This window comes from Mesorhizobium sp. B3-1-7 (assembly GCF_006439385.1).
Classification (GTDB): domain Bacteria; phylum Pseudomonadota; class Alphaproteobacteria; order Rhizobiales; family Rhizobiaceae; genus Mesorhizobium.
Genome location: NZ_VFTL01000004.1, coordinates 115,344 through 173,014, shown reverse-complemented (window position 1 = coordinate 173,014; position 57,671 = coordinate 115,344). Strand labels below are relative to the sequence as shown.

The window sequence follows — 57,671 nt, the reverse complement described above, 5'->3', positions numbered from 1 at the left end:
GGAATAGAGCTTTCTCGCATATGCTACCAAGTCCTTCTGGCCGCTCGCCCGCGCGAAATCGACGAGGAGAGAGGCCCATTCGAAATGGTGCCCTGGTTCGGTCCACTGTCCATCGTCCCCCGGCAACGGCAGCCAATCGACGTCGAAGCGTTCTCCAACTGTCCAGCTCTCCTGGTCGAAGAAATGGCATCGGAAGAGATCGATGACGCGTGCCGCGCGACGCAGATATGCGCGCTCGCCCGTGACCCCATGCCAGGCAAGGAAGGATTCCAGCATGTGCATGTGCGGGTTCGAGAACCGCGCCCCGCTCCAGACGGGGCTCTCGAGGAAGCCGTTCAGGCTGCCGTCCTCGAGATGCGTGTCGATGAAATGAAATGTCTCTTGTGCAAGCCGCAGGGCGTCCTGGTGGCCGCATCGATGAGCATGGGCAAGCGCCAGCAGCACGCAGGCTTGGTCGTAGGCATCCTCCGCCGGGTCAGCCACGCTGCCGTTGCAATTTAGGGTGCGTACCCAGCCGCCGCGGTCGGTGCGACCGTATTTCGCGATGAAGTCGATTCCGTGGTTGATAAGTTTGTCGGCGGGTCCAGGCCAACCGCGTTCCTTGGCCACCGCGAAGGCGTAGATCTGACGAGCCATCGTCCGCGTGCGCTTGGGCTTGCGTAGCGGCCTCGCGTCAAAACCGAGCGACTCATGGAATCCGCCATACACGTCGTCAACGCCTGCAGTGGACCACACCGGCAGGGTTTCGTTGAAAAGCCAGTGCTCGACGCGCTTGCGCCATGACCCGCTGACGATGACCCGGTCTTCCGACGCTGTTAACTTGGTCTCGAGTCGTCCGCTCTTCTCCAACTGTTCGACAACCTTCTTGACGTTCTGGCTGTGGCTGACGGGGGCGACGAATACCGCGTCTGGCGTTGCCACCACGGCTACATCCTTCATTCCAATGACGGTCAGCAGCCTGCCCTGGCTTCGAAGGTAGGAGCTGCTGCAGTCCATCGCGACGACGTCCCCCATCACGACGTTGCCGTCGCTGTCGGTCGGGCTGGCTTCGAGCAGCGACTGCCACGATCCAAGATCATTCCAGCGGAAGGAGGCCGTAACCATCGCGGTGTCGTGGGCATGCTCCATGACGGCGTAATCGATCGAGGTCGACGGGACAGCCGAGTAGAAACTCTGTGGCAGGTAGATGCCCGAAACGTCGTCCCGTGCGGTCTTATGGGCCCGTTCGGCGCTGTCCCAGATGTCTGGCCGGAACTCGAGAAATGCTCGCCGCATCGTGTCTGCGCGAAACAGGAAGATGCCGGCGTTCCAATAGAACCTTCCCGACGACGCATATTGGCGAGCTGTCTCGGCATTGGGCTTCTCGACAAAGCGCGCAACGGCGGCCACGCCGTCGGCATTTGCCGCAACCTCGATGTAACCGTACCCGGTTTCCGGATGTGTCGGCCTGATGCCGAATATGACAAGGCGTCCTGACTCGGCCACAGGCCGGCCCACCTCGACCGTTTCCCAGAATTGCGCCTCGGTTGATATCTCATGATCGGAGGGGACCACGAGCACAAGCGCGTCGCCGCCATGCTCGAAGATCGTTTGCAGGGTGGCTATGGCGACTGCCGCGGCGGTATTGCGGCCAACCGGCTCGAAAATCGGTCTGCCGCCGTCCAGGCCGAGTGGACCGATGTCGGAAATAACGCGATCCGCATGCCGCTCGGACGCTATCAGGTAGATTGGGGTCTCACCTTCGGGCCGGGCCTTGAGACGCCGGACGGTCTTCGCAAGCATGGATCCGTCGCCGGAAAGGTCTTGGAATTGCTTGGGATTGTCTTCGCGCGAGAGCGGCCAAAGCCGTGAACCAACGCCCCCGCTCATGACAAAACATACGATCCGGCCCGGCATGGTCCAGTTCCTCTCAGAATGTCTGATTGTAGGCGCCGATTTCTGGATTGCGGCACAGGACAGAATCGAGAGCCCGGAACGCCACGGAATGACCGCGGAAGTCATGGACGATGTCAGGGCCTACGCCCATTCGATGGATCATGGTGCCGGGCCCCATGCCGAGCGCCTGTACCTCCATCAAGTTGCGCTCGGGCCCTTCCTCGGAGCCCGGATGCCCGAACCACCAACGCGCGTCGTATTCGCGGAAGCCAGTGGCCCTGATGAGAGCACTGGTTTCGAAAGCGACTGTGTTCGACTTGGCCTGGCCGGCTATGTTGAGCGTCACGGTTTCTGATCCGCAATTGCGTGCGGTACGATCCTAACATGCAGCCGGGCCCAGGCTCTCTTCATGAATTGGGGGTAGCCCAAATGCCCCGGTTCACACCCCCTCATACAATTGAAGCATGCCTGCCGACGGCCGCAAGGATGTCTCGTGCGCTTTTTAACGGTCTCGCAGCGCTTCCTGCTTGTATTTCGCCAGCGGCGAGAGAAAGTAGCCGATGATACTGCGCGCGCCGGTCTTGATCTCGATCGTCACCGCCATGCCCGGACCGAGCTTGACGAGCTTGTCGTCCACCTGCATGTACGCACGGTCAAGCGAAACGCGCGCGGCATATTCCAGTTCCTGACCCCTCGGCTCACTGTCGCTCTGCTCTGCGCCCGATACGCGGTCGTTCGAATCGCTCTGCCTCTCGCGAGGTATGGCGTCCGGTGACACGCTGAGCACTTCTCCATGAAGAAGCCCGTAGCGGGTGAAGTTGAATGTGTCGACCTTGATTTCCGTCTTCTGCCCCGGGTGGACGAATCCGATATCTCGGTTGGAGAGCATGGCCTCGATTTCGAGATGGCTCTCGCTCGGAACCACCACGGCCAGTGGCTGAGCAGGCGTAACCACGCCTCCCACCGTGTGAATGGCGAGTTGTTGCACGACGCCGTCGACCGGCGCGGTCAATCGTTGGAGCTTCGTGCGCTGCTCTGCCTTGATCTCCTCCTGCTCGGCACTCTCAACCCTTTGGTCGGCTTTCGCGAGTGCGTCATAGGTCGCGCGCCGATACTCCGCGGCGGTCTTTTCCTTCGTCTCCCTTAGCACCGCGATGGCTGCATCGGCTTCGCGCAGCCGGCTCTGCTGCAGGTTGAGATCCTGCTGAAGGCCGACCAACTCCTGATACTCGGAGAGATAGTCGACCTTCGAGGCAAGCGCGTTGTCGACGAGCTTCTTGCGAATGTCGACTCGCTCCTGCAGCACCGGTGTCGTCGCCTGGAGCTTCGCGACGCTTGCCAAAGTAGTCGATCGTTCTGCTTCCCTCTGATTCTGCTGGCGCTCGATCTCCGCGAGCTTGGCGTTCTGTTCGGCGACCTGACTGATCAGAAATTGACGATGCATCTCGATCTCCCCGGCGCCCGCGCCCTGCGGCGGCCGGAAGGCCGCGAGCGGATCCTCCGCGAGCGCCGCGCGCAGCCGGGCGACGTCGAGTTCGGCCGAAAGAAGATCGCTTTTCTGGCGCTGCTGGTCGGCTTCCGTCATGGTCGGGTCCAGCTCGATCAGCACGTCGCCGGCCTTCACGCTCTGTCCATCGCGTACGTTGATGGCGTGGACAACGCCCGTCTCGAATGGCTGAATCAGCTTGCTGCGCCCGTCTGGCACGATCTTGCCCGTCGCCGTTGCGACGATATCGATGCTGCCCAACGATGCCCACACCAGCGCGACGCAGAAGACAGCGACGATACTCGCCGCGATCGCGCGGCCGATCGGTGACGGCGGCGTTTCGGTGATTTCGAGCGCTGCCGGCAGGAACGCAACTTCGTGCTCCCGGCGGCGAACTTGGGCTCTTGGAAATGGGACGATGTTTCGGCTAGCGGACGTCATGGATGCCAGCTTGCAGATAGTGGAGGTTTGCGTAGCGCCCGTTCGAGCGGATTAGGTCATCATGGGTGCCATCCTCGACGATGCGTCCATGCTCGATCGTGATGATCCGGTTCGCGTGGCGCACGGTCGAGAGCCGATGAGCGATGACGAAGACGGTTCGGCCGGCAGAAATTCGTTTCATGTTCTGCTGAATGGCGCGCTCGCTTTCGTAATCCAGGGCGCTGGTCGCCTCATCGAGGATGAGGATGCGCGGATCGGTAATGAGTGCCCGGGCGATTGCGACACGCTGGCGTTGCCCGCCGGAAAGACTGCTGCCGCGTTCGCCCACGATGGTGTCATAGCCCTCGGGCAGCTCCAGGATGAAATCGTGAGCGCCGGCAAGCGAGGCCGCTGCAATGACGCGCTCCATGGGCATAGCCGGATCAGCGAGCGCGATGTTCTCGCGAATGGATCGGTTGAAGAGCACGTTCTCTTGCAAGACTACGCCGATCTGGCGTCGAAGCCAGGTTAGGTCGACCATCGCCAGATCGACGCCATCGACCAGCACGCGTCCACTCTCCGGCACATAGAGCCGCTGTATCAGCTTGGCGATGGTGCTCTTGCCCGAGCCCGAGGAGCCCACGATGCCGATGACCTGACCGGACTCGACGCTGAACGATACATCGTGCAGCACCTCGGGGCCGTCGACTCGGTAGCGGAAAGTCGCGTGCTCGAATGTCACCTGCCCGCGGATCGCCGGCAGTGCGGCGCGGCCAGGATTGAAGCTTGGCTCGGGAATGGTGTTGAGGATATCGCCGAGACGATCGATCGACAGGCGGGCCTGATGGAAATCCTGCCAGATCTGCGCGAGCCGCAGCACAGGCATGCTCACGCGCGCGGCCAGCATATTGAATGCGACGAGTTCGCCGACGGTCAGGTCGCCGCCGATCACGAGCTTGGCGCCGAAGTAAAGGGTTGCGGCGACGACCAGCTTGTTGATCATCTGCACCGCCTGGCTCGCCGTATTGTTCAGGCTGAGCACGCGGAAGCTTGCGGTCACATAGGCGGCGAGCTGCTCCTCCCAGCGGCGCTGCATCTGCGGCTCGACCGCCATGGCCTTCAGCGTCTCGACGCCCGTGACGGTCTCGACCAGGAAAGCTTGATTCTCCGAGCCGCGATCGAACTTCTCATCAAGGCGCCGGCGAAACAGCGGCGCAGCTCCCGCAGAAATGCCAATGTAGAATGGGAACGACGACAGGACGATCAGCGTCAACGGAGTCGTGTAATAGAACATCACCGCAATGAAAACGACGGTGAAGATGAGATCGATCACAAGCGTGAGCGCCGAGCTCGTCAGGAACTGCCGGATATTCTCGAGCTCGCGGACGCGTGCGACTGAATCCCCGACGCGGCGTGTCTGGAAATATGCGATCGGCAACGCCATCAGGTGACGAAACAGCCGGGCGCCGAGCTCGACGTCGATGCGGTTCGTCGTGTGCGCGAACAGATAGACGCGCAGCGTGCCGAGAACAGTTTCGAAAACGGTCAGCGCGATAAGGCCCGCGACCAGGACGTCGAGCGTGCTCATGCTTCGATGCACGAGCACCTTGTCGATGACCACCTGGAAAAACAGCGGCGAGATGAGGGCAAAGATCTGAAGGAAGAATGACGCGATCAGCACTTCGCCGAGAAGATGGCGGTACTTATGAACCGCGCCGAGAAACCAGCCGATGTCAAACCGCCGGGACAGGTCCGTCAGGGCTGCGCGCCGGGTCATCAGGATGATGTCGCCGTCCCAGATGGACTCAAGTTCGGCCCGGGTCATTGTAATGGGTTGCGGCGACGATGGGCGCTGAACGAGGAGCTTGTCGTCGACGACTTTGCCGAGGATCAGGAATCCACCGTCCCGAAGCACGGCGATTCCCGGCAGCGGAGTAATCGCAAGCCGATTCCAGCTCGTCCTCTGTGCCCGAGCCTTGAGTCCGAAATCTTTTGCACAGCGCAGGACTTCGGTAACACCCACTCGCGCCGCGCCCATGCGATGCCGGATTTGGTCAGGCTCGGCCGCGATGCCATGGCAACGCAGCAATATCGCCAAGGCGATGAGCCCTGAGTCATCGCCGCTCTCAGATGCAGTGCTCGCCGCCTGGGCGGCCTTATCGCCTTGATCGGCGAAACGAGCACGCATCAAGATATCGCAGGCGCGCCGTGCCAGATCACGCCCACGGCCAATAAGGGCATGAAGCGCCCGCTGCGCAATGCTCTGTGATCCAGCCAAGATCAAACGGCCGTCCCAGATTGCTTCGAATTCCGCGCGGGTGATCAGCTTCGCATTTGACGAGGGCGGATGCAGCACAACCGCGCCTTTGTCGCTGACCTTTCCGAGAAGCAGAAATCCGCCATCATGCAGTGAAGCGATGCCGGGCAACCGGATACCCGCAAGTTGTTTCCACCGTGTCTTGCGCGAACCGACCTTAAGCCCGAACTCTCGGGCGCAACGAAGCATCGCGCGGATGCCGATTGCACCGCCGCCGCCACAGCGATCGCGGATCTGGTCGGGCTTAGCGTTTACGCCATGAAAGCGAAGGAACAGAGCCAAGGCTCGAAATCCAAAGTCTGCGGCGTGGGCATTCTCGTTCTGCATCGCCATTCCGGCTTAACCCTTCGCGGATACGCGTCCGCGTTCGATGTTCCTTCTCAGCACAAACTTGACGGTGCCGCACCCAGGCGCTGAAGCCCCTGGGTGCGGAGGCGATCAATGTTGCGGTCTGGTCAGGTACGAGTCGTGATTCCAGTTGGCTCCATTCGACAAGGACGCCACGATCTGACCGGGGTCGACGTGGCCCGAGTGGCCGGCCAGGTACTGGTTCAGCACCGCAAAACTCTGGCTTGCCAGGGACGCCGTGGCTGTGCCGGTCGCAAGCGGATGATCCGCCATGGCACTGTTTCGCGGCGCAAAGGTCGTAGTGGGGCCAGCGACCAGGTTCTTATGCTCGTGCAGCAGCGCAAGGCCCCGGGTTGCCGAGGACCCTAGCGACGTAGCGGGAGCATGCTCATGATCCGTCTGGGCGATCACCCGCGGCGAAGTCGTGGTGGCCGCAGGCCGAGGATCCGTTACGGCGATGGTCCGCGGCGAGGCTGTCGCGACGGCGCCGGTGACCGGATCCTTCGCCGTTGCAGTCAGCGTGAGTGTCGCCACCGGATGAGCCGCGCCCTTATAGTTCGATTGCAGCGTCAATCCGCTGTCGACCTGCGCGGCCGTCAAGGTGATGTTCTTGCCGGCAAACGTCTTGCCGTCGAGTTTGTCGGTGATCCTCTCGTACCTCGGCAAGCCCGTCACCTTCACGGTCACGACATCGTTGGGGTCGGCCGTTGTCACCTTGACCCCTAGGTCGACCGTACCGCCCAGCCCGCTCACGTTGAGCGTGGGATCCGCGATGGTGAGGACCGGCGCGATCGATGGTGGTGTGGTTGGAGTGGCTGGGGTCGTTGGCGTCGTTGGCGTTGTGGTTGGGGTCGATGGGGCTGTCGATGACGTCGCGACATGGAGACCGGAGAACGTCTTCACCGCGCGCGCAAGATTAGCAGCGACACCGCTCGCGTCCTTGATGCTCGCACCGTTCGGCAGATTGACCCCGGTGATGGCGAGCGCCGAGGTATTGGTGTCCGTCGACGCGACAGTTGTGCGAAAGTTGAGCGCGCCCGTTCCGGAGCCGCCCACATAGGTGGCGGTCGCGCCATTGTTGAGAGATAGCGTCGGCGTGCCCGATACCGCCACTGCCTCGTTGAAGCCGAGTGTCAGCGTGACCGCGTCTCCAACGTGCTCGGTACCGGTTCCCGGCGAGGCTGTGGCCTGCGTCACCGCCGGCAAGACCGGATCGATCTGGAGACCGGAGAACGTCTTCACTGCGCCCGAGAGGTTCGCCGCAATACCAGATGCATCCTTGATGCTCGCGCCGCTCGGAAGATTGGCTCCGGTAATGGCGAGCGCCGAGGTATTCGTGTCCGTCGGCGCGACGGTGGTGCGGAAGGTGAGCGCGTTCGTGCCCGAGCCGCCGACATAGCTGGCCGTTCCGCCGTCATTGAGCGACAGTGCAGGCGTACCCGTGACGGTCACCGCCTTGTTAAAGCCGACCGTCAACGTGATGGCATCGCCGGTATGCTCGATCCCCGTTGCCGGTGAAGCGGCGACCTGCGTCACCGCCGGCTGGGTCACTGCCGGCCGCGTCACTGCCGGCTGGGTCGTTGACGGCGTCGTGGAGGTTGACGATATCGTCTGGGGACTGACGTTGGCACCCGTGACGGTGTCGCCGCTGCCCGCTTTTTGATAGAGCTGGACCTGGTCGATCTGCATCTGCATCGACGAAGGGGTCGAGCTATCCAGCGCCGTATGCCATCCGGACGCGTTCGAATTCGCGACCCCATTGTTCATCATCAATTGCATCGGTTCATCCGGGATCGCGACCTGTGCGCTGGTCACTTGCGCCATCTGCTTCCCGTCGAGATACCAGGTGATCGATTTGCCAGGATCCCAGTAGATGCCGTAGGTGTGGAAGCCGGCCGTGAGGTCGATGCCGCTGTCGATGGTGTCGCCGACCCACCCTGACGGCCCGTGGAGATGCCAGGAGAAATTCTGGTCCGCCGGTCCCGAACCGGTAAATCCACCCTCCTGTATATCGAGCTCGAAATTGTCGCCGCTGCCCGCGCCATTGCCGGGCATCAGCCAAAGGCCCGGCCATGCGCCGTCGCCGCTCGGCGCCTTCATACTGATCTGAAGGTAGCCACCGTTGAATTCGAAGTTGCCGTAGCTGCTGACGGCGCCGGACGTGACCGGAAATGTCTGTGCCGTCCCCCCCTGATTGACACCGCTGATGGGTTGTCGGATCGCCGTGAGATCCAACGTCCCGTTGCTCACGGACACCTGGCTCGGCACATCGTAGTCGGCATTATACGGGCCGCCCGGCGTACTTCCTCCCGACCCGTTGGTATTCCATGGCCAGCCGTTGGCGGCTTTGCTTGTGATGTAGGTGTGCCAATCGCTGCCGAGCGCCGTACCGGAGAAGTTTTCCTGATAGACGAGGTCGCTAGAGGCAAAGCCTACGGGTGCGGAGAGAGCCATTCCGTGATCCTTCTTTGGCGTTGAAAACAGAGAATTCCACTGCCGCGCATCGCCAACTGCGCGACATGTCGCATGTTCGCAGCTAGGCAACGCGAACTGATTTCAAGCTCGCAGCCAGGCAACGCGAACGGATTTCAAACTCGCAGCTAGACAACGCGGACTGATTACAAAGTAGCGGAGATTTGGATGTCCTCGCCCCAGACATCCTGGTCGAGCGAGCTCAACGTTGAACCCACCATCGAAGGCGACTTTTGTCGACGGAAATGCTCGTCAGGCGCTCGCCTTTGAGCCCATAAACGGTGTCGCTACCAACGCGCGAAAGGAGTTCAACGGTTTGAGCCGCAGCCGGATAAAAGTTGAGCGCATCCCTCTCGGTGGACGTGCCACCGAGCGTGCTATCTAGTATAAGCACAGCAGTTCCTTAGTTCATTGCGTCTTTTTTTGTTTTCATTCCACCCGCGCCCCTAAGCAAACACAGGCATTTCCGCATTCTAATTTACGCACGCACACCATCTGTACCTGCGTGAATTGATCACTTGAGGACGATGTACGTGACATGAGCGACCATACTACCATTTGCGGCGAGAATGAGGCTTGGTGCGGTATTATTAACACATTCCTAATGTAACTTATAAACACGTCCTAATATAGAAAGTGATCGAACGGCCGCACCGAGACAGCCTTCCGGACGCCTCACCAAAACCGTGTCCGTCCGCTGAGATGTTGCGCTCGCTGGGCGCCCGTTGGTTCGAGCGGGCCGTTCGCATCTGAGGTCGTCGAGAGGGGTGGGCGGGATTGTCTTCCGATGCTGCATGGCGGACGAGCCGTCGAGCCTATTGCTGGAGCTGCCGACCCGGATGTTCGACCACCGTTGGCGCGCCGATGCGCTTGGCCGAGGTCAGCCGTTGCGCCGTTGATCACGCTCCAGTCTCTACACGTGTTGTTGAGCGACGTCGCCAACACGCAGCGGCGATGCCCGCGTCATCCGCTTTCAATGATCGAAGGCGGAAGGCCTGGCACCGTTATCGGGCGCGGTCTCTATAGCGCTGGACAGCCGTTCGATCGCAACGCCAACGATGCCTCATCGGCATCGTGTTTTTCAAGATCTGAACAGCGCCAAGACGTGCAACCGCATCCAAGGGGAGAGTGCGATCGTTTGGGTGGCTTGTTGAAATGGCTGGAACGTGGCGCTACGGCGCGAGGGCGCTTCGTCGCCCCGGGACCGCCCCGCGGATTGTCAAATTTGAACCGCGCGACCAATCGCCAAAGCTCCACCTCATGGCCCTCTGCCAACCGCCTGGCCTGCTCTTTCGCCGCAACGTCGTCTATGCAGGCAAGGTTGATCCCGCCCTTGAACTGGCCGCGTTCGTCCAGAACGTAGAGCCGATAGTGCTGCATCGCTTGTTCTCGATCAGGATTGCCAGTTCGTCTCGGCGCCAGTTCCATTTGTATTGAGACCTCCAGCAGCGCGGCGCTGTTGTCGCCGATCGCTCCACTTTTGTGTACTTGCAAAACAAAGACGCTGCATAACGACATGCCCGAACATAGAATGTATATCTTCCGCTAGTTGCATGTCATTCACATTGACCCAAACCACGTGTTGGGCGATCTGCCGGAGTGTTCCTCCGCCATATCCACAAAGACCTAACGTAACTGCGCCATGATCATTGGCGTATCGAACAGCGCGCAAAACGTTTTCTGAGTTTCCGCTTCCCGAAATTGCGATAACCAGGTCGCCCTCGTTCAGGATGTTCTTCAGCTGCTCGACGAACACATCTTGGAAAGAAACGTCGTTCGCGTACGCGAATGTGAGGCCCACATTGTCGACCAGCGTTCGGCCACGAAAAGGAAGCTTCGTAGAGAGATAGATGCTCTTGTTCCAATCCGTAATGAAATGTAGCGCCGTGAGTGAACTGCCACCATTTCCAAGCGTGATTATCTGCTTGCCGTCCTCTTGTGCCTGCGCGACCAAGGCCACTGCATTATCGAAGCTTTGGTGGTCTAACGAAGCCAGCACGATCTCGAGTTTCTTGAAATAAGCTTGAGCGCTGCCGTCAAGATTTTTTGGGTTGGCTCGGATGTCGGTTGATTGAGCACTGCCGCCAAAATGTTTCATTGGGTGGCCTCCGATGTTGGTTGATAATGAACGATGCGACTACCGGCGAAGTCAAACTTCACAGGAAAGTGCTTTAGCTCCCCGAGAGCCACTTTGATTGCGTCGTGGCGGTCGAGAGGCGCGAAGAACAGGAGAAAACCTCCTGCGCCTGCTCCGAGTAGCTTGCCGCCCGTGGCACCTGCCCGTAACGCAGCTCGGTACCAGCCATCGATCGCATCGTTCGTGATTTCTTCGGAGAGGCTCTTTTTTAAGAGCCAGTTCTCGTGGAGGATTTCGCCGAAGGCGTTGAGGTTACATCGATGCAGTTCATCACGAAGGCGGTACGTGAGCTCGACCATCTGCCTCAGCGCTTTTCGCTTGTCCGGTGCCCTTGCGATGCCCTCCGATTGTCGGACGAGAATGTCTGACGCGCTGCGCGTCATGCCGGTGTAAAACACAAGAACTTGCTTCTCGATGGAAGCGATAAAATCACGTGGGCATATCAGCGGCGACACCGAGACGCGATCATCAGAGTGAAACTCGATAAGATTCAACCCGCCGAAGGCGGCCGCGTATTGATCTTGCCTTCCAATGGGCGCGCCACAACGTTCGATCTCTATGCAACAACTGTCAGCACCGAGCTTTGCCTTCGAAACATACTGCCCCCGAAACGCGTTCAGCGCATGCAGAAGGCCAACAGTAAAAGAGCTCGATGATCCAAGTCCTGTTCCCATCGATGGAATATCGGCGATGGTTGTTATCTCGACACCTCCGCGAATCCCGAGGTATTCCATCGTAGCTCTTACAATTGGGTGCTGGATATTCTCGACGCTCTCTACCTCTTCTGTTTTCGAGTAGGCGATTCGAGTGCCGTTATCGAACTTACGGTTCACGTTAACGTAAACGTACTTGTCGATCGCAACGCTTAGGACGGCGCCACCCTCCTGCCGATAGAAGGCAGGAAGATCGCTGCCACCTCCGACAAAGCTGACTCGAAGTGGCGTCTGACTGATAATCATCCGACCGCCTCAATCAGCTCGATCGCCCGCAATCGGACGCAATGATTGGCACTCGTTCGCGATGCCAGCACGATCGGTGCCTCATCCTCCTGGCGCGAACGGTAGATACTCGCTGCAGCCTCTCGATCCACACCTCGCCGCGAGTATTCTCGCGTTACTCGGCACCTCCTCAGCTCCTCATCGATATCGACGAAGAACGTGTGTGCACGACTGGGCAAAACCACATCGGAGAGCGAGAGAGCGACGGCCCCTTCCACGATCAGGACGGTTTCCGGAGAAATAGTTATCTTTTCTGATTTCGGATGCGATACGCGGCCCAGCTTTTCGTAGTAGGGCAGATCGTGCGTCTCGCGAGAACGAACTCCCACCAAGCGGCTTAGAACCTTCCTGATCTCGCTCACATCATAGCGACCCATCACCGTTGGTTCGCGATTGGCGACGGACCGTATCCAGCGATCAAGAGCAACGACCTGCGCATCAAAGCCGCGCCCGCGAAGAACCTCCGCGATGGCGCTGGAAAGGACGCTCTTTCCGCTCCGGGAAAGGCCCCCCACGAAACAGACGTCCCCCGGCTTCACATGCGCGATCAGATCAGATGCTGTGTCTATCAAGATCGGGTGACCAGTGAGAATGAACTTGGCAGCCTCGAACAAGTCCGAGACGGTATAATCGGGCATTACATGATACTTGCTGTCCAACCCGCCTGCGCCCGTCTCGACCAGGATCGATCTGATGCCAGATCGTTTTGCGAGAGCAACGTCCGTAGAGGAATCGCCGATGATCCAGGACTGACTGCGATCGATATTGAATGTTTGGACCGCCTCATCAACCAACCCGGTAGAAGGTTTGCGACAATTGCAGCGGACCTTCAGCGCTTCCACCTCACCGATAAAGCCGCGGTCTGGATGGTGCGGGCAGAAATAGATGGCATCGACAAAAGCTGCACGGCGGCCAAGCTCAGTCTCCATCTTGTTATGGATCATCCGCAAGTCTCGTACAGAGCAATCGCCCCTCGCCACAACGGGTTGGTTAGTGACGACGATTGTCCGGTATTCGGCCCGGTTGAAACTGGCGATCGCGGCCGCGGCCCCCTCAATCAGTTCGAAGCGTTCGGGACGATCGATGTGTCCATGGTCAACATTGATGCACCCATCCCTGTCCAAAAAGACTGCTTTCTGCGGAGAGGTGAGTGAAGCCCGTGCTATGAGGCCCGATTCAAAGTCGGCGCAAACCTTGTCGAGTCTCGCCGGAGTTCCCGCGTCTTTTATGTACTCGGGGCTGCCATAACTTCTGATTTCCGCGCCGGCCCGAAGCATTTCGGGAAACAGGTCCTTGCCGAAATCGAGCGGAGTTGCTGCCGCGCGCCAACGGAGAAGAGCTTGTTTTCGAATGTAGTAAAGAGCCGCGCTGACTTTGTTTGGATAATAGCAATCTGGGTCGCGTGGATATGGATGGAACGCGGTAACCACGCCGTCTTCCGACGTTTCTATCAGATCGGAATCATGTGGGTGATCATTCGGATGGGTGAAAACGGTTGCCGCCGCCGCCTTGTGCTTTTCATGGAAGCACTTAAAGCGGGTCAGATCGATGTCGAGCATCGTGTCGCCGTAGATCGTAAGGAAGTCGTCGTCGAGCAGATCCAAAACGGCCAAAACTGCCCCAGCTGTCCCAAGCGGCGCACCGTCATCTATGCAACGAACGTCAATCCCCCAATTTTTGCGCTGATTGCAAAACTCCACGATTTGCTCGGCTGCGTGGTTCACCAGGATCAAGATCCTCTCAATCCCGTGTTGCTTGGCGAGGACGATTTGATGCTCAAGAAGTGGCTTGCCACCAATGCTGGCCAACGACTTAGGCAAATCACCTATCCGGCCCCTGAGCCGCGTCCCTCGACCACCCGCAAGTACAACGGCCTGGGCCTGCATCACGGGTGTCCTTCCTGCCGCACGATCTCTACGACGGCTTTTCGAACAGCGTCAGCCGAACCAAGCTGGGGCCGCCAACCGAGCGCACGGAGTTTTGCTATGTCATAGGAAAATCGGGGAACATCTCCCGTCCAACCGCGATCTTCAAATCCGTACTCGATTCCCGCGCCCGGTGCGACAGCCTCGACAGTCGTTTCCGCTATAAAGCTAACGGTTACCCCTTTGTCCTCAGGACCGATATTGTAGCAGCCAAGCCGCTCGGATGCGTTTGCACGCAAGTAGACAATCGCATCAATCAGATCATTGACATGAAGATATGCCTTCCGTTGCCGCCCCGATCCCAAAACATTCAGCTTGCTTGGTGAAACCCTTAACTTTCTGACGAAATCCAGAATGACACCATGGGTTGCTGGGACACCGATCACGTTCGGAAAGCGAAAGATCAACGCTCGAGCTAACCAGTTCTCGACGGCAGCGCTGATTAGCGCTTCCGACGCGAGCTTCATGGCACCGTAATTGGAAATCGGCAGCAGCGGCCCGACATCCTCTCTAATCGGAGCCTCCCCCAAATCGCCGTACACGGCTGAGCTGGATGCAAAAGCAAGGAACGGAACCCCCGCTTCCTTCATTGCGTCCAACACGTTGAACGTCGATAGAAAGGTATCGCGTAGATCAACAGAGGCATCGGCGATTCCCGCAGGAATGTCGGAATTGGCAGCCATGTGCCAGACTTCGGAAATCGGAATGCGTTTGTGACAATTCATGAAGCGGCTTCTCACCGCACCCGCGTCTGAGAGATCCACTTTCTCAAAAATGAACCTCTCATGCGTGAGAAGCTCGTTCAGGTTCTCGCGAGAACCGCGCGACAGGTTGTCAAAGCCAAAGACCGGATATCCACGATCAACAAAGATCCTTGCAAGCCTGCTTCCTACAAAGCCCGCAACTCCCGATACAAAAATAGCGCGCGATTCAGCCAATGGGATTGCGCCTTCCTCTAGTGCGCAAGCTTTCGCTGGGGCCGGGAGTTCGACCGAGCTGGGCGTTAAGCTCTTCGCTCGTCGTTAAGGTCATGCGTCTCATGCGTCTTTCTCAAGCATCGCATGGTTCTCTCCGATCCGCGATCATTCCTCAGGAGTAGCCCCATTTTGCAGATCCCGACTGAATCGCACCGCGCTTGCCTTTGCGGCGACTCCAACGACGATCCCAAGGACGGTCGAGGCGCTCACGGTCTGTTCACGCGAAGCGCGTGCGCGGCAGTTCGCGCAGATGTCGATGCTGCCGCGGATCCTTGCGATCGTGCCGAACCGCACAATTTCGCCGTCTGTGTCGCTGGCGCATCGAGACGGGTCTTCGATCAAGGATATCGACGCAACGTCCCTGATGAGGGTCGGTCGCGGCCCAGCGAGAAGCTCCGAAACTCGATTCCGAGCTGCTTGAGCTGTTCTACGCCGGGAACCTCCGCCGCCGGGTGAACAAGCCCAAGGATGGAGTCGGATCGGAAGGGCAGGGGAACATGCAGGGCCTCAGCTGCCTTTAGGACCCCACTGACGATCTGCCAGGGAACGGGAGCGACGCGCAATGTTCTGCCTTGTGACGCTGCGATCTCTTGCATGAGCCTTCGAAACGGTACGGGTTCCGGATGGGCCAGCCCCACTGGTTCCGGCAGGGGCATGTCCGACTCGGCAATACGCACCATGGCGGCCGCCATATCCACTTCATGCACGGTGAACTGATGGGAACGTGCCCCGATGAGAGGTGTCATCGGCAGGTTGGTGAGCTTACGGAGCGCGCCTGCCATTCCGCCCCAACCGGGGCCGTACACCAGTCCGAGGCGGGTGGAGACACCTCCCAGGGCGCTGGCCGTGCGCTCGCAGGCCAGTTTCGCCTGACCGTACAACTGCCGGGTTCCCTTATAGGCGGACATCGAGGAGATAAAAATGACCCGGCGAACCCCTGCGTCGGCGGCATTGCGGAGCAGGTGCTGCGAGCCGGACACATTGACACCCCACACTTCACCGGCGCTGACGAGAGTCAGGTCCCATGCACCGTGGATGAGCACATCCAGGTCGCTGAGAGCAGCCCCCGATGGCGGGCGCCTGATCTCGTATGGGCGCCACTCGGCGACGCCGGCGGCAGATTCGGAGGTCACCCGGTTCGAACGGGCGAAGCCGATGACCTCATGCCCTTCTTCGGCGAAGGCGGCGCGCAGGATGGTCCCGACATATCCATTGGCTCCGGTGATACCGACCCGCATGGAACGCTCAACCCGTCAGCTGCATCGCTTCGCAGGCGATGCGATGGGAATTGGCCATCACAGTCAGGGTAAAGGTGGTAGCTGGAACATTCGGGAAAACCGATCCGTCGATGAGATGGATCCGGTCCCAGCGCGCCAGCCGCCCGAGGCGGTCTGTCGTCGCACGTCCGCAATCCGGCTCTCTGGCATGGGGAAAGCTGCCGCCAAAGTGGTAGCTCTTGGCCCCGCCCGACCACAGCATCTGCGGCGTGACTGGCCACAGGTCAAGGTAGGGTGCAGCCCTGCGGATCCGCTTAATTACGTCAGGCAGCATCGGAGGCACGTTCTTGCCCCTGACCTTGGCCTCGCTGAAGCCCTCCGAAGTGAGGGTGATCTGGGGTAGCTCATCAGGAGCTGCGGACACCTGGGCGCTGACCCGGACCTTGGGTGACGCCCAGGATGGCAAGTAGCCCAGGCCTACCGTCAACCGGCTCAGGAGCCGATCCGTTGCGAAGGCGGCAGCGCGGTGTTGGAGGAAGCCGGGAAGCGCATCTTGGTATGCCTGGTTGAACGGATAGAAGTGAATCAATGAGACATCGAAGCCCTCGTCGTCCTGGACGATGGCCATGGTGAATTGGTTGAGCGTGAACTCGCGCCTTGTGCGTGGGTCGGGGGTCGGCTTCATGGACATCATTGGAAGAACGAACTGGGCCGATTCCGAAAGATGTACCGGCTGGCCAGATCCGAGCGAGCCCAGGATCAGCCGGGTGGTCCCGATTGCTCCGCAGCCCACGAAGACCCGGTCGGCTGTGAATCGCTGGATCCGGCCGCTGGACAGCTCCCGGGCCTGCACGACGGCCGTGGCACCCTCCTGGTCGACTCGCACCGCGAGCAGCCCGCTATGGTAGTCGATCCTCCCGCTGCGCCTGAAGCGATCGAAGCTGTGCGAGGCCGAAAAGATCAGCGACCGCGGGCACCCGGTCATGCATAGGCCGCAGGGCTGGCATTCGGGCGCCGAGAAGGCGAGCCGGGCGCGGCCTATCGTTATTCCAGCGGAGCGCACTCGATCGCGGTGCCTGTCGTAGTTGGCCAGGACCATCTGCGTGCGCGGCGCCAGCGGCGGAAGCGGGTCCGGGGATCCGATGAGCGGGAACCACTCCTCGAGATCGTCGGACTCTCCAGCGAAAGGAATGTGACCCAGGATCGTCCGATAGTGCTCTTCCATATCCGAGAAGTCGAACGGCCATCCCTTCAACGTGGCGGCGCTGAAGGGCATGATCTGGGCCCCCCAAACATTGCTGAACCCCCCGTAGGCGCTTGATATGACAGCCGAGTTGACTCTACCCTCGGAGTGGACGCCGTCGAGCTGACCCTTGTTGGCAAAAGGGAAATCGGATCCGTAGCTTCTCTTTTCAGGCAGCGAATCGGATTGGAGCCGCTTGGGTTGCAGGCTGATCCGGCGGACGTCCTCCTCGTCCCAGTCGTCGACACGCAGCTTGGACAGCCTGGAGATCACCTCCTGCGTCTCCGCCTCCAGCACGGTGCCCGGATCGAACACGGTTATCTTCTCGTCCGGTTTCTCGGACAGCGCCAACACGGCGGCGGCTGCAGCCGGACCCGAACCAATGATTATCGAAGACGGCATCTACTTCCCGCGGCCACCGCCTTGCGCGGCTGTGTCCAGTATCTGCTTGGTTGCCTGTTGGCGCCGCCGGCGAAAGCGCCGAACCAGCTCGATCCGGCCGGCGACGTGGCCTGCCGCGGCCAGCCCCACGCCAGCGACTATTGCTGCGGACCGGGCCAGTCCGGCGGCGTCACCCTTGGCCGCTTGCAAAATCTCCCTCGGCACACCCTTGGTCAGCGCATGCCAGACGAAACGGGCCTCTGCACTCAGCGTGGCGGCGTCGCCCATCTGGGCAAAGGCCTCGACCTTCCCCTTGTTGACGAAGAAGCAGCGACGCCAGAAGTACTTCCAGGTCGCCCGTGAGGCGGGTACGAAGTGGCGGACGGTCGCCGCCGGTTCATAGATGACCGCGTCACTGCCCTTGATGTGCGCCACGCGGTGGCACATGTCCATGTCGTCGTGCCTGTCGGAATGGAACCCTCCCACCTGCTCGAGGAGGATCCGCCGCACCGACATATTGGCTCCTATGAGGCGGGCCAAAGGGCCTCGGCCGGTCGGAAGGCCATCATAAGCACATCCGAACACCCAGTCGAACTGCACAGGGAACCAGGCCGGGCGGCCGGTCTCGAAAACAGGTATGGGGCGCCCGCCGACGGCGCCGATGCGCTCATCCTGGTACGGGGCGGTGAGAATCTCGAGCCAGTCCTTGTCGGCCGCTGCATCGTCATCCAGGAACGCCAGGATATTTCCGGCAGCGGCTTCGGCTGCGGTGTTTCGGGCCGACCCCAGATGCCCGTCATGCTTGTTCTGGATCACCCGTACCGGGGGGGTGGATGCGGCGAAATCAGCCCACTGCGCGGCACAACGGCGAAACAAGGGCTGATCGACGCATAGGATGATCTCGCAGGGCTGCAAGGTCTGCTCCTGTGCCGAGGCCACCGACTGGAGCATCAGCTCCCATCTTTCCTCAGTGTAGGCACAGATAATCACCGAGATCGTGGGGGAAATCTGCCGGCGCTCGCTGCCGACGCCATCCTCGGGCTGCTCGGTTCGCGATCTAGGCTGACCGGTTGTGGCAGCGGCAACGTCAGGTTTGCGGCGGGCGAGACCGATACTTGGCTTGCGGACGTGGCTTTCCTGGCCAACGCCGATCGGTGGACCCGATTGCGCAATACGCATTTAGGAATTCTCCCGACTTGAGCTGCCAATGTGTTCCCAAATGTGTTCCCAAACTCTTCGATAAACCGGGCGATGGTCCGGCGGCGCACCGCCGCGGCGTCGTCGTTCAAATCGTCCGAACGATCGAGTGTGGTCGGCACAGAGCACGACGCTGGCGAGAACGCGGGTGACCTCGTCCTGCGATCCGTAGGTCAGATAGTGGTTGTTTACGCCGGTCACGAAGAACGGCTTGCCGTCCAACGTGAAGTTCGTTCCGGAAGCATTGCGCAGCCAGTATTTCGCCCGTTGCCAGCCAGCCATCATCCCTGCATGTGGCTCTCGCCGGGCGCCGAGTGCAACGGCCCCTAAGGATTACCTCCTCTGGCCTCGCACAGCCCCGCATTGATCGGGCATAGTGGTGCCTGGCTGCGGGTGCTCGTCAAAGCTGTCGTCTGCTTGAAATTCGCCGTGAGAACAACAATGCGCATTTGCTTGAGTCTCGATCCGTCGCGGCTGCTGCGCTGGCATCTGTGGCTGGCGGAGGCGCTTGCCGAAGTGCCCGGCAACGATGTCTCCTGCGCTTTCGCGGCTGGCTGCCGCCCGCTGCCGTTGATCTTCCGCCTGTTGATCGAACTCGAACGACTACTCTATGGCTACCGTGTCAACGGTGTCACCGGCTCCGTCGAGGCGGAGCTGCGATCCCTGCCGCTGCCGACCGACCAAGTGGATGTGGTGATCAATTTGAGCGGCGAAGAGCCGCTCCCGTCGGGACGACGCGTGCTCACTCCACTCTTCAACGGGCTACCGAGCGAGATTGGAGTCATGACGGCCTTGGCGAATGATCAGGACCTTGTCGTTGACCTCTACGATTCGGCGCGCCCGTCGCAGCCGTGGATGGCGCGTCCGGCCAGTGTGGACCGTAGAGTGTTCGCAGCCGGTCTCGACAGCGTCCTCTCCTGCGCTGTGGCGCTGATTCTAAAAGCCTTGCGCGAGGAAACCAGTTCAGCTCCGTCCGGTGTTCCCGGTCCGCCGACGGCCGCGCCTTCGCTCGGCGCGCTTTCGGCCATTGCATGGGAGACTGGCACGGCGGCATCGAAGGCAATCGCGTTCTTGGACAGGTTGGCGAGAGGCGGCAGATCGTGGGGGATCGGCTGGCGCTTCGACCAGGCGGCGAGTCTGCTCGACAAAGGCGAAGCAGCTTTCAACGTGCTCACCGGAGACACCGGCAGCTTCCTTGCCGACCCGTTCCCGTTCCGGTATCTGGGGCAGGATTTCATCTTCGTCGAACAGTACCTCTATTCAAAGAACCGGGGGTGCATTGCGGTCGTGACAGCTGACCGGAGCGGGACCGCCGGCGCACCTCAGATCGTCTTGGAGGAGCCGCACCACCTCTCGTACCCGTTCGTGTTCGAGCAGGACGGGCAGGTCTGGATGATCCCCGAATCGGGGGCGGCAAGGAATGTCAGTCTCTACAGGGCAGTCGAATTCCCGTACCGGTGGAAGCGGGAGGCCTGCCTCCTGGAAGGCATTGAGGGCTACGACACCACGCCGCTGCGCCATGAGGGCGGCTTTTGGTTTTTCGTCAGCCCAAGGCTGTGGAGGTCCACGTCCTGGGATGTCCTCAGCCTCTACCATGGCGAGAGCCTGACGGGGCCTTGGACGCCCCATGCCGCAAACCCCGTCCTGCTCGATGCTGCGCTCAGCCGTCCCGCAGGCGCTGTCATCCGACACGGCGGACGCCTGCTACGCCCGGTCCAGGACTGCGCTCGCAGCTATGGCGGCGCGGTGACGTTCTGCCGGATCGATGCGCTCGGCGCGTCGGCGTTTGCCCAGACCCCGGTCGGTGGCATTTGGTCCGAAGCGTTCGGGTGTCACACCTACAACCGCCGGTCTGGCCTGGAGGTGATCGACCTGTTCGGTCATGTCCGTGGTTTGCGCCAGGTCACGACCTCGTATCGGCCGCTTGCACCCGAGGTGCCGGCCTCAACGTCGCATGGGTGGCCCCTCTCTCGTCCGGGACAGTTGGCGTGGCCAGTTGATCGGGCCCACGACGCCGCCCGCGAAGGGCCGGGCGGCCTCGACCCTTCTCGCGCGTAAGATTAAGGGGTAGCCCCGGAAATCACGGCCGAATGAAGAAGCGAGCCCACATGCGGAGCCTCGCAGTTCTGGCCAATGGCAATGTCGGCGTTGCGCGCGAGGTTCATCGCGCCGGCGATGTTCGCCGCATTCTGCTTGCCCGGAGAGCCTGTCGCCCGGGATCCAGGCCGCAGGTCGATGATTGTCCTCGCTGGCGTGAAGGCATCGCGCTGCTGTCGGTTCCTCACGTCTGGCAGCGCTGCCGACGCAACTGGTGAAGGTGATCGTGCCGCCACCGTGCCATCTGCCTTGGTTGCTTGGCCCCGAGCTAACCTGAAGGGATAACCACAAAGAGCTAATCACCTATGGTGCTTTCTAACCATCTATTGGAGCTTCCATTGCGGGGTCCCATCAGCAATGCTCACTTAACTCACGTTCTTGTTTCATCTGATCTTTTCAGCATGTCTGGGAGTCTGCGTATGATTAGAACAGTTGCACCCGGGGGCGTGGCTGCAATTCTGTGTCGGTTCCTTTCCGGAACCTATCGTTCGGCCCATCATCGCGCCGGGCGCCTATCGGCAGTCTTGGCGCGTTTCCAGCCCGCCCCCTGCGGCCCATCGCTCGACCGTGCAGCGCTGCCATGAATGCCGGTCTCTCCAGTGTACTCACCCCCGTCAGTGCTGTATCGCCGCCTGACCCAATTAAGTTCGGGCTGCGGCAATCGCTGGCTCTGCCCCGAGTAAGCTTCATCGTGCCGACGCTCAACGAGGCCGAGAACCTTCCTTGGCTTCTGCCGCGCATCCCCAACTGGGCGCACGAGATCATCATCGTGGATGGCCGTTCGACCGACGACACCGTCGCGGTCGCGCGCCGCCTACGCGAGGACGTGAAGGTTGTCATGGAGCCCCGGCGGGGCAAGGGCGCCGCACTGCAGGCCGGATTCCGGGCCGCCACAGGCGACATCATCGTCATGCTGGACGCTGACGGCTCCATGGTCCCGGAGGAGGCGATCGTCTTTGTCAGTGCGCTGATGGCCGGCGCGGATCTCGTCAAGGGTTCACGCTTTATCCAGGGCGCCGGCACCGACGACATGTCGCTGTTCCGGATGTTCGGCAACAGGGGGCTGACCCTGTTCGTGCGGCTCCTCTATGGCGGTTGGTTCTCCGATCTATGCTACGGATACATCGCCTTCTGGACCAAACACGTCAGCACGCTCAATTGCGACTGCGATGGGTTCGAGATCGAGACCCTCATCAACGTGCGGGCCTTGAAGAACCACCTCAATATCGTCGAGGTGGCGAGTTTCGAGGCTCCGCGCATCAGCGGTGTGAGCCATCTGCGCGCCATCCCAGACGGCTGGCGCGTCCTCAAGACCATCTTGCGTGAGTGGGTGTACCAACAACACGGGCGGGGCGCGACAGCCTGTGATGATGGCGGGTAAGCCTGATGCGAATTCTGATGGTTGCCGCTCGCTGCTACCCCTTCATGGGCGGCACTGAAACTCACATCCAGGAAGTCGGTCCCCGCTTGGCAGCGCGTGGCCACTCGGTCGACGTGCTCACTACCGATCCCTCGGGGGAGCTGCCGGTTGAGGAGGAGGTGCGCGGCATGCGTGTGCGGCGCGTGCCGGCCTGGCCAAGGGAACTGGACCTCTATGTGGCACCCGGCATTTATACCGCGATCCGGCGCGGGGCTTGGGATCTGATCCACTTCCAGGGTTATAGCACTTTCGTGGTGCCGATCGGACTGCTCGCGGCCGTCCGCGGGCAGCTGCCGTTCGTCCTGACCTTCCACAGCGGCGGGCATTCCTCCCGGCTGCGCAACGCCATACGCAGCACCCAGCATATGCTGCTCCGGCCGCTGGTAGCCCGGGCCGCGCGGCTGATCGGCGTCTCCGAATTCGAAGCCGACTTCTTCAGCCGGAGGATGGGCCTGCCGCGGGAGCGGTTTGTCGTCATCCCGAACGGCGCCGCGATGCCGGCTCCGAGCCCCGGCGTCAAGGTCGATCCGCACCTGATCGTCTCGGGCGGCAGGCTGGAGCGCTATAAGGGCCACCACCGGGCGATCGCAGCCTTGCCCGAACTGATCCGCCGGGTACCGGACGTGCGACTGCACATCGTCGGTACTGGCCCGTACGAGGGAGAATTGCGGCGCCTCGTCGCGACGCTCGGCCTCGAGAGGCGGGTCACAATTGCTGGTATCCGCGCCTCGGAGCGGCAGGAAATGGCAGATCTATTGGCGAGCGCCGCGCTGTTCGTGCTGTTCAGCGAATACGAAGCCCATCCGGTCGCCGTGATGGAAGCCCTGTCGCTGCGCCGCCCGGTCCTCGTCAGCGACACGTCCGGTCTGCGGGAGCTGGCCGCCAATGGCCTGTGCCGGGCGATTCCGCGCAACGCCGATCCGCGAGAGCTGGCCGCCGCCATGGCCGAGGAACTGGAGGCCCATCGGGAGATCCCGGATTTGGCGCTGCCCGACTGGGATGCCTGCGCGCAAGCACTGAGCGACGTTTATTGTGATGTCCTGAGCAGCCGATCCACGGTTCGCTCGGCCCCCGGCGGCATGACATCCTGGCCTCCCGCGACGAGGGTATGATGCTGATGACGCAGGTTCATTTCACCGCGGGAACCAGGATCAAACCACTCCAGGCCGGGATACGGCTCTTATCGGCCGTTATCGGTCCCGATCTTCACGGCGGCAGCGCCGATGCCCCGCCGCAACGGGCCAAATACGGTTGGATCGCGATACTGTGCCTGACCGTCGCCACGGCTCTGCTCCTGGTCGTGGCCGGGCACGCAGCCGGGCGCCGGGGCTATGACGTGGCGCCCGCGCTCTTTTGGTCCGGTATGGTCCTCCTGGTCGTTCCGACCAGCCTCCGCATCGCTTGGCCGACGACAGCCCGAGGTGAGCGCCTGTTCCTCCTGTTCCTGCTTGTCGAAGCTCTGTTCTATTGCAAGAAGGTCTATTCCCCGACGAGCTTCAGCGGTTACGACGAGTTCTTGCATTGGATCGCAGCCGAAGATCTCATCACTGCTCGCCGGCTGTTTCTGCCCAACCCGCTTTTCCCGATCGGGCCAACGTATCCCGCCCTGGAAATCGTGACGACGGCGATCGTCGATCTGACGGGACTGCCCTTGTTAGTGGCGGGAACGCTCCTATTGGCCATCCTCAAGGGCACGTTCATCGGTGCCCTGTTTCTGTTCCTCGAAAGCATCGTCGGATCGCCGCGTATCGCGGCTATCGCCTGTCTGGCCTACATGGGCTGCTCAACCTTCTTCCTGTTCGACTCAAGTTTCTCCTACCAGAGCCTCGGCATCGTGCTGTGTGTGCTGGCTTTCGCGGTCGAAGCGGCGTCCAAGGATCTCGTCGGGAGACTGAGGCTCAAGTCGCTGGGGCTGATAGCCTTGCTGCTGGCAAGCCTCGCGGTCACACATCACGTCTCGGCCGCCTTCGCCGCCATCTATTTCGGAGCGCTGGCGGGTCTCGAAGCTTTGCGCCGTCACGATCCCATGCGGATTGAGGCCAGGATCGGCGTGGGTCTCACGGCGATCCTGGCCATAGCCCTGCCGCTCCTGTGGATGCAGTTCCGTGGCATCCCTCTCGCAGGCTATCTCGGCCCGGTGATCGGGGCCGGCTTCCAGTCATTGCTCGGCATGATCCTTGGCACCGCCACCCCGGCGTCGGAACATCTTCAAGCGCCGGCCAAGGCCTTCTACCTGCAACTGACCACCTTGCTGGCGCTCCTGCTGCTGGCACTCGGACTGTCAACGGGATTCTTTCGGTCACTCGCCATCGCAGCGCTCAGTGGTGCGCGGCCGGGTTGGCTTCCGATCCGGGACATTCTCAAATGCCGCTGGCGTGACAGCCGCCTCCTGCTCCTCACCTTGCTGGCCTTCGGGCTCCCGATCTCTGTGGCCTTCCGACTGACCGTCAGCGGATGGGAAATCGGCAACCGCATGGGAACGTTCGTGTTCATCGGCGTTGGGCTGGTCGTCGCAGTGAGCATCGTCCACTTCTGGCAGGGCCGCGCGCCGCGCGGGTGGCGCCGCATCGCGCCCGCCGGTGCTCTGGCGGTCATCGTCCTGGGCGGCGTCGCGAGCTCCACGATCAATCCGATCGATGGGCGCTATAGAGTGGCGGCCGATCAGGAATCAATCGAGCCCATGGGGATCGAAACGGCACGCTGGGCCAAGGAATGGCTCGGTGCCGGCAACCGCTTCATCTCCGACCGCATCAACAGCATTCTGCTTGCGAGCTACGGCCGGCAGGACGTCAGGGTCAAGATCAGAGAAGGCATCGATTCCGCGAGCATATTCGAAGGCGAGACATTGGGGCCAGGGGAGTTTTGGGCTTTGGCGGGAAGCAACATCGATTTCCTGCTGGTTGACCGGCGCCTGAGCACGGCTCCGCCAGTGCTCGGCTTTTACTTTCAGCCGTGGCAACGGCGGCAGGGAACGCCGCTCTCGGGTGCAGCGCTCCTTAAGTTCAATGACGTCAAGGGCGTCACCCGCATCTACGACAACGGCTGGATCGTCATCTACGACGTGAGGGAATTGCATGAGAACCATTAGCAAGCGGGACCTTCTGGCCGCATACCTTTGGGCGGGGGCCGCGGTGGCGGCCGTTGCTTTCAGCGACAGCGCGCTCCTCAGAGTTGCCCTGGGCGCACCCGTGGTGTTCCTCGTCCCGGGCCACACGGTGTTGCGGGCCATTGGCGTCAGTACGACCTCCGCGTTGCAACACATCGTCTACGCGGTCGGAGCAAGCCTCGCCGTCGGCATCGTTGGGGGCTTTGCACTGAACGCCGCAGGCTTCCTGACGCCGCTCGGCTGGGCGCTGTGGTTTTGGATCGTGACGGCCGCCGCGGCACTGGTGGCCGCCGTCCGCCGCGACACTCCCGATCTGCCAGCTTGGCCGGCTTTGGCGCGGGTCCGGGTTTGGCAGGGAGCCGTGCTCATGCTGGCGGTGCTTGTGGCGACCGGGGCCTATGCGTTTGCCGTCAGAGACGAAGCGGCCCACCGGGAATTCAAATACACCGAGTTCTGGTTGTTGCCATCAGCCAGTGGCGAGCGCGACCGGATCACGGTTGGCATCAGGAGCGCCGAGACCCAAACTCAGCGGTTCGACGTGGAAATCACCCTTGATGGGCAACCGTTCGCCGTTTTCCGATCGGTCGCCGTCGCGCCGGGCGATACCTGGGCGCGAGAAATCCCAGTGCCCGCCGTAGCAATCCGCCAGAGGGCCGAAGCCCGGCTCTATCGACCGCAAGACAACCGGCTGTATCGCAGCGTTTCGACGCTAGTGCCGCGCTTCTGAAATGAAGGCTCGATCATGCGCATCCTGCTGCTATCGCAATTCTATCCTCCGGTAATCGGGGGAGAGGAGCGGCACGTCCGCAATCTGGGCGCGGCGCTGGCGCGGCGGGGCCATCATGTCAGCGTCGGGACCTCGATGCATCCCGGATCGCCCGAAACTGAGCTTGACGGCGCGGTCCGCGTGCATCGCCTGCGCGGCACGCTCCAGCGTCTGTCGGGCCTTCACGCCGATCCCGAGCGCCGCCATGCGCCGCCCTTCCCGGATCCCGAACTGGTGCTTGCCCTGAAGCGGCTGGTAGCCCAGGAGCAGCCGGACATCGTTCACGCCCACAACTGGATTTACGCGTCCTTCCTGCCGCTCAAAGGTCTGAGTGGGGCACGCCTCGTGGTTACGTTCCATGATTACGGCCTTGTCTGCGCGAAGAAGAACTTCATGCACTTGGGCGTCCAACTCTGCAGTGGCCCCGCGGCGGCCAAGTGCCTGCCTTGCGCCACTGGGCATTACGGAGCGGTGAAGGCAGCTATGACCACCTTGGGTAATTGGGCGTCGAGCTTCGCCGCTCGGCGGGTGGTGGACCGCTTTATCGCGGTGAGCCACGCGGTGGCCCGTCACAACGGACTCACCCAAGGCCACGCCCCTTACGACGTTATCCCCAACTTCGTGCCCGACGATGTCGGGGTGCTTGGCCCAGAAGATGCCTGCCTGCGGGAGCTCCCCGGGGATGGATTCATCCTGTTCGTCGGTGACTTGACGCGCCTCAAGGGCATTGACGTTCTCCTGCAGGCCTATGCCAGTCTGGAGCGAGCGCCACAACTTGTCCTGATCGGGCGCCAGGTCGCCGATACGCCAACCAAATTTCCGCCGAACGTTCGAGTCTTCAGCATGTGGCCGCATTCCGCCATCATGCATGCGTGGCGGCGCTCACTGTTCGGCGTGCTGCCGTCGGTGGGGCCAGAAGCCTGCGCGACAGTGATCATGGAAGCGATGGCGTCCGGAAAGGCAGTTGTTGCAACCGACATCGGCGGCATGCCGGATATCGTCGATCATGGCGAAACAGGCCTTCTCGTGCCGAGCGGTGACGCGCGCGCCCTCGCCAGCGCAATGCAGACACTTATCGAGGACCGCGCCCTGCTCGCCCGCCTGGAGGCGACAGGCCTCGCCAGGATCGAGCGCCTCAAGGCCGGAGTGGTCGTGAACCGGATCGAGCAGGTGTACCGGGACGTCCTGCGCCCAGCCCCCGGAAGATCCGCGGTGCCGGCACAGCAAGGTTCGGGATAGCAATGACGTCGGTAGACCACTCCTGGACGGCCGTTGCTCGCGTGCGCCGAGAGCTTCGAAAGAGCGCCGCGTTCGTGATGAATTCCGGCGCCATGGCAACCGGAACGGTTGCAGCGGCCGGTCTCGGGTTTGTCTATTGGTGGCTTGCAGCGCGGCTGTTTCCGCCGGAGGTGATCGGCTACACATCTGCCCTCCTGTCCGTGATGGGGCTTATCGGCACGCTCGGCGAGGCAGGAATCGGGACCATGCTGGTCGGCGAGATCGTCCGGAATCCCGGTAAGGAACGCGGCCTGGTGGCCGCGGCAGCGTGCGTCGGGGTGACACTGGGGGTCGGGCTGGCCGTGTTGTTCGTCTTCGGGCATGCGTGTTTCAGCAGCTCTACCGAACTGATCGGCGGCTGGTTCGTGGGTGTTGTGTTCGTCCTCGGCTGCGGTCTGACCGTTCTCGCCATCTTGGTCGACCAGGCGTTCCTGGGCACCCTGCGCGCCACCAGCAGGATGATCCGGCAAGTGCTGTTCTGCACGTTGAAGCTGATGCTGATCGCCACCGCCGCGGTTGGCGGCTACACCTCCCATACCGCGCTTCTTCTGAGCTGGGTGGCCGGTCTTCTGGCGTCCATCATCGGCGTGGACCTGTTGACCCGGGGCGGTGCGCGTCGCCTCGTTGGGTCTCCCGATTTCCAACTGCTCCGTACGCTGCGGGGCAAGGTCTTCGACCACTACGTGCTCGACGTGGCCTTGCAGGCTCCCGGCATCATCATGCCCTACGTTGTGCTCGTTCTCCTGTCTCCGGCCATCAATGCCGCTTTCGTATCCCTATGGATGCTGGTCACCATCGCCTCGTTGATTCCCGCGGCCATGGCTACAGTCCTGTTCCCCGTGGTGAGAGCGAGCCCGAAACAATCCAGACACGACATCCTTGTATCGGTTATGGCGTCATTGCTTTTTTCGCTGGTCTGCGCCGTTTTCATCTTCACCTATTCGCAGAGGATCCTTGCGGTCTTCAATCCGGCCTATGCTGAAATCGCCGGTTCGAGCCTGCGCTTCCTTGGCTTCAGCCTGCTGGGAACAGCGCTTAAATTTCATGCCTGTACGCTGGCGCGGTTGGGCGACAGGATGCGCAAGGCATCTCCCTGGTTCGCGCTTGGCGGATTGCTTGAGCTGGGCTTGGTGATAGCTGGAGCGAGGCTCGGTGGACTTGAAGGCCTGGTTCTGGGCTGGACGCTCGCCACCAGCATCGAGGGCGTGTGCGCGGCCTTGACTTTGGCCTTCGCCATAAAATCTGGTTCTGCCGCCGGCCTCGTGCACGAAGAATCGCCCCCGTCGCCGCTCCAGACTTGAAAGACGGATCGCGTTGTGCGGACGCACTTGAGATGCTCGAACGCGCAAGCCTGAGCGACGCGTCGAAGCTTCAATTGCCGAAAGTGATGTGATGACGTCGCCGGCGCGAAGGGCTGGGGTCCGCAAGCGGTTCGATGTGATGCTGAATGGCGTCAAATCGGTGCGCGCCGCGCTTGAGGATTCTATGCCACGCTGAATGACCAGCGGAGGGCGCAATTCGAGGCGATCCCTGAGCCAGCAAGGATCCCTGAGCCAGCAAGTGTGAGCGAGCAAGCGCGACCGGGAAATCAACATCCAGCGCTACCTTACCAAGGCGCTGCCAAGGCCGCCATGGAAGTCGCGATGAAATTCTCGGACGATTCCTCCGTCACTCAGAAGTACGACGAAGCTTCGCAGGGGGAAGCCGGTTTCCGAAAGAGGTTAACGAACGGCGTTCAGTTCAAGGAGCTGTGCGAAGCGCTGTTCGCCGGCCTGTCAGGAAGAAACAGCACATCGGCAGATTTGGTTCCGGTTGTTCTGGCCTCGATCTCGGATTGGCTTGCCTTTCGGCGCCCGGTCCGGGTCAGCAAGTATCCCTCGTATCCGTTATCCGACAAGAGGCGCAGGACTACCAAAACCGACGCCCCGAACTTGTTCAATCCCTGGTCGGAAAGTTCGACGAACAGGGCCGGCCGGGCGAACCTCAGGATCTCGATCATGCCCTGAAGCGTCAGCAGTTCGGCACCCTGCACATCGATTTTCACGAGCGCCGGGCGCCGGGGTCCCTTGTCCGCGAGCAGCCCGTCGAGCGTCACGGCGGTGACCGGCACGCCGGTGCCGTTCCGGGAAAGCTTGTGGTCGGCCGGGTAAAGCGGGTTGATTTCGAGAAAGGTCGTGCCGGGCTCGGCGGCGGCGACCGCCCTCAGCGCCTCAACGCGGCCAAGGAATCCTGCGTGCTCGAGCGCGGAAATCAGGCCGCTGTAATTCTGATCCTCCGGCTCGATGGCGATCACCGTTCCGCTGTCGCCGACCCATTCGGCAAAACGGAGCGTGAAGAAGCCGACATTGGCGCCGACGTCGATGACCAGCGATCCGCCTGGCACGAATTCCCTGAGCTGATCGATCGGGCCTGCTTCAAAATACCTTTTGTAGAGGGGATAAAGCGCTAGATAGGCGCGGTGGAAAATCGGAAGACGCTGCAGGCCGAGCTTGGCGGTCAGCACATACAGCTTGATAGCCGAATCTCTCAGCAAAACTGTGAGCATTCAGGAACCATCCAATGACACCGGTGCAGGATTTATTGCCAGTGGCTTGTCGAAGGGCCCGCTCGGAGGGGGGCCGCTCGGACGGCGGCATCACAACGTTCTTCGTTCAGTTTTGCAGATCTTATCACTCGATCAAGGTCTGATCGCGGGAATTAAAGAGGTACCACCCGAAGATCAGCATCGACACGCCGCCCCAAGACCACTGCTGGATAATGCCGCCACCGCCACAAGCCGGAGGTTTCCCAACTACGAACATCAGGAGCACTTCCTCGCATCACCGGCTGGCGTGGCACAGCTCGGAAAGCCATTGCTTGGTCCCGGCGAACAGCTTCGCTGAGTACGCTTCCGAGCTGAGCCCGGTGATCAAAAAAACGTGGTCTGGCTCGCCCTCAATGAGGCATGTGGACGGCATTCAACGGCGACCGACGGACGAAGGTCAAGCCCTTGCCCGGACCGCGCTACGTTTATGGCTTCCTCACGACGGCGCCGAACGAGCCGATTCATCCCAAGGTCATGCCGTGGTCACACCGGATGAGGAGCGCGACGTTTGGATGTGCCGTGCGACATGGGATGAGGCGTTGCAGTGGTCGGATAATGCACGGCGGCGAGGACAAGAGGGTAAAGGCAGCAGTGTTAACCCGACTGATACTTCTATAACCTCGTGCCCCATGGTCGCATCGAGGCCCATATGCCGCGCCGCAATATAGTCGAGGTATACTCTCTTGGTCACGGTCGACTATCCGGCCCTCGTCGTTTCGCTTTAAGATTGGTGAGCGGCGGTGACCATTGCAATCGCATCCTGGTCAAGCCCTCGTTACGAGGGGGGCATATGAAAAGTATCTCGAAGTACATTTCTTTGATAACGCTCATGATCGTCTCGTGCGACACGAGTGGTGGAGGCGGTGGGTCGTCGCTGCCACCGCCAGCTGGGTACACTACCAGTCAGCTGATATTCGAGGACACCTTCACCGGGCACTCGCTCGATTCCACGAAGTGGATACCTGCGATCGCGGACCAGAACGGTATCTGGCAGCAGAGCGTGCCGTCGCCGTACTCCGCGATGAACGCTGGCGGGTTCGACGCCGAGTATTTCGACCCGGCTCAGATCAGCACTGGTCCATCAGGCTTGAAGATCGTTGCGACGAGAAGCAACCGGTTCGCGGGGTACACGTGGAAGTCGGGCGCTATCTGCACGCACGGCAAGTTCACGTTTGCCGGTGGCTACGCCCAGATACGCATGAAGCAACCGGACGTCAGCACTGGCGGATGGCCAGGCTTCTGGCATCTCGAGGGCGGGGCCGAGATCGACACGCAGGAGGGCGGGTTCCTCAACAGCTCCGTGTCGGCCAACGCAGTGCTGGCAAACGCTTTGTTGGCTGCCACCAACGAGCAGCGGTTCTTCGATGCTGGTGTGGACCTGTCGGCCGGCTATCACGTCTGGGGCATGGAGTACATACCGGGCGCGTCAATCAAGTTCTATTTCGATGGTGTGCTCAAGCGAACCGTCACTAAGAACGTGCCGACCGGTGCCATGACCCTGCTCATTAGTCTGAGTATCGCCAACAGCAGCGCGTCTGGCTGGCACACGGCCTACGACAGTTCGACCCCGGCAACGCTCGTACTGGAGGTGACCGACGTTCAGGTCTACCACCTGAGCATGGACCGACAGCATTGAGGCGTGACGACACGAAGGTGAGCGTTACGCACCGCTCGACAGACCGGAGCAGGAACTAATGCATGTCGCGCAAAAGTGTGCAGCGGCGATAACGACATGCATGAAAACAAAGGCTTAAAGCGTGTCGCCTGACTCCGCTTCAGCGCGACACGCTTTAAGCGGCGAGCGGCGGGACGGGCCGGCGCAGCGGCTGCAAGCCGTCGGTGGGTGCCGGATCGGCGCCCCAGACGTGACGTAGTCCGCTCCTGGCGGGGCCTGCATCGACAGGTGCTCATACCACTCAGCGCCGCCTGAGAGCGGTTGGGAAAAACAGCCGAAAGACCCCATCAACCTGCCCGCCGTCCGAAGAGCCCTTAACGCAGCCCTCCTACAATCAACGCCAGGGAGCGATGTCCCCATTGGGCTCACGACAACGACGCGACCACCTCCAGCATCACCTCCGTCGCGCCGCCGGCGATGGATAGGACGCGTGCATCCCGCGCTATGCGCTCGATCGGACTCTCTCGCATAACGCCCATAGCGCCGTGGAACTGCACGCATGCATACAACACCTCGTTGACAAGTTCGCCGCAGATGGCCTTCAACATCGAGATTTCGCGCAGGCAGTCGTCGTCCGCCGCCATGCGCCAAGCGGTGGCATAGAGAAACTCACGGCTTGCCTCCACTTTCGCAGAGAGCATCGCAAGACGTTGACGGATCGCCTGCATGTCCCACAGGACGCCCCCGAATGCGCGGCGCGTTTTCACCCAGGAGAGGGTCATATCGATCGCGGCCTCGGCCATCCCTATCGCCATGCCTGCAAGAACAAGGCGCTCATTCTGGAAGTTGCGCATTATGGAGTAGAAGCCCTGTCCCTCCGCGCCGAGCACGTTCTCGGCGGGGATGCGGCAACCGTCGAAGACGAGCTCCGCCGTATCGGAGGAGCGCCAGCCGAGCTTGTCCAGCTCGCGGGCGACACTGAAGCCTGGCGTCCCCTTTTCGACGAGGAACATCGTGATCCCGTGGCTTCCTGCCGAGGGATCAGTCTTGGCTGCGACGCAGTAGAGATCCGCGTGGACGCCATTCGTGATGTAGAGCTTCGTACCGTCGAGCACATAGGAGTCGCCATCTCGCAGCGCACGCGTGCGGATGGCCTTCACGTCCGAGCCCGCATCCGGCTCCGTTATGGCGACCGCGGTGATCACCTCGCCGCTGATAATGCCCGGCATCCAGCGCGCCCGCTGGGCTTTGGTGCCGTCGTGAAAGACATACAAGGAAGCCATGTCGGCATGGACCAGCATTGCATCGGCGACGCCGCCATAGGTCGAGCGCCCGAGCTCCTCGGCGAAGACCGTTGATGCGACCGCGTCCATCTCGGCACCACCGTACTCGGCAGGGTAGCGGATGCCGAAGAAGCCGAGCTCGCCCATGCGGCGCAGGATCGGACGAGGAATGAATCCGTTCTCTTCCCAGAGATCCGCATACGGCTTGATTTCCTCATCCACGAACCGGCGCACTTGGTCGCGCAAGAGCTCATATTCCGCCGCCACCCAAGGCAGTCCGGGTTCTCGTGCCGATACCCAAGCTTTGTCCATCATCTTCATCCGCTCTGCATGCGTCCAATGCAAAGGCACCGCCTGGATTGGTGCCCAAGGTCGGGGGCATTCCGGCAAGCTAGAGTTCGACCTCCTCTCTCGGTCCCTCCGAGAGTGGGGAGCCTTTGGAATTTGCCATCCAACGCATTCCGTCGATCACTTCCGCCAGCTCGGCGAGCGTCGGGCGCTCAAAGAGGTTGCGAAGCTGCACGTCGACGCCGAAGATCTTCCGCATGCGCGACACCGCCCGCATCACCAGGAGCGATTCCCCGCCCAGACCGAAGAAGTTGTCGCGACGGCCGATTGCCTCGACCTTAAGGAGATCGCACCACAGCGCGGCCAGCGTCTTCTCCGTCTCCGTCAACGGGGCGGCGAATTCTTGCGCAGGCTGGAAGTTTTCCGCGATCGGCTCGGGAAGCGACGAGCGGTCGATCTTGCCGTTGGACGTGAGCGGCATCCGTTCGAGGCAGACATAGTGCGTCGGAATCATGGATCCTAAGAGTTCTTCGGCGAGGTGCGCGCGCAGGTCCGCGACGGTCAGGGGTTTCGACGAGACATAGTAAGCCACAAGTCGCGCTATGCCGTCTTCGTCCGCTGGCGGTTCGGCATCGCCCATTTGGACCATCGTTGGTGTCGCTGGCGTCGTCGTCGAGTTGGCGATGGCGATGACAGCGCATTCCTGAACGTGTGGATGCTTGAGAAGCCGCGCTTCGATCTCGCCCAGCTCGACACGTGCGCCACCAATCTTCACCTGATGATCGGCGCGGCCGAGAAAGTCCAGGCGCCCTTCCGAGTTCCACCGGGCGAGATCCCCCGTCTTGTACAGCCGCAGCTTCGAAAACCCATCTCGAGGATCGGGGACCGTAAAGAAACGCTCGTCTGTCAGGTCAAGGCGATTGAAATAGCCTCTCGCGAGACCGTCGCCGGCAATGAACATCTCACCGATGATGCCGGGGGCGGTGGGCCGATGTGCTTTGTCGAGGACGTAGATGCCCGCATTGGCGGCCGGAACGCCGATCGGCACCGATGCGGATTGATCCCGGTCGATGTCGAAACGGTGAATCATGCAGCCAACCGTGGCTTCGGTTGGTCCGTACTCGTTGTAGATTTCGATGGGGTGGGGGATGGCGTTCGTGATATCGCGAGCCAATTCAGTTTTGAAGTCCTCGCCGCCCACGATGAACTTGCGCAGCCTTGTGGTATCGAGATTGCGGTCGCGGATCATCGCGAGATGCGCCGGCGTCAGCTTCATGATATCGACGGCATTGTCGTCGATGACCTTGAGCACGACCATGCTCTGGACTCCGGGATCACCGAGATAGACCACGATGCGGCCGCCGGTGACGAGTGGCGTAAAGAGCGTGGTAACGGTCAGGTCGAAGGCGAGGGATGAGAAAAGGGGCCATGCGTCACCTTCGCTGGAACCGTACACCCGAGCGGCCCACCAGATGTAGTTCACCAGGCTCCGGTGCTCGATCACCACGCCCTTGGGCGTGCCGGTCGAGCCGGAGGTGAAGATGATATAGGCGGCGCTGTCCGGAGTGGCAGCGGACGGTCGGGCCGAGTCCGGCTGAGTCAAAATCGACCCGAAATCGGCGTCGAGCACGAAAATGTCTGCAAGGTTCGGGGACATGACGGATTGAAGGCGCGCCTGTGTGATCGCCACCGGCGCCCGCCCGTCGGTCCCGTTGGCAATGTCCTTCAGGATCGTTGCGAGACGCCCCTTGGGCGTTGCCGCATCCACCGGCACATAGGCCGCGCCGGACTTCAGGACGCCCAGGATCGCGACGACGACCTCAATGGAATGCTCCATGAACACAACGACAATCCGACCTGGCCCAGCGCCGGTCGAGCTTAGATGCGTGGCCATCTGGTTGGAGCGTTCGTCGAGCTGCCGGTACGTCAGCATTGCGTCACCGAAACGGATCGCTTCGGCGTTGGGACTACGCCTCACCTGGTCGCGGAAGAGATCGATGATCGTCCTGTCCGACGGGTAGGGCGCTGCCGTGGCGTTGTACTCGACAACCAGCGCCCGATGATCGGCATCTCTCAGCAGGGGGCGCGCAACGCCCTGCGCCGCGATAGGTAGGACTTCATTCATGAGATACGCTCTCCATTGCAGAAATCAAAAATCAATCACGTCAATCGCTCAGCCCTTCGGGTTGCCTGGCGATAGAGCTCTGCGATGGCAGGTGCGTCCGGCTCCTCCAGCATACGGCTATCGTTGCAGTCCTCGGGCCCGAAATAAAACTCGGCTTGGGGCATCACTCGAAGCCATTGGCGCGGCGCCGCACCCGATCGCATCCAAGCCTTGTTCGGAAGGAATATGCATACTCGACCCGAATACGGGGCGGGGATGTACCGCCGCAAAGCCGTGATCGCCGTGGATTTGAGTCGATCTCTGCTCGCCAGCACCGGATCTGCCGTGACAGGCTCTTTGCTTTTGCGAACGGGGGTCACGAGGGCGCCGACGTGCCCGCCAAGGTTCCCGAGACGCCTGCCGAAATACCGGAGACGAGCGCCGAATGTCGGCAGCTTTGCTATCTCTCGCAGAAATGAATCGGCGGTGCGACTGGCAAAGAAATATAGCTGACGCGGCAATTCCTTAAAGATGATGGGGTGTAGGGGGCCAAAGAGCGCCATGCACGGGACCTCCGCTCCGCGTTGACGCAGGATTTTCGCCAGCTCGAGAGCGGTTGCAGCGCCGGAGCAGTAACCGGCGATGATGTACGGACCGGTGGGCTGATATGCGACGATCTGGCGGGCGAAATACTCCGCGATATCTTCGACGCGTTCCATCGGTTCGCTCTGCCCATCGAAGCCAGACGGTTGGAGTGCGTAGAACGGCTGATCGCCACCCAGGTGCTTCGACAGGTCTGAGAATGAGAAGGGCGCCCCGATATGCCCGGGCACGGCATAAATGGGCGTGCGTGTTCCGCGAGACTGCAGGGGAATGATTGCTGGCTGTTGCCGGGCTGCAGCCGTGGCCATGTTCAGAAACGCGATGATTTCGCCCTTCCGGTTACGCAACTGGTCGGAAGACTCGGCAGTCAGTGCGCCAACTGGGGCGTTGCAGCGCAGCCGGTCGCCCTCTGCCCAGACCTTGATGTCCTTGACCGCGAGGTCTGCGAGAAGCTCCGGGATCTGCATCAAGTCCGCCGACATAGGGCCTCTCGAGTTGGTTGACCTCCTCGCTTATCCGCAGTGCATCGTAAGTGAATGATGGCATCGCCGACATTTCAATTCCGGACTACCACTCAATTCCGGACTGCCACGGTTCCGATGTACCCGGGTTTCGGTACGAACCTATGGACAGCCCAATCCCTTTCCTCCCAAGAAAGGGGCTGTCCTAAACCGCATCCCAAGGCCTTGGAGATAGCCTCCAGCCGGGTCCAGCGCCGGAGGAAGCCTTCCAGCCGGTCTTGCGGAGCAAGGGCGGTGTAGGACCCGTATTCGGAGGCGGAAAAGCAGAGCGCTGCGATCTCGTCCGCTTCGGGCACCGGCAGAACTGCCTCGATGTCCACCCCGACCTCCTCCCTGGTCGAAAGGGCGACGACCGCGACATCTCCGGATCGTGAGACGCTGAAGCGCAAATCGCGAGCAGGCATGCGGTGCGAGAGGTGGGGTTTGCCCAGGCGTCCATATTCCAGTTCGATGTCGGACGGCGAGATTCCCAGTTTGGAGGCGAGGAGCCGGCGCAGCAGCCCACGGGTAGCTTCAAAGCGGCGGCGGTCCCGCTCCAGTCTCAACCCCTCGGCGCGCCGACGTTCCTCTTCGTTGAGGCAAACGCCTATCTCGCGGATGACGTTCTGCTCAGCATCGAGCATGAATGCCAGGACCTCCAAACCATCTTTGTCGAGAACCGGCATTATGATCCCGGGTCTCAGCCCGACTTTATCCAAAGAGTTTGAGGGGGGCGGTGCCGGCTCCACAAGAGGCTGACTGACGCCGAATCTGGGTCGAATTGATCGACGTCCCGGCCGAGCCGAGACAGCGTGAAAATTCCAGCTCGCGCCAAATGCGCCATGGCGATCGTTCCCGCCCGCGCCGGAAAATTGGATAAAGTCGAGCACGGGGCAGCACTCAGAAGTCATACGTGGATCCCGATCGCTGGGAACGCTCGTTCATGCGGATTCCCGATGAAACAATCACGTAAGAACGAAAGCAAGGAGCGGCCGGTGGATATTTTGATGTATGGGTGTGCTATAAAGACCCAGACATGCTGCTGCTCGCGAGGGTCTGTCGGCGGCGAAACGGGCGAACTTATCTTGACATCTATCTTGACGATGAACTCGCGCCCCACTGCTCTCCTGCTCTGACGAGTAAGGCTGCTGGCCAAAGAGCAGTTTACTTGGATGCGGAATGCGTCAGATCAAAGCAATCTCCGCTTCGCCTGCGATGCCACCGTCAGTTAAGGTCCAATTCGGATTACCTCGTCTGACTGATTGATCGGCCATGGTGGCTACGTGGCCACTTGGAATCTATGGCTCCAGCGGTAGGAGTCGAACCTACAAGCCTTCCGGCGTCGCATCAACAGTGCGGTGCGTCTACCAATTCCGCCACGCTGAAACATAGATTAGACAAATCCAACCTCTCCTTTGTCCTCGCCTGCCGAACCTGCCGATCGATGGTCCAAGAGCCTGCCCCAAGAACTTGATACAAAGTGGCAACTCCTATTTTGCTCGACACTTCAAGCCGCGGCCTGTCTCATGCGAGTGGCAATGGTCCCTAGCACCCGCTTGGCACCGCGCAGCTTTGCCTCGATGCGGCGCTCTGGACTGTCTCTGCCTATTGCGATCCACGTCAAAGGATGCTCGGCATTGGCCAGGTGTGACTTGTGCCCGGCGGCGCCTGCCAGAAAATCGTAGCCGCGCTCCCCGCGTCCGAAGCTGTCCTCAATGGCCAGCACATGGCTGACAAGCCCGGGTTTGAGCCGGCCGTCGCGCTCAAACAGAAAGCCGCTTTGATAGTTGAGAACACGGCCGTCATGCACGAAATTGTACAAGACTCCAATTGTCTGGTCCCCAGCCAGCGTCCGTGAGATGCGGACGGTCCCCGTGGGAACTCCGCGGGCAATGAGGTCCTCGTGAAAACGACGGAAGCTCGGATTGGCAAAGGATCCCTTGTGTCTCCACCGCGCCTGATGAAGCTCGGCGAGCAAATCAAACGCGGCGAGCGCCTCCGATGTCGCTTCTAGCGTCCGGAACTCAATGGGGCCGCGTTCCGCATATAACCGCATGGCACGGCTTACCGCTTGGCGAGTATTGCGGCCCAATGTGGCGCGGTAATTTCCGCCTTTCTGCCGGACTTTGGCGAAATCAATCCACCGTGCCGTATCTTCCGCTTTGACCTCGGTAAGGAACCCAGCCCGACCCGCGGTGCGACAAGCGGCCAACTCGAAGTCCGGATCAATTCCGGAGAGCACCAGCTCGTCGGAGTAGCGCAAGTGATGTGCCAAAGCCTCGAGGCATGCCACTCTGGTGGCATCGGCCAAGGATCGCTCCGCAAGAATATTGTTGTACTCGATGAACAATCGATCGAAATGAACGTCTCCGGTTTCATTGAGCAGCCAACGCGCTCGTGCATGCGGCCCGAAACTCCACGCCCTCCGCCGGCAAATAATCGCCAGGCCGACGATCTTGCTTGACGTCCGAGCGACTAAAACGTGGGGTTGCGCCCCCGCCGGGAGATGCCGCAGCCAAGTTCCGATCCAAAGCCAGGACAGATAGAATGAGTGAGTTGCTCGCGCTTCGAGCTCCTTCCAATCGGTCTCAAGTTTTGCGATGTTCTGCAAGATCTCCACGCTAACGTCGATGACCGTATCCTGAGGCATGGCAGGCTCGTCTGAAGCACCACGATAGCGCTTCGCATCGACAACCGAGATGTCGCCAGATTCTGACATGCCCCCATCTTTCAAATACTTTGCCAATAGAATAGTTTCAGGCCAAAACATTGAAGCAAGGCCAAAAAACAAACGACTAAGGCCGTCGCTAGAGAGGGCAGCTTCGGTCTTCGACGCCGTGCCATTGGCTAAATACTTCGCCAACGCCCCACGTTATGATTCCAGCGGGACGCGCCCTGGATTACTAGCGTTGCGGCCGCCGGAGGCGAATTGCCATGTCCAGGGCAAAATCCTTTGCCAGGCATCAATTCGGACTAATCACCTGATCCGCCAGCACGCGGCCAGGCCCTACGTCGTTGAGAGTGCTCGCGGCCGGCAAGCTGTCGCCGGTCGGCGACGAGGTTGGGACCGGCGAACCGGCTGGCTCTCCTGGCTGGCTCTCGCCCACGATGATGTTGACGAGGTCACCTGGCCGCAACAGGGTCATCCCGCCGGACTCGATGCTGACCGGCCCGGCTGTCGATTGCCGCACGATTTGATAGGTCACCCTGTTCGCGTTCGTCGCGAACTGGGCCGCAAACTGGGCGCGGGTCACCGGCAACGTGTACAGGATGCCTTCGCTGGCGTTCAAATCGCGTACATTGGCCGCGATCTGGCTCTCCGTCGTCTCAAGCTCGACCTCCAGATCGTTCCTGAGGTCGGCACGGGTTTGCAACACCTCAGCCTCCAGCGAAGCGACGCGCTGCTTGGCGCTCGCGTACTGGTTGCGGGCGTCCCGCCGACGCTGTTCCGCGTCGGACAACTCGCTCTGGGCCTGGTCCATCATCGTCACGTTGAGAACTTTGCGGTCCACGAGCGTGCGCATACTGTTGACGCGCTCCTGGCGCAGTTTGACGAGTTCGTCGAGCGATTCCATGTGTCCATACGCGACGACATCCTGCTTGGCCGCCTCCAGCGCAGTCAGGGTCGCGCGTTCGCGATACTTGCGGGCCATGGTGAGGGCACTACGACGGTCGCTCTGCTCATTGACGAGGTTGGCGGCTTCGACCGCGCCGGCCAATTCCAGCAACTGGGACGGGATCTTGGGCGCCGTACCGTCGCGCTCGGCCTCCAGGACCGCCCCGCGCGCGAGCAGTTTCACCATGGCATCGATCGCCCCGCTCCGCTTCTGGGTTTCACGCACGGCTTCGATCTTCTGCCACGGCTCGCTCTGGCCTTGGTTCAGTCCGCCGGCAAGCGCGATGGCGTGTAGGATCGTCATGCCGGGCGCGTACTTGAACGAGCCTGGATTCTTGACCGGCCCCAGCACGTAAATGGGCGAGCGCTCCAGCGACACGATGTTGACCAGCCCCTTGCGGCCAAGCAGTTGTTCGAAGGTTTCCACCAGGTCGGCTTGTACTTGTTGCGCCGACCGGTTGGCGACCGCAATGGAGCCAAGCAAGGGCACGGAAATCGTGCCGTCCTCCTGGACGGTATATTCGCCGCTCAATTCCGGACGCTGCAGGATGCCGCCCAGCGCCGAGCCCGAGGACGCGCCCGCCCACTTGTCTTCCTCGACGTCGACTCGCTCATAGAACGCGACCTTGAGGCGATCGCCGACGCCGAACAGGCCTCCTGTTGGCACGTCTGGCGCCATGCCGAGCGTTCTGGAGCGCTCGGAATTGGTGGCGACGGCAGGGGCGGCGCTCCTTTCGATCAACGCTGCGGTAGACGCATCCGGTCCCGTGCTGAGAGTTTTGGAGCGCTCGGTACTGAGGACGGTAGGCGCGGCGCTCGGTTCGATCAGAGCGGCGGCCAACGGCACGATCGCGCGGGAGGGTTCGGCCGTGGCTTGGGCCGGTTGATCTTGCCAGCTGTCGATAGCAGCAGACACCTTCTGTGCCAGAATTCCGGAGACCTCCTCAACCTTCTGTGCCAAGGTTCCGGAGACCTCCTCGACCTTCAGCATCACGGGTCCGGAGATATCCTCGACCTTCTGTGCCAAGGTTCCGGAGACCTCCCCGACCTTCAGCATCACGGGTCCGGAGACCTCCTCGACCTTCTGCATCACGGGTCCGGAGACATCCTCGATGGCCTTCCAGTTTTTGATCGCGCCCGCTCCCAGGGCGGCGACGCCAGAGAGCCCCATGACAAACAGGACGCCTTTCATGCCGCTGCGGGCCAAATGCGACGAGGAGGAAGTGACGGGTTCGGAGTTGTATTTTGTATCCATGGCCATGGCGTGTGTCTTTCGCTTTTTCAATGGTGGCCATCCCGTCCCGAACTGGTCGAGCCGAGCAAGGCTCTGCCTTATCGTGACCCTTCACCGCCAGCGGCACAACTATCCCTTTGTGGGCACTCCTTCGGGATAAACACCGCCTTGCACGAACTCGTTCAATGAGCAGATTACCGCGCCGCAGGAGAACCTCTTTGACGGGCAAACGAGACAAGGCGATCGAACGCAGCGAAGAACCGGAAATATTGGTCTATCGACGGAGCGTCTCGAACCGCCTGCGGCCCCAACATGCAATCGCAGGACGGCTGGGCCATCTCCAATTTCATCGTCCAAGCCTTGGAGAACGGGCCCCGATCACCACCCACGGCTCCTGGCCGCAAACCCGATCGAGGGTCTCGGGTTTGAGAATCCGGATAGATCTCGACGATGCTGCCCTAAGCCTAAAGAGGGTATTTTGGCGCCTAAAGAGGGTATCTTGGCATGGGGGTTTCGTGGCGTAAGGTAATATAGGCTGAAAAGAAACCATGGCGGTTGGCGCGTGGAGTGCCGGGTTCGTACATCAAACGGGCCAAAAGAGAGGTCGAGCGCCACAGATCAGAGGAAGGCTGCGATGACAAGACAATCTTTTATAACAGTGCTTGTGGGAACGAGCGAGTTACTACGAGAGGGTCTTATTCGAATCCTCGATGCAGAAAAGTTTCGTATTCTTTCCTCTGCAGACTGTGTTCACGATCTTCTGCAGAAGCCACTACCCCAGAACCGATCCATCTTGCTCATCATGGATGTCGGCGGTACTGATGCCAACGCTGGATTCGCACAAATTGCAGACTTTAAAGCAATTTACCCGACCAGTCATGTCGTTGCGCTAGCCGATAACTGTCGATCGAACGATATAGTTTCAGCCTTTCGTGCGGGAGCTGACGCGTATTTGACAAAAGCCGCTGCTCGCGAAACCTTCATCAAAACCATCGAATTGGTTATGCTTGGGCAGACGGTGCTACCTGCAGAAACGTCGATGTTTATTCAAGATATTTGGCCTAGCATGAAATATGATGCGGCACATGATTTGGCAAACGCGGCTGTTAAAACGGAGGATGAGGAGACAGAGCTGTCGGTTTTGTCAAATCGTGAAAAAAGTATTCTTCATTTTTTAATCGAAGGAGAGTCTAACAAAATCATCGCGCGCAAGATTAACATCGCCGAAGCTACGGTGAAGGTACATGTCAAGGCCATCCTTCGAAAGATACGGGTCCGCAACCGTACTCAGGCTGCAGTTTGGGCGATGAATCATGGCTTGCTCACTCCCCCCGTCGGCAATGGCCTGTCAGGGAATGAAAAGATCACAATTCAACCCTCTCATGATCCGCAAGAGCTAATTGAAGCGCAAAAGGGGTACCGCTTTCTCGAGAGCACTCATCCGATGTGATCGCCTCCAGGTTGCGGGAACCCGAGTATTTCGCCATGGCTCTCAGCTCGGGCAGGCCAAATTCTTTGGTAGTTAAATTCTCTCGCGAAAAACTAACGGTGGATCATGAGCGAAAGCGCTTGAACTCGCCCGACGATCTGCTAACAAAAATTTGTATGTCTCGTCGGGACATTTTACAGCGAAGACATACGGAAGCAGCCCATTCAAAGCTAACAGATCTCACTATCCTTCTTTGAAGTTGAGGGGATGCATTAAGGTGGGCAACGCAAAAATTGCTCCTGGATTTTCGCTCAACGAAGCCCGAATTGGAACGGTCGAGGGCGGAGAATCTGGGCTCCTGGTCTGGAAATTCGACCAACTGGTTGCAGTCCTTACTCGGATCGACGAGGAAGCCTACTCCACAAAGGGCAAATGGTTCCTCGAGACAGGCTTCGGGTTGCTAAGCGGTCAGCACAAGAATTTCGATACGATCGAGGAAGCCGTAAGCTGGGTGGGCAGGCATACCTTCCCCTAATGCCCTTGATTGATCAGCGGATTTCGGCAACCCGGCGCGCGGTTAGCTTCCGGTGGCCGAATTTGGCAAACGCGGCCTGAAGGTCGACCATCGCTCGGTCTGCGAATTCGTGCACGCCGCACAAAAAAGCGCTGACTGCAGCTGAGCAGGATCGTGTTGACGCGGCGCGCCGGCGGGCGCGGTAGGTCCAACATCAAGAACGGGTTGATCCCGCCCGCCTAGTGACCGGAGGCAATTTCACTCCGCTCCAATCACTGCAGCGAGGTCCCTCGACTTGGGATCGTCACTTCCGCATAGTTCCTTCCGTGAAGAGATCGTTGACCTTGTAGGCGACTTCCGTGCGGTTGGTCGCCTTCAGTTTCTTCATGATGTTTCGTATATGCACCTTCACGGTGCTTTCACGCAGGTTCAGCTCATAGGCGATGATCTTGTTCGCCTTCCCGCGACGGAGCGCTTGGGCGACCTCGGTTTGCCTTAGAGTGAACATTCTCGACAAAGGCTGCGTGTCGCGGCTGTCTGACTCGATCAGATGCCGCATGGAGAGAACGCTGCTTGCAGGGACAAAGATACCTCCGGCTGCAGCAAGGTTGATCGCTTCGACACACACATCGATACCGACTGAGGTCGGAATGTAGCCTCGTGCGCCACATTCGAGAGCTGCCAATATCTGTGCAAGGTCCTCATTGTCCGCCAGGACAACTACGGGGATCGATTTGAACTCAGACGATATGCGCCTGATCTCGTCTGCCGTGGCATGATCGGCGGCCTTCCGACCGCCAAGGTTGAAGAGTATGGCGACCAGGGGAGGGGCTGAGCCCTTCTTCATGCGCCATTCTTCGATTGAACCCATGGCGGCGACCGCCATGCCGAGTTCGTGGTCTACGAGGGCCGATGCAAGGCATTCTCGGTCCAAGGCCCTTCCATCCAGTATGAGAAGGCATTGCTCATGACGAGCATTTTCGGTTCCGTTGCTCGAAACCGTTGGTTGATTCATAGAGTTGTAATTAACCAGTCCAGCTGAGGAGCTCATACTACCAGCCCTTTTGCATACCAGCCGCCTCGCGCGGCCGACTACCCCTTATTCTAGAATTTGGAAAAGCAATCCCACCCGTCCAGTTTAAGGCTGGATCGCTTCATTCTGACCACACAGCAGTTCCCGCCTACCCAGCGAAGAACTGCTAACGTTACTCTAGGGTGAGATTATTAGCGGTCGCTAACCTAGGTTAATTTTTAGTAAAATTCCAAATAAGCGAAGCCGACCAGGCCTTGAAGACGCTGCGCCGCTGGTTCCCAGGCACGCCGTTGTGCCTCCTGCTTGAACCGAGGAGGCAATCGCGGGAGCATGCTGGATCCGCCAGAAGATCTAGCTGAGGTACTCTTTCTCAAATCCGGCCGATTTTACGAGGTTCTTGCGGTTAAGAATCTCGACATGGCCAGCCTTGAATGAGACGAGACCGGCACTGCGGAGCTCCCTCAATGTCCGGTTCACGTGAACGGGGGTCATTCCGAGGATGTCCGCCAGCTCATTCTGAGTGAGAGGGCAGTCATACTTCCCGTGGGCCGACAGGCCAACGTTGGAGAGCCTTTCCTCCAATTCGAGCAGGAAATGGGCGGTCCGGCTCATTGCGTTGCGCCGCCCGACATTCACCAGGTGCTCGGCTAGAATGGCATTCATCCGTGCCAGGGAGTGGGCAATCCTGCTGCCGAAGCTAGCTTCGGACATGATTCCCTCGACCAGGGCCTTCCTTGGTATTGGATAAACGGTCACATCCGTTATGGAGGCTAGCGAAGCGAACCGGGGCCCGTCCACGGAGCGGAAGCCGACAATGTCTCCCCAAAGGGGAGTGTCGATGATCTGCCGTTCTCCGTCCGGCAACCCGCGGTAGAGCAGGGTCCAGCCTGACTTTACAATGAATATCGTATCGTCGTCGTCATCCTGGCGACATACGATCGAATGGGGTTTGTAGGCTCTGGCGGCAACACCGAGAAAATCGTTGTTGGCCCACTCAGTCTTCGACCATGTCCCCCCAACCGGACGTGGGCCTATGAATTGCGACAGCGTCTGCATGGAGATCCCCAGTTTCTCCAACTCTACCACAACCTACAATAGATAATTCTTGAAAGCCAGATGTGAGCGACTTCACAGTGAGCTGGGTATGGTTGCAATGCCCGACGGAAAAGAACTCTTCTCCGACGTCTGCAACGCCGCTGCGACTTCGAAGTTCCGTATCAGCCCCCCACGGTGGAGAAATCGAAGGCCGATGTCTTCGCCGGCGATAGTGCGGCCTTCAGGCGAGGCGGCATTTACATCCGCCTGGCTTGCGCATTTCGCGTCCAAACGCGCATTTGGCCGTTTGCAGAAAGTTGCAATTGGGAATTCGCCCGCCGAGCCTCGAAAATGTGAGGTCGGCAGGCCAGCTACTGGGCCGCCGCAGCCGCTGTCTTCGAATGCATGATAACGTTTTGGTCTTCAGGCGTTCCCCTTGGGGGCGGCCTTGCTCAGCCATTGAGGATCGAGAGCCGTATCGTCGGGATCGGTGGGGGCTTCGAAGGCATCGATCAGCGTTTTTGCTGCCCTGCCTGCAAGGTGGGATTCTGCGTACCTGGCTTGGACGGCCCGAGCGCGGTCGTAAACTTCTTTGAGCTGCCGGACCTCCTTGGCTCCCAACGTCTCACGCATAATCTGCCTGGCCATACCGTTTCCCCTTCTTGCGTTGAAACGCCAAGCAAATCGCCGTCTTCGTCTATCAGCACCGCCCTGCGCGCCCGAAGAGATGGCCAACTTTGGCAGCAACCTGTGATCACCGGCAAAACCAACGCGCCCGGTCTCGTCAGCCAGTTCCTCGCGACTTTTGGCAAGCATCTTTTCGCGCCTAGCGCCCAGACGGCCGATCCGAGTGAGAATAGAGTTTACATGGTGGCGAAGTCTCCGGGCATTCGCCCTGACTAAGCTTTAATGCTTACCGCCGGGCCTGCCGTACACGGGTTCCTTCGGAAGGAGTATCTGCGGCCATCCTTCTGCAGCGGGATGTCCAGCTACGTCCTTTGGCTCCCGGCGGCGCGGCGGAAAGAAGCAGGGAAGCGAGGAGAACCGACATCGCATGACCATGTCACTGTATAGCGGCGGCTCCGACCGCTCGCCTTGGGTTGATGCGCTACAATAATCTCGGCAACGCGATCGAGCGCACGCTCGACAAGCAGACAGCATGCCTGCACCCTTGAGGATGCAGAAGCGGGATTCCTCAAGCCATGTCTCGCCGATAGATCATCAGCTGGTTCTCGCCTTCCTGCATGATCCCACCCCACTGATTGCGAACGACGAAACGCAGGCGAAGGACTGCGCGGGCCGGATTGCGCGTGGTCCGCTTGTCCGCGACCGTTACCTCCGCTTTGATGGTGTCGCCGGCGAACACCGGGCCTGAAAACCGCCACGTCCAGCCGAGCGACGCTACCGCCCTGAACCGGGCGACGGCATTGTTCTTCAGTCCATCGACAAGAGACAGCACGAGCAAGCCATGAGCTACACGGGCCGGGAAGCCGTGCCGCCGCGCCGCCACGTCGCTCATATGGATTTCGAACCGGTCACCGGTCATTTCCGCGAATGCCTCGATGACAGTTGCCGTTACTTCTCGGGAAGGCGTTTCGAAATGGTCGCCGATCTCCACGTCTTCGTAGCTCAACCCGAAGCCTGTGAGCGATTTTCCCTTGGGCTCGACACTCATGCCGGCACCGGAGCATCCTCTCGCAACAGTCCCTTCTTCTTCAGGTCCTTCCAGAAATCGCCCGGGATAGAGTAGCTGAACCAGGAGAGATTCTGCTCGAGTTGCTGGACGGTGCGGGTGCCAGCGCAGAAGGAGGGGATGGCCGGATGCGCTACCACGAACTGCAAGGCGGCGGCCGGCAGCGGCACGCCGTGTGCGCGGCAGACCTCTTCGATTTTCGCGACTTTTTCAACGATGTGGCTTGGCGCGGGTGAGTAGTTGTACTTGGCGCCGGGAACGGCACCCGTGGCCAGGATGCCGGAATTGAATCCCCCGCCGACGAGCACCGCCGCGCCACGTTCGACGCAAAGTGGGAGAAAAGCGTCCAGGGCCTGCTGTTCGAGAAGCGTGTAGCGACCTGCCAGCAGGAAGCAGTCGAAGTCGCGCTGCTTCAGGGCTTCGTGGCAAACCTCCCATTCGTTAACGCCAACGCCGATCGCCTTCACAAGGCCTTCCGAACGCAGCTTCTCCAGCGCCTTCCAGCAGCCATCCATCGCCTGCCGGAAGACCTCCGGCTGCTCGTCCCCGCGGGTGAACCGATCGATGTCGTGGATAAAAAGCATGTCGATGCGTTCGAGGGCCAAGCGCTGCAGCGAATCCTCGAACGACCGCATGGTGCCGTCGTAGGAGTAGTCGAAATTCATGGTGTTCGGCGCGGCGTTCGACCACGGCGCGAAGTCGATCTGCGAGCGCTTTGCCGGTTTCAGCATCCGGCCCACCTTGCTGGCGAGGACGAACTCGTCGCGCTTCTTCCACCGAAGCGAATGCCCGGTTCGCAGTTCCGAGAGGCCGTGGCCGTACATCGGCGCGGTGTCGTAGAAGCGCACGCCCGCATCCCATGCGGTCTGGATCATGGCATCCGCGGTCTGCTCCTCTATGGGTTGAAGGAAATTTCCGATCGGAGCGGTTCCGAACGCGAAGGCCGTAACCTCGAGCCCGGACCGGCCGAATACACGCTTGCCAGACGGCTTCATGATATCCTCCATTAGTAACCATCTGGTTATTTATATTTAAGTTCACGCGACGCCGCAAGCACTTGATCACGGCAACGCCTCGCGATGCAAAAGTCCGCCGCTTGACGTCGGCGGCGATTCCGGCATAGTAGTAACTAGATAGTTACATACGGAGGTCGACCGTGCCGCTGAGCGAAACGCAGCAGCAGGTGCGCGAGATGGCGCGCCAATTTGCCGAGGATGTCATTCGTCCGGTTGCCGAGGCGCTCGATCGGGATGAGCGCTTTCCCGGCGAGATATATGAGCAGATGGGTGAGCTCGGTCTTTTCGGGATAGGCGTCCCGGAGGCCATGGGCGGCCCCGGCTTCGACACGCTTACCTATGCGCTGGTGATGGAGGAACTGTCGCGCGGCTATGCGTCCGTCGCCGATCAATGCGGCCTCGTCGAACTGATCAGCACCTTGCTTGTTCAGCATGGCACCGAGGCGCAGCGGCAGCAGTGGCTGGGGCCTGCGATGCGCGCCGAGAAGAAGGCTGCCTATTGCATCACCGAGCCTGAAGCCGGCACCGATGTTTCCGGGATACGCACCACCGCAAGGCGCGACGGGGACGGGTGGCGACTGAACGGCGGCAAGATCTGGATCCACAACGCACCGGTCGCCGACGTCGGTTTCGTGCTGGCGCGCACCGACAAGCGTGCGGGCCATCGCGGCATGTCGATCTTCATCGTCGATCTGCATGTCAAGGGAATAGAGCGCGGGCCGAAGGAACATAAGATGGGTCAGCGGGCCAGCCAGGTCGGCGCGCTCAATTTCAACGACGTCGTTCTGGGTCCTGAAGCGCTGCTGGGAGAAGAAGGCCGCGGCTTCCACATGATGATGAGCGTGCTCGACAAGGGGCGTGTGGGCATAGCCTCGCTGGCCGTCGGCATTGCGCAGGCCGGGCTCGAGGCAGCGGTCGACTATGCCCAGCAGCGGCGTCAGTTCGGCAAGCCGATTGCCGACTTCCAGGGCGTGCAATGGCTGCTTGCCGACATGGCAAAGGACATCGAGGCGGCTCGTCTGCTCGTGCGCAGCGCCGCCGAGAAGATCGATGCGGGGGAAAATGCAACCAAGGCCTGCTCGATCGCCAAATGTTTCGCGGGAGACATAGCCGTGGCGCGCACCGCCGATGCCGTGCAGGTCTTCGGCGGTTCCGGCTACATACGCGGCTTCGAGGTCGAGCGCCTCTATCGGGACGCCAAGATCACGCAGATCTATGAAGGCACCAACCAGATCCAGCGCATGATCATCGCCCGCGAGCTCCTCAAGCATGGAGCCCGGGCGTGAGTGCCGGATCGCGCCAAGCGGCTTTCGTCACGGGATCGAGCCGCGGCATCGGGCTTGCGGCGGCATTGGAGCTCGCACGGCGCGGATTCGGCGTGGCGCTCAATGGCCCGGCCGACGACGAGGAATTGAAATCCGCCGAAGCCGCGGTCGCCGCGCTCGGCGTTCCGGTCGCGCGCATCGCGGGCGATGTCGCCGATCTGAGTGCGCACGAAAGCATGCTTGACGCCGTCGAGGCCGCCATCGGGCCGCTGTCGACGCTGATCAACAATGCCGGCGTGTCGGTCATCTCGCGTGGCGACCCGCTCGACGTGACGGAAGAGAGCTATGACCGCTGTCAGGCAATCAACACGAAGGCGCAGTTCTTCCTGTCGCAACGCTGGGCCAGGCGGCTTGTCGCCCGCAGGCGCGATGACGGCCGCTTCTACAGCCTGATCAACGTCTCCTCTTCCAATGCCACGGCGGTGGCGGAGACCCGGGCCGAATATTGTGTATCGAAGGCGGGATCTGCCATGATCAGCCAGGTCTTCGCGGTCCGCCTTGGCCGCGAGAACATCGCCGTCTACGACATCAGGCCTGGTCTGGTCGAGACGGCGATGACCAGGGCGGTCAGCGAAACCTACCGACGCCGCATCGACGAGGAGGGGCTGACATTGATCCGCCGCCTCGGCAAGCCGGAAGATGTCGGCCGCGTCATGGCGACGCTCGCCACAGGCGAGCTGCCATATACGACCGGCCATGTCATTGCCGTCGATGCGGGTATGTTGGTGCCGCGGTTCTGACTGCGCAGCGCCGGGGAGAACGCCATGATCATCCAACTGCCGGACACCACAGGCAGACTTTCCGATTATCGGCTGCAGGGCAAAGCGATTCCGGCCACGCGGTTGCCCCCCGATGCGCCACGCACCGTGCTGTCGGCGGCCCATGTTGTGGCGGATCCTTTCAGCGTAAGCGATCCCGGCGGCCCCGCCGCCATCGACTGGAAGGCCACGATGGCATTCAGGCGCCACCTCGACGCGCATGGCCTCGGCATCGCCGAAGCAATGGACACCGCGCAACGCGGGATGGGTCTCGACTGGCCTTCGGCTTTGCAGCTCATCCGCAGGACCAAGGAGGAGCTGCCGGACGCGCTCGTCTTCAACGGCGCCGGCACCGATCAGCTCGGACCGGCTGATGCACGCTCGCTCGACGATGTCCGCCGAGCCTATTTCGAACAGATCGAGGTCATACAGAAGGTCGGCGGCAGGTTGATAGTCATGGCCAGCCGGGCGCTGGCGGCGGTGGCGCGTTCGCCGGACGACTACATATCGGTGTATCGCGACGTGCTTGCGCGCTGTGACCGCCCGGTGATCCTGCACTGGCTGGGAGAGATGTTCGATCCGGCCCTCAAGGGCTATTGGGGGGCTGACCGCTTCGAGAATGCGCTCGAGACGGTGTTGGCGATCATCGGGGACAACATCGCCAGGATCGACGGCATCAAGATCTCGCTTCTCGACAAGGAGAAGGAAATCGCGATGCGCCGCCGTCTGCCTGCCGGCATTAAGATGTACACCGGTGACGACTTCAATTATCCGGAGCTGATCGCGGGCGACGAGAAGGGCTTCTCGCATGCCCTTCTTGGTATCTTCGATCCTTTGGCGCCGGCCGCCGCCTACGCCATCGACCGGCTCGGTCTGGGCGATACCCAAGGGTTCCACGCCACGCTGGATCCGACCGTACCGCTCGCGCGGCTGATTTTCCGCGCGCCCACGCAATACTACAAGACCGGGGTCGTTTTCCTTGCCTGGCTGAACGGCTTCCAGGACCATTTCATCATGCTCGGAGGCGCTCAGTCGATTCGGCCGCTGCCCTATTTCGTGGAGGTGTTCAAGCTGGCTGACGGATGCGGTCTTCTTGGAGATCCCGAGCTCGCAGCTGGGCGCATGCGCAAGCTGCTTGCCCTTTACGGTCTCTGATCGGCGCCATGCGCGATTTTGCGAAGGATCATTCCGCATTGGCGCTGAATACGGCAACGCTTGGCCACAACCTCGACGGGTACGGTGCGGGCTGGTCGATCGAGCGTGTGCTCGATGCATGCGCCGAACGCGGTTTCGGCGGCATCGTCTTCTGGCGCCGCGAACTCGGCGATCGCGCCATTCAGATAGGTGAACAGGTTCGCGCCGCCGGTCTGAGGGTGGTCGGGCTGTGCCGCGCGCCATATCTCACCGGGCCCCTGGCGCTGCCCGACCGCGAGGCGGTAATGGATGACTTCCGGGCTGCGATCGATATGGCTGCCGGCCTCGGCGCGCCTGTTCTGACCATCGTCGCCGGCGGGGTAGAGCCGGGAACAAAAGGCATCGGCGAAAGCCTCAAGGTGGTTGCGGATCGTGTTGCCGAAGCGGCGCCCTACGCGGCTGTCAGAAACATTCGCCTCGCCATCGAGCCGCTGCATCCGGTTTATGGCGGCGACCGATCCTGCCTGGTGACGATGCGCGACGCGGTCGACCTTTGCGTCGCCGTCGATGCACCCAATGTGGGCGTTGCGGTCGACGTCTACCACGTCTGGTGGGATCGTACGCTGGCCGACGAATTGCTGCGGGTCGGGCCGAGGCGTATTTTCGGCTATCACCTTTGCGATTGGCTGGCTCAGACCCGCGACGTGCTGCTCGACCGCGGCATGATGGGAGACGGCGTGGCCGACCTGAAGGCGATCCGCGCGGCGGTGGAAGCGGCTGGCTATGACGGGCCGTGCGAGGTGGAGGTGTTCTCGGCGCGAGACTGGTGGAAGCGTGATCCCGGGGACGTCCTGGACGCATGCGTGGAGCGCTTCTGCTCCGTTTGTTGAAGACGAAGGTTTGACAGCGCTCGCAACCCCGCCCTGGGCAAGGGGGACTGTTGCGTGGTCAGCCGCCGCCTGCGAAACAGCCTTCTGCCGCGCTCAGATCGGTCCCGAGATTAATGCATGTCGCGCAAAAGTGTGCAGCGGTTTTGCGATAACGACATGGATGAAAATAAAGCCTTAAAGCGCGTCGCCTGAATCCGCTTCAGCGCGACGCGCTTTAGTCTTTCGGCCGCTGGCTCTTCTGTCGGAAGGCCGCCAGGCCCTGCCGAAGATCCTCGCTGCCGGCGGCGATACGCCCGGCAAGGGCGTCCAGCACGCGCTCGCGCTCCTCGCCTTCAACGGCATTGATGAGCATCTTGGTCAGTTCGACCGCGGTAGCGGACCTGCTTGCAACGACCGCGGCAAGGTCCTCGGCCGCTGCCAGGCCGCGCCCTTTGTCGACGACCTTGTCGACAAGCGACAGTCTCAACGCCTCGTCGGCGGAATAGACCTCACCGAAGATCGACATGCGCCGGATAAGCTGCGGGCCGAAACGACGGGCCGCGCGCTGGGTTCCTGACCAGCCGGGTATGATTCCGAGGCTGGTCTCGGGCAGACCGATACGGGCGTGGCCTTCCGCAATCCGATAGTCGGCGCAGGCCGCCAGTTCCAGGCCTCCGCCGAGGCAGTGTCCGTTCAGGACGGCAATGACCGGCTGCGAAAGCCTGGCGAGAGCGTCGAAGCCGGCGTGGCCGTCGCGGATCCAGTGGCGTGCGAACTCCGCTGGACCGAGGGCGCTCCAGGCGGCGACATCGCCGCCCGCGCAGAATGACTTGTCGCCTTCGCCGATCAGGATCAGAACCTTGGCTGCGGAACGCTCCACTGACCTGCACAGCGGGACGAGCGCATCGACCATCGCCGCGTCAAGCGCGTTCAGCTTTTCAGGCCTGCGGATGGTCAACCGTGCGACGGGTCCGTCAACGCTCAGGTCGAGACGAGGGTCGCTCACAACCGCAGCCCTATCGGCTGGTCAAGAAACAGTGCCTCGTCCATCACCTTCAGTTGGGGGGAGACCGAGAGCGGTGTGGCTGCCTGCTGCAGGACGTCACGTTCGAGGTCGAGCCCCGGCGCTATTTCGGTGACGACCAAGCCGTCGGCCGCCAGCCGGATGACGCATCTTTCGGTCACATAGGTGACGTCCTGGCCCTGGCTGCGGGCGCGCGCCCCCGAAAAGCTGACCTGATCCACCTTCGGCACGATCTTGGCGACCTTGCCTTCCTTGTCGATGACCAGATTTCCGTTTTCCAGCCGCATCTTCGCGCCTGCATTGAAATTGCCCGAGAACACGATCTTACGCGCCCGCGAGGTGATGTCCACGAAGCCTCCGGCGCCGGCGGTGCGGTGCGGCGCCGACGAAAGCCGCGAGACATTCACGGATCCGTCGGATCCGATTTCGAGGAACGACAGCAGGGAACAGTCAAAGCTGCCGGCCTGGAAGTATGTGAAAAGGTGCGGGGAAGCGACGAAGGCCTCTGCGTTGGAGGCGCAGCCGAATTTGAAATCGAGCAGCGGCACGCCGCCCACCGGACCTTGTTCTATCACCCAGGTGACGGCGCCGTGCAGGCCCTCCTCGATCAGGATGCGAGGCACGTTGGCGGAGATGCCGAAGCCGATATTGACGGCCCAGCCCGCTCGAAGCTCCTGCGCGACCCGGCGTGCGATGACCTTGGAGACATTGTATTCAGGCGTACGGAATGTGCGCAGCGGCCGGAACAGTTCGCCCGATATGGCTGGATCGTATGCGGTTCCCGTGGTCTGCAGTTGATCCGGAGCTTCGACAATGAAGTCCACCAGGATTCCGGGGACCCGCACCTCATGCGGCCGCAGCGTGCCTTGAGCCGCAACGCGCTTGACCTGGGCGATGACGATGCCGCCGCAATTGCGCGCCGCAAGCGCCATCTCCATCGCACCGAGGGTTGCCCCTTCCTGCTCGAAGGTAAGGTTTCCCTTCTCGTCCGCCGTCGTCGCCCGGATGATCGCCACGTCCGGCTTGAGGGGTGGGAAGTGGAGCCATGTCTCGCCGTTGAACTCCACGCGCTGCACGATCGGTGACTTCCGTGCCGCGTCGTTCATGGCCCCGCCTTCGAGCGCCGGATCGACAAAGGTGTCCATGCCTACCTTGGTCAACACACCCGGTCGGTGCGCCGCGCCCTCGCGCAGCATGTCGAACACGACGCCTGAGGGGAAATTCCAGGCCGCCACGTCGCCAGCGAGAATGCGCTGCCAGATCAGCGGCGGCTCGGCATTGGTAGGCCCCGATGGATATGAGCCGCCGATGATGCGGCTGATCAATCCTGGCAAGGCGATGTGGTCGACGCCCTTGGTGCCGAACATGTCGCCCGCGGCGATCGGATGGATGGTGGTGATGTTGCGGGGTGCCCCTTCGACTGTGAAACGTTCGCCGAGCGCTTCAAGCACGGCGTCCGGACACAGCAGACCGGACGACGAATTGACGGCTACCACCGCTCCGTCGCGAATCTGGGTGACGGCCTCCGCTGCGGACCTGACCTTGCTCACGTTTCCTCTCCACAAAGCTTGAATAAGTAACTAAACAGTTATATCGTTGGTATAACCGCCCGCGGCTTTCAAGGCAAGCTCCGGGCTGACCACAATGAGTGGGAGGATTTCGATGAATATCATGTTCCAGAAGGCGAACCAGAGAGTGTTCGGGACCTTCCCCCTCAAGGGCGATGCGCTGCGCAACGCGATTGCGGCGGCAATCGACACCGGATACCGCGCCTTCGACACGGCCCAGGCCTATGGCAATGAAGCCGACACTGGTGCCGCCTTGGCCGAGAGCGGCATACCTCGGGACGAGCTCTGCATTACGACAAAGGTCACCGTGGAGAACTTCTCGCAACAGCGGTTCATGTCATCCGTCGAACAGTCCTTGCGGGATCTGAAGTTGGATCGTGTCGACATTCTGCTTCTTCACTGGCCGACGCCAGGAGGCGACATCAAGCTCTCGCTTGAACTGCTTCAGGAGGCGCAGGAACGGGGTTTCGCCAGCACCATCGGAATTTCGAACTACACAGCGGCGATGATGCGGCAGGCGAGGCAGATCACCGGCGTGCCGCTCGTAACAAATCAGGTGGAATTCCATCCGCTTCTTGACCAGCGCAAACTGCTGGCGGCCGCGAGTGAGACGGGCATCCCTCTATCGTCCTACTGCTCGGTCGCGCGCGGCGAGGTTTTCAAGCATCCGCTTTTCGCCGATATCGGCGCCACATACGGCAAGTCGGCCGCCCAGGTCGTGTTGCGCTGGATCCTGCAGAAGGGTTTGCCGATCAACACGATGTCCACCAAGCCAGGCAACATCCGCTCGAATTTCGACGTTATGGACTTCACCTTGTCGAGTATCGACATGGGCCGCATCGACGCCATGAATGCCGTCGGTTTCCGCGTTGTTGGGAAGCGGCTGATCCCTTATGCACCGGATTTCGATACCTGAGCGCGCGAACAGGGAAAGTGAGCAGATCCGAGGTGACTGGCAAATGCTAGCGGTTGCCTCGGATCAGGTCCGACGCATGCTCGCCGATCATGATTGTCGCTGCATTGGTGTTTGAGCCGACCAAGGACGGCATTGACGAGCTATCGCAGATGCGGACGCCATCCAACCCGTGCACTCGCAGGAGAGGGTCGACCACGGACATCGCATCCTTCCCCATCTTACACGTGCAAGTCGGGTGATACGAGGTCCGACCGTAGCGTCGCGCATAGGCTTCATGGTCTGACTGCGAGCGCACGCTTGTGTCAGGGAAACGGAGCTCCTTGATGAATTTGCGCAGCGAAGGCTGATTGAAGATCTCCCGGCCGATCTTGATGCCTTCGACCGACACTCTCAGATCGTCGGGCTCCGCGAGGAAATTGGGGTCGACGATTGGATTGTCGCGTGGATCCGGCGAGCGGAGCGTCACGCTCCCGCGCGATTTCGGGCGCAGCGTATAGCTGTTCAATGTGATGCCGGACGATCCTTTCGGAACCGACGGCACGCCCGCTTCCGCGCCGGCTCCCGCCAGGAAGTGGAACTGCAGATCGGGAACCGAACCCGCATGGTTCCCCGAGGAATGCCAGAAGGCGCCGCCCTCGACCACGTTCGACGTTATCGGCCCGGTCCTGAACAGCGTGTACTGGATACCGGCCCACAGCATCCAGTGCGTCTTGTTGTATTTGTCGAGTGAATCGTGGCCTTTCAGCTGGGCCACGATGTCGATGCCAAAATGATCCTGAAGGTTCTGTCCGACACCCGGAAGATCCTGGATCGCTTCGATGCCATGGTGACGAAGGTGATCGGCAGGGCCGACGCCTGACAGCATCATCAGCTTCGGCGTGCCTATCGCCCCGGAGGTGACCAGCACTTCGCTGTCGGCGTTTATGACCTTCAGTGAGCCGCCGACCGAGCATTCGACGCCAACGGCCCGGCGGCCCTTGAAGACGATGCGATGGACCAGCGCCCCTGTGATCAGCGTCAGGTTCGGGCGTGTCAGGGCAGGCTTGAGGTAGCCCACGGCAGCCGAGCAGCGGCGGTTGTTGCGCGTTGTGATCTGGTAGATGCCGGCGCCTTCCTGCTTCGCGCCGTTGAAGTCCGGATTATAGGGCAGCCCGTATTCCTGGCAGCTCTGGACGAATGCGCGCGAGACGACGTTCGGATCTGGTATGTTCGATACGCCGAGCGGTCCGTTGGTGCCGTGCAGCTTGCCGGAGAGTATGCTGTTGCCCTCGGAACGGAGGAAATATTTCCGGACGTCCTTGAACGCCCAGCCGTCCGCGCCTTCCTCGTTCGCCCAGCGGTCGTAATCGGTCTCGTGCCCGCGGGTATAGACCTCGGCATTGATGGACGAACCGCCGCCGAGAACCTTCGCCTGGGCATAAAGAATTTCGCGGTTGTCGGCGTGCTTCTGCGGTGCCGTCACCAGCCCCCAGGTGAGCGGCCCCGTGGTCATCTTGGCGAAGCCGACCGGCATATGGATGTAGGGATGGCTGTCCTTGCCGCCGGCCTCGATGATACAGACCCTTACAGCCGGATTCTCGGACAGGCGCGCGGCAAGCACGCAACCCGAAGAGCCGGCGCCGACGATCACATAGTCGAAACCTGTCGTCATCACTTGATCCAGTGCGCACGCTTGCCGACCTCGATGTGGACGGACTTCACCTGTGTGTATTCCTCCACGCCGTACGTTCCGGCCTCTCTTCCCCATCCGGACTGCTTGAACCCGCCGAGCGGCATCTCCGGCCCTCCGGCCATGATCGTGTTCACCCAGAACCGGCCGGCGCGCACGCGCCGCGTCACCACCAGCGCCTTGTCTATGTTCTTTGTCCAC

43 protein-coding genes, 1 tRNA gene and 1 pseudogene (2 of these 45 cut by a window edge) are annotated in these 57,671 nt (G+C 61.0%); 15 read left to right on the top strand and 30 right to left on the bottom strand.

Annotated elements, in window-relative coordinates; all coding sequences use genetic code 11:
* From FJ417_RS05105 to FJ417_RS33900, 13 genes and pseudogenes are all read right to left on the bottom strand, one after another.
* Nucleotides 1-1,896: the 5' portion of a mannose-1-phosphate guanylyltransferase/mannose-6-phosphate isomerase gene (locus FJ417_RS05105; protein ID WP_140782710.1), read on the bottom strand. The gene continues 405 nt to the left of window position 1, outside the view; 1,896 of the gene's 2,301 nt are visible here — the first part of the coding sequence; its start codon is at nucleotides 1,894-1,896; its stop codon lies off the left edge, out of view.
* A gap of 55 nt (nucleotides 1,897-1,951) precedes the next feature.
* Nucleotides 1,952-2,221: pseudogene (locus FJ417_RS05100) on the bottom strand (phosphomannomutase/phosphoglucomutase); the annotation flags it as partial.
* 156 nt (nucleotides 2,222-2,377) lie between these two features.
* The gene (locus FJ417_RS05095; RefSeq protein WP_140782708.1) at nucleotides 2,378-3,802 is read right to left on the bottom strand and encodes an HlyD family type I secretion periplasmic adaptor subunit; all 1,425 of its coding nucleotides are present in this window, start codon (nucleotides 3,800-3,802) and stop codon (nucleotides 2,378-2,380) included.
* Complete coding sequence (locus FJ417_RS05090) at nucleotides 3,789-6,431, bottom strand: type I secretion system permease/ATPase (protein WP_181183154.1); 2,643 nt, start codon at nucleotides 6,429-6,431, stop codon at nucleotides 3,789-3,791. Before FJ417_RS05090 ends, FJ417_RS05095 begins: the two co-directional genes overlap by 14 nt.
* Before the next feature lie 105 nt (nucleotides 6,432-6,536).
* Complete coding sequence (locus FJ417_RS05085) at nucleotides 6,537-8,900, bottom strand: glycoside hydrolase family 16 protein (protein ID WP_140782707.1); 2,364 nt, start codon at nucleotides 8,898-8,900, stop codon at nucleotides 6,537-6,539.
* Between the two features lie 1,411 nt (nucleotides 8,901-10,311).
* Nucleotides 10,312-11,016, bottom strand: a complete 705-nt coding sequence (locus FJ417_RS05075; protein ID WP_140643725.1) for an SIS domain-containing protein — start codon at nucleotides 11,014-11,016, stop codon at nucleotides 10,312-10,314.
* On the bottom strand, nucleotides 11,013-12,014 hold the full coding sequence (locus tag FJ417_RS05070; RefSeq protein ID WP_140643728.1) for a GHMP kinase: 1,002 nt from the start codon (nucleotides 12,012-12,014) through the stop codon (nucleotides 11,013-11,015). The genes FJ417_RS05075 and FJ417_RS05070 overlap by 4 nt, the downstream gene beginning before the upstream one ends.
* On the bottom strand, nucleotides 12,011-13,939 hold the full coding sequence (locus tag FJ417_RS05065) for an HAD-IIIA family hydrolase (RefSeq protein ID WP_140782706.1): 1,929 nt from the start codon (nucleotides 13,937-13,939) through the stop codon (nucleotides 12,011-12,013). The genes FJ417_RS05070 and FJ417_RS05065 overlap by 4 nt, the downstream gene beginning before the upstream one ends.
* On the bottom strand, nucleotides 13,939-14,916 hold the full coding sequence (locus FJ417_RS05060; protein ID WP_181167092.1) for an NAD-dependent epimerase/dehydratase family protein: 978 nt from the start codon (nucleotides 14,914-14,916) through the stop codon (nucleotides 13,939-13,941). Before FJ417_RS05060 ends, FJ417_RS05065 begins: the two co-directional genes overlap by 1 nt.
* 377 nt (nucleotides 14,917-15,293) lie before the next feature.
* Nucleotides 15,294-16,193 carry an NAD(P)-dependent oxidoreductase gene (locus FJ417_RS05055; RefSeq protein WP_140782705.1) on the bottom strand — a complete coding sequence of 300 codons (900 nt, stop codon included), beginning with the start codon at nucleotides 16,191-16,193 and terminating at the stop codon, nucleotides 15,294-15,296.
* A gap of 7 nt (nucleotides 16,194-16,200) precedes the next feature.
* Nucleotides 16,201-17,769 (bottom strand): GMC family oxidoreductase, encoded by a 1,569-nt coding sequence (locus FJ417_RS05050; protein ID WP_210240638.1) that lies wholly within the window; start codon nucleotides 17,767-17,769, stop codon nucleotides 16,201-16,203.
* A gap of 48 nt (nucleotides 17,770-17,817) precedes the next feature.
* Nucleotides 17,818-18,975, bottom strand: coding sequence for a glycosyltransferase (locus FJ417_RS05045; protein ID WP_140782703.1), 1,158 nt, complete (start codon nucleotides 18,973-18,975; stop codon nucleotides 17,818-17,820).
* Nucleotides 18,976-19,275 (bottom strand): hypothetical protein, encoded by a 300-nt coding sequence (locus tag FJ417_RS33900; protein WP_140782702.1) that lies wholly within the window; start codon nucleotides 19,273-19,275, stop codon nucleotides 18,976-18,978.
* Nucleotides 19,276-19,434: 159 nt separating this feature from the next.
* On the opposite strand from FJ417_RS33900, the gene FJ417_RS05035 reads away from it, so the two are divergent.
* The 7 genes from FJ417_RS05035 to FJ417_RS05005 all read left to right on the top strand — a co-directional run bounded on the left by FJ417_RS05035 (nucleotide 19,435) and on the right by FJ417_RS05005 (nucleotide 28,961).
* On the top strand, nucleotides 19,435-21,051 hold the full coding sequence (locus FJ417_RS05035) for a hypothetical protein (RefSeq protein WP_140782701.1): 1,617 nt from the start codon (nucleotides 19,435-19,437) through the stop codon (nucleotides 21,049-21,051).
* A 619-nt stretch (nucleotides 21,052-21,670) separates the two neighbouring features.
* Complete coding sequence (locus FJ417_RS05030; protein WP_140709935.1) at nucleotides 21,671-22,471, top strand: glycosyltransferase family 2 protein; 801 nt, start codon at nucleotides 21,671-21,673, stop codon at nucleotides 22,469-22,471.
* Nucleotides 22,472-22,476: 5 nt separating this feature from the next.
* Complete coding sequence (locus FJ417_RS05025) at nucleotides 22,477-23,622, top strand: glycosyltransferase family 4 protein (protein ID WP_140782700.1); 1,146 nt, start codon at nucleotides 22,477-22,479, stop codon at nucleotides 23,620-23,622.
* Nucleotides 23,622-25,598 carry a hypothetical protein gene (locus FJ417_RS05020; RefSeq protein ID WP_140782699.1) on the top strand — a complete coding sequence of 659 codons (1,977 nt, stop codon included), beginning with the start codon at nucleotides 23,622-23,624 and terminating at the stop codon, nucleotides 25,596-25,598. The genes FJ417_RS05025 and FJ417_RS05020 overlap by 1 nt, the downstream gene beginning before the upstream one ends.
* On the top strand, nucleotides 25,585-26,343 hold the full coding sequence (locus tag FJ417_RS05015) for a DUF1616 domain-containing protein (protein ID WP_140782698.1): 759 nt from the start codon (nucleotides 25,585-25,587) through the stop codon (nucleotides 26,341-26,343). Before FJ417_RS05020 ends, FJ417_RS05015 begins: the two co-directional genes overlap by 14 nt.
* Nucleotides 26,344-26,358: 15 nt before the next feature.
* Nucleotides 26,359-27,621, top strand: a complete 1,263-nt coding sequence (locus tag FJ417_RS05010) for a glycosyltransferase family 4 protein (protein ID WP_140782697.1) — start codon at nucleotides 26,359-26,361, stop codon at nucleotides 27,619-27,621.
* 2 nt (nucleotides 27,622-27,623) lie between these two features.
* The gene (locus FJ417_RS05005) at nucleotides 27,624-28,961 is read left to right on the top strand and encodes a hypothetical protein (protein ID WP_140782696.1); all 1,338 of its coding nucleotides are present in this window, start codon (nucleotides 27,624-27,626) and stop codon (nucleotides 28,959-28,961) included.
* A gap of 434 nt (nucleotides 28,962-29,395) precedes the next feature.
* Here FJ417_RS05005 and FJ417_RS05000 read toward each other — a convergent pair whose 3' ends face one another.
* A complete protein-coding gene (locus FJ417_RS05000) occupies nucleotides 29,396-30,205 on the bottom strand; it encodes an FkbM family methyltransferase (RefSeq protein WP_140782695.1) in 810 nt (269 codons plus the stop codon).
* Between the two features lie 829 nt (nucleotides 30,206-31,034).
* Here FJ417_RS05000 and FJ417_RS04995 point away from each other — a divergent pair.
* Complete coding sequence (locus FJ417_RS04995; protein ID WP_181183153.1) at nucleotides 31,035-31,880, top strand: glycoside hydrolase family 16 protein; 846 nt, start codon at nucleotides 31,035-31,037, stop codon at nucleotides 31,878-31,880.
* 404 nt (nucleotides 31,881-32,284) lie between these two features.
* Here the strand turns inward: FJ417_RS04995 and FJ417_RS04990 are convergent, their stop codons facing one another.
* From FJ417_RS04990 to FJ417_RS04960, 7 genes are all read right to left on the bottom strand, one after another.
* Nucleotides 32,285-33,463, bottom strand: coding sequence for an acyl-CoA dehydrogenase family protein (locus tag FJ417_RS04990; protein WP_140653920.1), 1,179 nt, complete (start codon nucleotides 33,461-33,463; stop codon nucleotides 32,285-32,287).
* A 70-nt stretch (nucleotides 33,464-33,533) separates the two neighbouring features.
* Nucleotides 33,534-35,555, bottom strand: a complete 2,022-nt coding sequence (locus FJ417_RS04985; protein WP_140782693.1) for a non-ribosomal peptide synthetase — start codon at nucleotides 35,553-35,555, stop codon at nucleotides 33,534-33,536.
* 35 nt (nucleotides 35,556-35,590) lie between these two features.
* The gene (locus tag FJ417_RS04980; RefSeq protein ID WP_140782692.1) at nucleotides 35,591-36,619 is read right to left on the bottom strand and encodes a thioesterase domain-containing protein; all 1,029 of its coding nucleotides are present in this window, start codon (nucleotides 36,617-36,619) and stop codon (nucleotides 35,591-35,593) included.
* Between the two features lie 92 nt (nucleotides 36,620-36,711).
* Complete coding sequence (locus FJ417_RS04975; protein WP_246687397.1) at nucleotides 36,712-37,323, bottom strand: 4'-phosphopantetheinyl transferase superfamily protein; 612 nt, start codon at nucleotides 37,321-37,323, stop codon at nucleotides 36,712-36,714.
* Nucleotides 37,324-37,938: 615 nt separating this feature from the next.
* Nucleotides 37,939-38,023 (bottom strand) — tRNA-Asn (locus tag FJ417_RS04970).
* 121 nt (nucleotides 38,024-38,144) lie between these two features.
* Nucleotides 38,145-39,500 carry a GNAT family N-acetyltransferase gene (locus FJ417_RS04965; protein WP_246687396.1) on the bottom strand — a complete coding sequence of 452 codons (1,356 nt, stop codon included), beginning with the start codon at nucleotides 39,498-39,500 and terminating at the stop codon, nucleotides 38,145-38,147.
* A 100-nt stretch (nucleotides 39,501-39,600) separates the two neighbouring features.
* Nucleotides 39,601-41,514: a polysaccharide biosynthesis/export family protein gene (locus FJ417_RS04960; RefSeq protein ID WP_140782690.1), complete on the bottom strand. Its 1,914-nt coding sequence runs from the start codon at nucleotides 41,512-41,514 to the stop codon at nucleotides 39,601-39,603.
* A 607-nt stretch (nucleotides 41,515-42,121) separates the two neighbouring features.
* Here FJ417_RS04960 and FJ417_RS04955 point away from each other — a divergent pair.
* Nucleotides 42,122-42,937 (top strand): response regulator transcription factor, encoded by an 816-nt coding sequence (locus FJ417_RS04955; RefSeq protein ID WP_140782689.1) that lies wholly within the window; start codon nucleotides 42,122-42,124, stop codon nucleotides 42,935-42,937.
* A 256-nt stretch (nucleotides 42,938-43,193) separates the two neighbouring features.
* Complete coding sequence (locus FJ417_RS04950) at nucleotides 43,194-43,451, top strand: hypothetical protein (protein WP_181167072.1); 258 nt, start codon at nucleotides 43,194-43,196, stop codon at nucleotides 43,449-43,451.
* 283 nt (nucleotides 43,452-43,734) lie between these two features.
* Here the strand turns inward: FJ417_RS04950 and FJ417_RS04945 are convergent, their stop codons facing one another.
* The 5 genes from FJ417_RS04945 to FJ417_RS04925 form a co-directional block, all read right to left on the bottom strand.
* The gene (locus FJ417_RS04945) at nucleotides 43,735-44,445 is read right to left on the bottom strand and encodes a response regulator transcription factor (RefSeq protein ID WP_226891962.1); all 711 of its coding nucleotides are present in this window, start codon (nucleotides 44,443-44,445) and stop codon (nucleotides 43,735-43,737) included.
* Between the two features lie 369 nt (nucleotides 44,446-44,814).
* Entirely contained in the window at nucleotides 44,815-45,519 is a 705-nt protein-coding gene (locus FJ417_RS04940; RefSeq protein WP_140782688.1) for a Crp/Fnr family transcriptional regulator, read from the bottom strand.
* 402 nt (nucleotides 45,520-45,921) lie between these two features.
* Nucleotides 45,922-46,314: a hypothetical protein gene (locus tag FJ417_RS04935; RefSeq protein WP_140782687.1), complete on the bottom strand. Its 393-nt coding sequence runs from the start codon at nucleotides 46,312-46,314 to the stop codon at nucleotides 45,922-45,924.
* A 379-nt stretch (nucleotides 46,315-46,693) separates the two neighbouring features.
* Entirely contained in the window at nucleotides 46,694-47,173 is a 480-nt protein-coding gene (locus FJ417_RS04930) for a MaoC family dehydratase (RefSeq protein WP_140782686.1), read from the bottom strand.
* Entirely contained in the window at nucleotides 47,170-48,186 is a 1,017-nt protein-coding gene (locus tag FJ417_RS04925) for an aldo/keto reductase (RefSeq protein ID WP_140653935.1), read from the bottom strand. Before FJ417_RS04925 ends, FJ417_RS04930 begins: the two co-directional genes overlap by 4 nt.
* Before the next feature lie 161 nt (nucleotides 48,187-48,347).
* Here FJ417_RS04925 and FJ417_RS04920 point away from each other — a divergent pair, with 161 nt between their 5' ends.
* From FJ417_RS04920 to FJ417_RS04905, 4 genes are read left to right on the top strand one after another with little or no spacing between them, the layout of a single operon-like run.
* On the top strand, nucleotides 48,348-49,493 hold the full coding sequence (locus FJ417_RS04920) for an acyl-CoA dehydrogenase family protein (RefSeq protein WP_140782685.1): 1,146 nt from the start codon (nucleotides 48,348-48,350) through the stop codon (nucleotides 49,491-49,493).
* Complete coding sequence (locus FJ417_RS04915) at nucleotides 49,490-50,272, top strand: 3-ketoacyl-ACP reductase (RefSeq protein WP_140782684.1); 783 nt, start codon at nucleotides 49,490-49,492, stop codon at nucleotides 50,270-50,272. Before FJ417_RS04920 ends, FJ417_RS04915 begins: the two co-directional genes overlap by 4 nt.
* 24 nt (nucleotides 50,273-50,296) lie before the next feature.
* Nucleotides 50,297-51,445: a dihydrodipicolinate synthase family protein gene (locus tag FJ417_RS04910; RefSeq protein ID WP_140782683.1), complete on the top strand. Its 1,149-nt coding sequence runs from the start codon at nucleotides 50,297-50,299 to the stop codon at nucleotides 51,443-51,445.
* A gap of 8 nt (nucleotides 51,446-51,453) precedes the next feature.
* The gene (locus tag FJ417_RS04905; RefSeq protein ID WP_140782682.1) at nucleotides 51,454-52,314 is read left to right on the top strand and encodes a sugar phosphate isomerase/epimerase family protein; all 861 of its coding nucleotides are present in this window, start codon (nucleotides 51,454-51,456) and stop codon (nucleotides 52,312-52,314) included.
* A 214-nt stretch (nucleotides 52,315-52,528) separates the two neighbouring features.
* Here the strand turns inward: FJ417_RS04905 and FJ417_RS04900 are convergent, their stop codons facing one another.
* Nucleotides 52,529-53,299, bottom strand: coding sequence for an enoyl-CoA hydratase/isomerase family protein (locus tag FJ417_RS04900; protein WP_140782681.1), 771 nt, complete (start codon nucleotides 53,297-53,299; stop codon nucleotides 52,529-52,531).
* Nucleotides 53,296-54,867, bottom strand: a complete 1,572-nt coding sequence (locus FJ417_RS04895) for an acyl CoA:acetate/3-ketoacid CoA transferase (protein ID WP_140782680.1) — start codon at nucleotides 54,865-54,867, stop codon at nucleotides 53,296-53,298. Before FJ417_RS04895 ends, FJ417_RS04900 begins: the two co-directional genes overlap by 4 nt.
* Nucleotides 54,868-54,979: 112 nt before the next feature.
* Here FJ417_RS04895 and FJ417_RS04890 point away from each other — a divergent pair, with 112 nt between their 5' ends.
* Complete coding sequence (locus FJ417_RS04890; protein ID WP_140782679.1) at nucleotides 54,980-55,801, top strand: aldo/keto reductase; 822 nt, start codon at nucleotides 54,980-54,982, stop codon at nucleotides 55,799-55,801.
* Between the two features lie 46 nt (nucleotides 55,802-55,847).
* Here the strand turns inward: FJ417_RS04890 and FJ417_RS04885 are convergent, their stop codons facing one another.
* Both FJ417_RS04885 and FJ417_RS04880 read right to left on the bottom strand, forming a co-directional pair.
* A complete protein-coding gene (locus FJ417_RS04885) occupies nucleotides 55,848-57,452 on the bottom strand; it encodes a GMC family oxidoreductase N-terminal domain-containing protein (protein WP_140782678.1) in 1,605 nt (534 codons plus the stop codon).
* Nucleotides 57,452-57,671, bottom strand: the 3' end of a protein-coding gene (locus FJ417_RS04880; RefSeq protein ID WP_140782677.1) for an aldehyde dehydrogenase family protein. Its footprint extends 1,277 nt past the window's final position; 220 of the gene's 1,497 nt are visible here — the last part of the coding sequence; its start codon lies off the right edge, out of view — the gene reads right to left on this strand; the stop codon is at nucleotides 57,452-57,454. The genes FJ417_RS04885 and FJ417_RS04880 overlap by 1 nt, the downstream gene beginning before the upstream one ends.

Bases quoted from the DNA above. Each gene is read 5' to 3' on its own strand.
- FJ417_RS05095 (WP_140782708.1), bottom strand. From the start codon at position 3,802: ATGACGTCCGCTAGCCGAAACATCGTCCCATTTCCAAGAGCCCAAGTT.
- FJ417_RS05090 (WP_181183154.1), bottom strand. From the start codon at position 6,431: ATGGCGATGCAGAACGAGAATGCCCACGCCGCAGACTTTGGATTTCGA.
- FJ417_RS05085 (WP_140782707.1), bottom strand. From the start codon at position 8,900: ATGGCTCTCTCCGCACCCGTAGGCTTTGCCTCTAGCGACCTCGTCTAT.
- FJ417_RS05075 (WP_140643725.1), bottom strand. From the start codon at position 11,016: ATGAAACATTTTGGCGGCAGTGCTCAATCAACCGACATCCGAGCCAAC.
- FJ417_RS05070 (WP_140643728.1), bottom strand. From the start codon at position 12,014: ATGATTATCAGTCAGACGCCACTTCGAGTCAGCTTTGTCGGAGGTGGC.
- FJ417_RS05065 (WP_140782706.1), bottom strand. From the start codon at position 13,939: ATGCAGGCCCAGGCCGTTGTACTTGCGGGTGGTCGAGGGACGCGGCTC.
- FJ417_RS05055 (WP_140782705.1), bottom strand. From the start codon at position 16,193: ATGCGGGTCGGTATCACCGGAGCCAATGGATATGTCGGGACCATCCTG.
- FJ417_RS05045 (WP_140782703.1), bottom strand. From the start codon at position 18,975: ATGCGTATTGCGCAATCGGGTCCACCGATCGGCGTTGGCCAGGAAAGC.
- FJ417_RS33900 (WP_140782702.1), bottom strand. From the start codon at position 19,275: ATGGCTGGCTGGCAACGGGCGAAATACTGGCTGCGCAATGCTTCCGGA.
- FJ417_RS05035 (WP_140782701.1), top strand. From the start codon at position 19,435: ATGCGCATTTGCTTGAGTCTCGATCCGTCGCGGCTGCTGCGCTGGCAT.
- FJ417_RS05030 (WP_140709935.1), top strand. From the start codon at position 21,671: ATGAATGCCGGTCTCTCCAGTGTACTCACCCCCGTCAGTGCTGTATCG.
- FJ417_RS05025 (WP_140782700.1), top strand. From the start codon at position 22,477: ATGCGAATTCTGATGGTTGCCGCTCGCTGCTACCCCTTCATGGGCGGC.
- FJ417_RS05020 (WP_140782699.1), top strand. From the start codon at position 23,622: ATGCTGATGACGCAGGTTCATTTCACCGCGGGAACCAGGATCAAACCA.
- FJ417_RS05015 (WP_140782698.1), top strand. From the start codon at position 25,585: ATGAGAACCATTAGCAAGCGGGACCTTCTGGCCGCATACCTTTGGGCG.
- FJ417_RS05010 (WP_140782697.1), top strand. From the start codon at position 26,359: ATGCGCATCCTGCTGCTATCGCAATTCTATCCTCCGGTAATCGGGGGA.
- FJ417_RS05005 (WP_140782696.1), top strand. From the start codon at position 27,624: ATGACGTCGGTAGACCACTCCTGGACGGCCGTTGCTCGCGTGCGCCGA.
- FJ417_RS05000 (WP_140782695.1), bottom strand. From the start codon at position 30,205: ATGCTCACAGTTTTGCTGAGAGATTCGGCTATCAAGCTGTATGTGCTG.
- FJ417_RS04995 (WP_181183153.1), top strand. From the start codon at position 31,035: ATGAAAAGTATCTCGAAGTACATTTCTTTGATAACGCTCATGATCGTC.
- FJ417_RS04990 (WP_140653920.1), bottom strand. From the start codon at position 33,463: ATGAAGATGATGGACAAAGCTTGGGTATCGGCACGAGAACCCGGACTG.
- FJ417_RS04985 (WP_140782693.1), bottom strand. From the start codon at position 35,555: ATGAATGAAGTCCTACCTATCGCGGCGCAGGGCGTTGCGCGCCCCCTG.
- FJ417_RS04980 (WP_140782692.1), bottom strand. From the start codon at position 36,619: ATGTCGGCGGACTTGATGCAGATCCCGGAGCTTCTCGCAGACCTCGCG.
- FJ417_RS04975 (WP_246687397.1), bottom strand. From the start codon at position 37,323: ATGCCGGTTCTCGACAAAGATGGTTTGGAGGTCCTGGCATTCATGCTC.
- FJ417_RS04960 (WP_140782690.1), bottom strand. From the start codon at position 41,514: ATGGCCATGGATACAAAATACAACTCCGAACCCGTCACTTCCTCCTCG.
- FJ417_RS04955 (WP_140782689.1), top strand. From the start codon at position 42,122: ATGACAAGACAATCTTTTATAACAGTGCTTGTGGGAACGAGCGAGTTA.
- FJ417_RS04945 (WP_226891962.1), bottom strand. From the start codon at position 44,445: ATGAATCAACCAACGGTTTCGAGCAACGGAACCGAAAATGCTCGTCAT.
- FJ417_RS04940 (WP_140782688.1), bottom strand. From the start codon at position 45,519: ATGCAGACGCTGTCGCAATTCATAGGCCCACGTCCGGTTGGGGGGACA.
- FJ417_RS04935 (WP_140782687.1), bottom strand. From the start codon at position 46,314: ATGCTTGCCAAAAGTCGCGAGGAACTGGCTGACGAGACCGGGCGCGTT.
- FJ417_RS04930 (WP_140782686.1), bottom strand. From the start codon at position 47,173: ATGAGTGTCGAGCCCAAGGGAAAATCGCTCACAGGCTTCGGGTTGAGC.
- FJ417_RS04925 (WP_140653935.1), bottom strand. From the start codon at position 48,186: ATGAAGCCGTCTGGCAAGCGTGTATTCGGCCGGTCCGGGCTCGAGGTT.
- FJ417_RS04910 (WP_140782683.1), top strand. From the start codon at position 50,297: ATGATCATCCAACTGCCGGACACCACAGGCAGACTTTCCGATTATCGG.
- FJ417_RS04905 (WP_140782682.1), top strand. From the start codon at position 51,454: ATGCGCGATTTTGCGAAGGATCATTCCGCATTGGCGCTGAATACGGCA.
- FJ417_RS04890 (WP_140782679.1), top strand. From the start codon at position 54,980: ATGAATATCATGTTCCAGAAGGCGAACCAGAGAGTGTTCGGGACCTTC.
- FJ417_RS04885 (WP_140782678.1), bottom strand. From the start codon at position 57,452: ATGACGACAGGTTTCGACTATGTGATCGTCGGCGCCGGCTCTTCGGGT.